We start from the raw sequence: 55747 nt of genomic DNA on the forward strand, positions 1-55747 counted from the left end.
GGCAAGAGCGAGACCGATCCAGAAGCGACGCTTCATGTCGACGAGCTCGTGGCTCGGCCCAGTTTCGGCCGTCGCCACGACAGGTTCGAGGGTCATTCCACAGATGGGACAGGCGCCGGGAGCGGGCTGACGAATCTGCGGATGCATGGGGCAGGTATAGATTGTCCCAGAAGCGACCGTTACGTTCGAGTCTAGCGCTGCAATCTGCCGAGCTGGTGGATCATTGTGAGCTTGGCCCCGACCATGCCCTGCCGCTTCATGTGAGCCATGATCATGATGATGTTTATGTTCCATGGAAATCTATCTATTCAGGGTCATCGAAGGCTCAAGGCGGCGATGATCGCCGACCCGCACTCGTTGAGCATTGAGCATGCGGCAGAACGAAAGCCGTGGCCGGTATTCCTTCGTTGCCGAAGCCGAGCCGACGCAAAGCGGCGTTGATGGCGTTTTCGCTCATGTGGCGCTCGCGCAACCGCGCCGAGGGGAATAGGTATCTACCGCTTCCGGTTATCGCCTGGAGTTCTCGTAATACTGCGGTGGCGCGCGCCGCCAGCGGGTCACGATGCGGTCGGCGCATTTTCATGCGCGCGGCGGGGATCGACCATATGCCGCCCTCAAGATCGCAGTCCGACCATTCAGCGGCGCGGAACTCGCCGGGGCGGACGAAGGTCAGCGCGTGAGCGCGACGCCAAGGAACGTTCCCGGACCGCTCCGGACGTTATATTTGGCATATATGTTTGATTTTGCGCCGGCTCTGGATGATTTGCGACGAAAACGCGCTTTGATTTGGTGCCAGGAGAGGACTCGATTTTATTTTTTATCCATATGAAAATATTCAGAAAAGTGTATGTGACCTTTTGTCCAGACCCAGGCGATACCCCCACCGATCCCCCGGGACTCGGACGACAGGCAGGTTCGAGTCCGAAACGCGGAACCGCCCGCGCGGTTTTTCGCTCTCGCTAAATCACTCTGAACGAAAAAGAGCCACGCACAAGCGGCTCTTTCATTGCTTCGAGTCGACGCGACTCCTATCGCCGACGGGTGTCTTGTGACGAGCGCCCGCCATTTGACTGTCGTCGCTGCGCCGGCGCGTCGTCGCGGTCGTCGTCGGCGATCTCGCGGCACACAATCTTTCCGTCGAGCGGGAAGGCTTGCAACATGATATTGAAGCCGCCGCCGTCCTTGTGCGGAAAGACCAATCCGACGTTTAGCCAAAAGTCGTCCTGGCCTTCGCGGCGAATGACCGAATAGGCGCGATGCGTCGGCTGCTTGGGTGCTTCTTTCTCCACCATTGGAAACTCCTTCCTGGCTCGTTTGCGATGTCCTGCGTAGGCAGGCGGCGAGGGACGCACAGCCCCGCCGCCCGCCCGCGCGGATCGCAAAGTTGAGGAAGTTTCCGGAGACTGGCTTTCAGGGTACGCCGCGAGAAAGTCCCGTCAAGGACGCGCGGATTTTGTCGCTTCGGCGGAGCTTTCTGAAGCGACCGGCGAAACGATTTTTGGATGCGACGAAATAGGCGCAACGTCAGCGCCTTACGTCGCTTGCTGGCAGCGCATCGCGCCGGATTCGAGCCACGAGCACCCATGCATTTGGCATGGTTTCGCCCCGTGCTTTGGCGAGAGAAGAATGCCAGGAGAAGGCTGGCCGACCTATATCGGCTCATTAATCAGCTCATATATTCCGAATTAATGACCCGATTAATGTCTTCAAAACAGCTTTCTTCGTGATTTCAGATTCTTATCAGAGTCGCTCGTCGAACAATTCGGCCCGACCCAATAGGTGTTTTCCTCCATTCTAGCCGGCCGGCCGGCGAGCCACCCTTGGGACGGCTTGGGGAAATAGAGGGGGAAATAGTGAGGGAAACCGTTTCCCTCACGTGCGCGCGCCAACGCCCTGATTCCGCGGATATTCGTCTGCGAAGGCGAGCCCGACCCAATAGGCTTTTCAGCTCTTACTGGGGCAGCAAGCGCCACAGCGATCCGTCGACGCCGCGCCATGCTGCGGTCAGCGGATCGGCGGCGTGAAGCGTATCGCGCGAGGCGAAGAGGAAGAGAGACGAACCCGCCGCGCCGGGTGGCTGGATGGATTGCAGCGCCTCGATCATCGAGCGGACGCGATTGTCGTCGCTGGTGACGAACAGCACGCGAAAGTGCTTCCAGCCGAATGTCCGCTCGAAGAGGCGGGAGGTGTGCGCTGAAAGGTAGGAGCGAAGTTTGCGCTCAATGCTGGTTTGGGAAAAGTCCGCTCGCGTGATCGGCATTGTGCCTCGGTCAATCTCGGTGAGGAAGTTTCGCGGCGCGCCCTTCCTCAAGTCGATGGCGAAGGCGATGTCAGGGACAAGCCCGATCTCGCGACGCGCTCCTTGATGCGAAACGGTGACGCGAAGCGCAAACGGATTGCCCCTATTCGCGTCGGCTACCGCCGGCAACTCGGAAACAATGTCCTCCGCGTTGGCGTAGTGATAGCCGGAATGCTCGGCCGAAAGTTGCGCGGCGACTTCGAAGTCCGCGATCTCCAGTTGGTGTTCGATGAAAGGGCGGCCGGCTTCCAAATTCTTGCGCCCCCAGTCGATCCCCGACAGGCCGATTTCTCCACGCTCGCGCAATAACTGCGCTCCCCGATCGGCGAGCGCATAGACGATCGGCGCGGACCCGTTCGTCGGATAGTAGTCGAGCTGCGCGCGGGGCCGGTCGATGTAGCCCGCATGATAGAGATGACAAAGCCGATCATTCGTCCGGTCGATTGACCGCACAACAAGCGCCGCGACGTGGGTCGATCGCAAGAAGCGATGTCGCGCAATGTGCCGGATGATCTCGATGTCGTCGTTGGTTACGCGGAACGCTGGCGCATCAGACGCCCGGCGGAATCGTGGCCTGCGAGTGACGCCTTCGGCTGTCGCCCGATCGCTCATGCACTTATTTTACCAACAGGAAGGCTATCATTCCTCGCGTTGCGTATGTGCCGTGGACAATGATGGGGCTGTCTGTGTCGCGGTTGAGCGGGGCGTGTCGCGCTACGTCGCGCTGCCATTCGTTTCGCCGCCTTTGAGCCGCTGCTGCTCTTCCTCGCCTTTTTTACGATTTCCCATTCGTTGTTTTTTTATTGCCTCTTCGCGCTCCCTTTGTCGCTTTTTTTTCTCTTCTATCTCCGCAGTCTCCTTATCCTTTTCTTGTTCCAACCAAAAGGGAATTGAGCAGATTTCTGCTTCGATCTTTGAAGGCCTCTTTTGATCGCGTAATTCATGCATCGGGTCGCTCCATGTGTGTTAAGTTTGTGCTAGCCGACTTCGGCTTTGGGATCGCAATGGCGGTAGAACTCCAACTTTGCTTGTGTGCAGCGATACGTAAACGAATCCAAAAACCTTGGTCGTCCTGGTTGGGAAATCTTATGAGCTTCTGCTCTTTTATCGATAGACCAGGTTCAATGGAGGTATGATGCGAAAGGACTTCGAAGGCACAAATTTCGTCTTCAAAAATTCGTATGTCTTCCACAAACTCCGGTACAAAATTTGCTGTATCGGATAGCGAAGAAAGCGGCGCTACCATCAAGCTCGATCCGCGTGGTCCTGCACCGTTCTCACTCGGGGATGGAAATTTGATTATCGACCGTCCGAGGTTCGAAACCTTTGTAGTAACTAAGAGGCAGTTGCCACCGGCCAAATTAGCTATCTCGGCTTCGACTTCGACCTGTAGTCTCGGAACATGGGTGCGATCGCGCATATAATTCATAAGCACCCACATGCCGCCAACCGCGAATGCGAAGGTCGCGGCCACTTTTTGTGCTAAGTCAAAAAAGGTCGCATATTCCGCCACTGACGTAAGCAAAGTCGTCACTCCATTTCAAGCGAGCCTATTGTAGCTAGTTCCTGACGTGGCACCATTCTGATCCTCGGATTAGCGGAGCGATCTGCTTTGTTTGCGACTATGCTTCAAGCTGCGAAAAACCGCCGAACCTTTTCTTCGACTTCCACACGATCTCGCCCGAAGCGAGAGCGGCTCGTGTCGATCAATCGATGCGGTGAAGAGCGGAGTGGACGAAGCGCGGGGTAGAGATGGAAGGGGATAGGAGAGGTCGGCGAGCCGCCGTGCAAGAGCCGCGCCCAGGCGGAAAAATTACGAAGGTCGAGCAACGCATCTTCGCCGCCGAGCCCGATTTGTTCGGCAAGGATTGGCGCGTCGGACGCGCCTGTCCGACATGCGACGATCGATCCCGCATTGCCAAAGATCGCCGCGCGTAGGGGAAGCGGAAGCTGGTCGAGATATTGATGCGCGAGGGTGAGGGTCAGTCCGTATTTTCTCGCCTCGCTCAGAATCAGTGAAAAGCTCTCGGTGGCGAAGGATTGAAACTCGTCGGCGTAGAGATGGAATACGCGCCGCTCAGCCGCCGGCGTGTCGGCGCGCGATAGCGCCGCCTGCGCGAGTGCCGTGACCAGCAATGCGCCAAGGAGATGCGCGGTGCTCTCCCCAAGCGCGCCCTTCGACAGATTGCAGATGACGATCGCGCCCTCGTCTATCAGCCGACGCGGGGTGATCGTCCTCTTTGGCTGCGCCAGCATGTTGCGCAATGAGGGCGTCATCAGCGCCTTGCCGATTTTGTTCTGAATGGGCGCGATCGCCTCGCGTCTAAAACTCTCCGTGTAACCGGCGTATTCATTCTGCCAATACGCGCGCACCACCGGATCGCGGACATGGCGATGCACGAGCTGCACGCGATAAGGCGCATCGATCAACAAGCGGGGGAGCATGAGCAGGGTCGCACCCGGAACGTCGAGCAAGGCGCGCACGGCGTTGGACAGAATGTAATCGAGGCGCGGCCCCCAGCTCTCCGGCCACACATGCCGGAATGCGGAGACGATCCCGTCGGCGACGATCGGCGCAAGGTCGGGCGGCACGCGCGCGAGGGGATTGAAGCCGACCGGCCGCTCCAAGTCGGCCGGGTCGATATAGACCAGATCATTTGTCCGCCGGCGGGGAATATAGTCGAGTGCGGCCCTTGCGAGATCGCCGTGTGGGTCGAGCAGCGCGACGCCCGCTCCACTCTCGAAGTCTTGCCGCAACAGGTTCAAGAGCAATGTGCTCTTGCCTGTGCCGGTCTGACCGATAAGATACAGATGCCGGCGGCGTTCGTCTTCTTCGAGCGTGACGAATTCGCCCGATGCCCGAGCGCCCAGCATGAGACTGTATGTGTGCGTATCCATAGCCGGAAGAGAGCCGGCGTGCCGTGCGCATCGCGGTAGGGAATTGATGCGGGCAGCGCCTTCTTCCCGGAGGGCGCGCCGGGGCTACGTGGCGTCGCAAGTCAATTGTGCGTGATGACGCGACTGCCGAGCCCCCCGCTCACCGTCGGCTCGTTTCCGGCCACGATCCGAAAAAGGGATGGTGGCCTATGGAGATTATAGCGCCGGATATGAACGAATGTTTCGATGGGCGCTTTGCGCTTTCGGCTGACATGGGCGTTCGACTCAATTTGCAGTGGTGCACACCTGAATGTTCAAACCGATGTTCCTGCCGACGCTTCTCTGTGCCAAGCTGCGCGAATCGCCGGAGATCAAAATGAGGAATGGGGAGCTGACGCCAGAACCTGTGGATGGTCGAGCGCTACTGTGCGCCCACGTTTTCAAGATTGAGCCGACACACTCATTATAGTGAAATGACCAAATCAGACGCTACCCCAGCCGCTGCCCGACGTGAGTCAGAGATATTCGCTGATCTTCAGTTGCTCTGCACGTCATCCGGTTACATTCATGTCGTCGCCTACCTTTGTTGGCGCGATAATCTGATCCGATACAGCGGCACTCAAATAGTCGCGAAAGACCTTGAGTATCAGTATTCTTATGAAAGGCTTCTTCGGACAGAGATTGCGACCTTGATAGGTTTAATGGTTCAGAAATCTATCGACCTATCACGGCCCGAACCCAAGGTCTTGCAGGGATATATCGAGCGTACGGAGGCGCTGCTCCACGAACTCCATCAAGCAATGATGAAACCTTGGTTGGTGGGATGGGATTTCAAGTCCGGTAAGACGCCGGAGCATGACCCGTTCGACAACGCAGCGGCGATGCGCGAACCTATCTTCTATGGCGGCGAATCGGCCTACAACTTCCAATATCGAGACTTAGCACGTCTTAAGTACCGTGCGGACAACGATTGGCTCGAAGCAAATAAGGGATTTCGGATCGAGGAAGCGTATGAAGTTGGTGAAGCGCTCGGGAAGTTGCAGGTGGAACGCCAGCTCGAATGCGCGCAGTCGCTCAGTGAGCAGCCGTCCGACCAGTGGACGATGCTTCCCGGTTTTATGTTCACTACGCATGACGTAGTAACTGCTTCCGGAGTGGCGATAGAGAGGGTCGAACGGTTTCTTGATGCCTTTAGCTGCGGACCACACGAGCACAACAGATCATTTACGGAACTGAACGAATTTAGCGTCACCAATGCAGCCCCGATCCTCAAGATTGGGCAAGGATCATACATCCTGCTTCAACATTACAGCTTGCTCGAAGCGGTCTACGAAACCCCTTTCTTCTGGATGGCAGCCGACAACGCCTATGCGCCGATGGCGTTTACCAACCGCGGCCGTTTTACTGAGGGCTTCGTCGCCGAACGGCTGGAAGCGATCTTCGGTGCTCTCCGCGTCTTCCGGAATGTCGACATCTATAAGGGCAAGAACCGGTTCGCCGAGGCAGATGCCCTCGTTCTCTACGGCGACCGTGCCATTGTGGTGCAGGCAAAATCGAAACGGCTGACGATCGAGGCCCGGAAGGGCAACGATCTCCAACTCAAAGATGATTTCAGAAGGGCGATCCAAAATGCATACGATCAAGCCCGGCTTTGTGCCGAAGCGTTGACGAATGATGGCTTCAGGTTCGTTGTGCCGTCAGGTGTAGAGATCGCAATAGGCGACAAACCGCGCGTTGTCTTTCCGATCTGCATCGTGTCAGACCACTATCCAGCTCTCGCATTCCAGGCACGTCAGTTCTTGACGACGACCGTCACCGCCTCAATTCAACCACCCTTGGTGACGGACGTGTTTGCGCTCGATGTGTTTGCTGAGATGTTGAACACGCCGCTCCATTTCCTCAACTACCTTGCGCTTCGGGCGCGTTTTGGTGACAAGCTCATGGTCTCGCATGAGCTTACGTCCCTGGGCTTTCATCTAAAGCACAATCTTTGGCTCGATGCTCAATACGATATGGTCAATTTGGGCGACGACATAGCCGGTGATCTCGACATTGCGATGCTAGCCCGGCGAAACGGCGTGTCCGGCGAAAAGACGCCAAAAGGCATTCTCACGCGATTTGACAACCTTGCAATTGGTCGCCTGTTAGCTGAGATCGAAAAGGCAGGTTCTCCCCAGTTGACGGGCTTGGGGTTGCTACTCCTTCAGCTCAGCTCGAAAACAGCAGAGTTTCTTAGCAAAGGTATTGATCGAATCATACATGAGGCACGACTTGACGGCAAAAACCACGATATCTCGGTGGCTGTTGACGGAGGTGGGGCTGGCCTGACCATCCATTGCAATAGTCTTCCCGACGACGTCGCTAGAGAGCATCTAACCGCGCACTGCAAGTTACGGAAATACGACACAAAAGCGAATGCCTGGTACGGGGCTTTGCTTGATCCGGCAATTGGCGGCAGCATTCGCGGTGCGCTCGTAATTGAAGAGGATTGGAAACCGGATCTCCAAATGGACGCTCTCATGGCCATTTGGCCGAAACGCCCGCCCATTCCCGTCTCTCAGGCTGCCATAGGGTCGAGAAAAGTCGGCCGAAACGAACCATGTCCATGCGGCAGTGGTCGGAAGTACAAGAAGTGTTGCCTTGGCGCCTGAAGCCAACGCCTTTGCTCGCTTTGTCTAGCCGGACACCGGATATCAACTTAGTAGGTAGAGCAACAATACCGCAAGCGTAGCCCCAAAAGTTTGCGTTGAATAATACTTTCTGGACATGAGCGGACGCCCGCAACTTTAATTTCTCCCTGGTGAGATATGGAGCGACCTTCCCCCTGGAGCCGACACGCTTATGCGTGGGCGCTTGGCGGCGCTTCGGTCAAGGCCGGCCGGGGGCCGCCCGTAAGGGGTCGCCTTGAGGGAAGCGCGCGGTCAAGCGCCATGATCGGCGGGTCGGTCAGGGCATTGGCTCGATGGGGAAGAGAGAGGACGATGCGCGTCTTGTCTCTCGTGCCCCGAGCCGATCTCGATGCAGGGCCGCGCGCGTCGGCGCTGCTTTCCGTCACGCCATGTTACCGCATGATGCTCGATGTCGAGCCTCTTCGGGATACCCGCCCGACTCCGGGGCTTTTCCTGAAGGCTCTTTCCCAAAAGAGACGAGGGCGAAGGCGGTGCGAAAAGCGCCCACGCTTTTCGCCCATGGCCGAAGTCGGGCGCGCGCCCACGCGCAGCCCGAAAAAGACACGGAGTCGGGCGGGTAGCCCGACGCGCGCGGCCGGTGCTCTCTTATTCTTTTGACCCGTTGCCCCGCCTTACCCTAAAGGCGGGGTCTCTGGCGGGGTTGAGTCGCAAAACACGACGGAAAAAGAATATTTTGCGACACTAAAAACTGGTTCTGTCAAGCCGTCCCCTGTCGATGTCCTTTATTGCGATCGTGATTTTCATCGTCGTGATTTTGGATTCCGTTTTCCCCTTTTTCAAAGACGCATCCCCGTCTGAGTATTTTTCAATATGAGTATTCTCAAATGCGTATTCTTATATAGAGAGACCGGCAGAATCCGCCGTTCCTGAACGGCAATGATTACCGTTCTTGACCGGCAAATTTTGCCGGTCAGGCCCGGCGGCGGGCCGGCTTTTCCACAGTGAGGAACAGGCGGTAGAGATTGGTCTTTCCAAGTCCCCTCTGCGTGATCTCCAACAGGCCGGCCGTTTCTAGCTCTTTCAGATAAGTGCGCACGCTCCTCTCCCCTGCGCCCATATCGTCGGCGAGCTTCAATTGTCCCGGAAAGCAAGCGTCGTCGGCCCAGGCGTATTTGAGAAGCATTGCGTAGGCGAGCTTCGCGCCGACGGTCAGCTCCTTCTTGGTCAGAATGAAATTGGGGACTTGGGTGAAGCCGTGGCGCGTGACGGGATCGGCCCCAACGATTTCGATATTGCGGGCGATTTCATTGAGCCGGCCGGCGACATGCTCCATACATGCGCATTATACCTCGCCAGTATGCACAAGCGGCGTCATGCGGCGCTTGTGGGGATAGGACTCTTTCGACTGTCAGCCGCTCTCACTACTGGCCGATACCTCTCCCCTCCTCCCCCATTCGCGCATCGCTCGCTTCATGGTGCGTGAGCGGAGTTGGCGGTACGGACTCCGCTCCCCTACCGAGCAAAGGCGCAAGCATTTGCTGCAGTCCGCGCACCAGATAGTTTGTTTCCTTGTCGCGCTCCAAGAGCGCAGCGATCTGTGTGTCCTTCACCTGAGCCTGATCTTTCAAGAATGCGACGTGCTCCTTCAGCATCGCGTTCTCGCTCTCGACCTGTGCGACATAGCGCGACATGTCGGACTGCGCCGGCGTCTGTCGCTCCGAGATTTCCTGTACGCCAGTGTCGCGCTCGGCCGCGCTCGCGCGCGGCTGGTCGATGTGCGGGCTTGGCTCAATGACGGGAGCGACCCTGTGCGACATGTCGGGCTCGACCGCGCTATGTCGCACTTCGTCAGTGATGCCATGCAGCTGTGCAAGCTGTGTAATTGCGCGGCCGACGGAATCCGGATCGACAAAGAAAGTGAGGCCGGTGACTGTCTCTTCCTTGATGCAATCCAGCCGGCCGGCGACGCAATAGCGCTGCAACGAGCGAATGTTGCGGGGAAGCCCGGCCTCTGCGAATAGCCGAGCCGTCTCGTCGAGCGTCAGGGAATAGCGTGTCGAGCTCGGGCGCGCTGTGTCGGGCTGCTGTTGTCGGCCTTCGTCGGGCATTGACGCCAGTATAGCAACTGCTCGCCGCACCTCTCGCCGTTGTCCCCATGCGGGGGAGTGGGGCGGAGTATGCCGGCTGGGGATGGTATCCTGAAGCCATATGAACCATTGGCTCGGACTGAGCATCGAATACGCCAATCAGCGAAGTTACCTCGACGATCTCTTTCACGTTTACCCGACGATCCCCGACGGCATTCGCAACGTCGACGCCGATAGCTGGCAAAGAGTGGAGGCCGCTTTCGACGCCCGCGACAATGTGGGGCTATTGGAAACCCTCTTCGCCTTCGATCTCTTTCCCATCAAGGATTCCTACGTCGCCTATTTGAAGCGCGATCGGGGAGCGATCGCCCGCAACCCGGCAACAGTCGCAAGGCTCGCCGGCCGCCTCTATGAAATGGGCCTCGGCAAAATCTACGAACGCTGCTCGGAGCCGAAGGAAACCAACCGGCAGATCGGCCCTCTGTTCCGGCGCTGGCTACGCTCGCAAGCGTTGGGCGTTGCGCCGGTGCGCATGGAAGAGTTTGTCGCCACATCGGGTAACGCTATTCTCGACGCCGGCGACGCCGAGCTGCTGCGCTTCGCCCGCGAACATCTTAACTACCGACACCACAAGGGATTGGATTTCGTCGCCCGCTTCAATGGCCGCTATGTGATCGGAGAGGCGAAGTTTCTGACGGACTTCGGCGGCCACCAAAATGCGCAATTCCAAGACGCGCTCTCGACGCTCCACGCGGAAGGCGTCGATGCCGTGAAGGTCGCAATCCTCGATGGCGTTCTCTACATCCGGGGACGCAGTGGCATGTATGAGTCGCTTAATGGGCCGCTCGCCGACGAAAACATTTTGAGCAGCCTCGTTTTGCGCGAGTTTTTGTATCAGCTCTAGCCGCTTATGTTGCTCGACTACTATCGTAGCCGCAAATCAGTCGACGACATTCGCAGTGGGCCGAAAGCAAAGCTCAACCAGACCGGGGGAGAGAGTAGCCCCAACAAGCTCATCGCCGGCGACAACCTCGACGTGCTCCGGGCGCTCGCTGACGATCCGGCCGTCGCCGGCCAAGTGAAGCTCGTCTATATCGATCCGCCGTTTGCGACCAATAGCCATTTCCGCATCGGCGAGGATCGGGTCTCGACAATCAGCGCCAGCAAGAGCGACGCGGTCGCATATAGCGACAAATTGATCGACGCCGACTTTCTCAATTTCCTTTACGAACGCCTCGTCCTGCTCCGCGACTTGATGGCCGACGATGCTTCGATCTATCTGCACATCGACGGCAAGATCGGCCATTACGTGAAGGTCGTTATGGATGACGTGTTCGGCCGCGAGAACTTCCGCAACGACATTACCCGCATCAAATGCAATCCGAAAAACTTCGACCGCAAGGCCTTCGGCAACGTTAAGGACGTGATCTACTTCTACTCCAAGTCCGATCGTCCGATCTGGAACGATCCACGCGCCCCATTCGAAGCGGCCGATATAGAAACCCGCTTCAACAAGGTCGACCCTCAGGGTCGCCGCTACACGACAATCCCGCTTCATGCGCCGGGCGAAACCAAGGGCAAGACCGGCGAACCCTGGCGGGGAATATTGCCGCCGGCCGGCCGGCACTGGCGCAGCGCCCCGGAAGTTCTCGAAGAGTTGGACAGGCAAGGCCTGGTCGAATGGTCGAAGAATGGCGTTCCGCGCAAGCGCCTTTATGCCGACGGCGGCCGAGGGCGAAAGGTGCAGGACGTTTGGGAGTTCAAAGACCCGCAATATCCGAGCTACCCGACCGAGAAGAATCTCGACATGCTGAAAATGATCGTCGAAGCCTCTTCGAACGAAGGCGATCTTGTCCTCGATTGTTTCGCCGGCTCCGGCACGACGCTCGTCGCCGCGCGGGCTCTCAAACGCAACTGGGTCGGAATCGATCAGTCCGAGCACGCGATTGCGGCCGCCAAGATGCGGCTCGCGTCCAGCGACGATCTTTGGCCAACGTCATTTGAGATAGCGACGCAAACCGGTGTCACAGACCCCGCCGCCAAGGTCGGCTGGCTCCCGGAAACTTGGGAACAATTCAAGGAGGCGGCGTGATCGTCACGCCGTCGGCAACGCCCGAAACTCGTCGAGCATATCCGCCCAGCGCTGCATGAGTTCGACCCGCTCAGGCCAATAGCTCGCGCGGTTGTAGGCGCGACGCACGGCGTTCTCGTTCTGGTGCCCGAGCATCGCTTCGATCACATCGGGCCGCGCGCCGCGCTCGTTCAAGATCGTGCTCGCCGTTGCGCGGAAGCCGTGGGCGGTCATCTCGTCCGGGCCAAAGCCGAGACGCCGCAAAGCGCCGTTCAAAGCGTTTTCCGAAAGGAGCTTCTTGCTTGAGATGATCGAGGGGAAAACCAACTCTCCATGATCCGAGAATGTCCAAATGTCCCGAAGCACGTCGATTGCCTGACGCGAAAGGGGGACATCGTGCGGCCGTCGCATTTTGGTGCGCTCGGCGGGAAGTCGCCAGAGCGCTTTCGCAAAGTCGATCTCGGATCGCCGCGCGCCGCGAACTTCGCCAGGTCGCGCACAAGTGAGCGCCGTAAAAAGTAGCGCGGACTTGACGGTTGGCCAACCTTCGAATTCGTCAATTGCGCGCAATAGTCCGCCAAGCTGCCTTTCGTCGGTTATGGCGGCGCGGTGCGTGACCTTGGGCGGCGTGATTGCGCCAGTCAGTGCGACGGTAGGATCGGCGGAAGCGCGAAGCGTCACGATGGCATATCGAAAAACGGCGCTCAAACGCGAGCGGAGACGGCGGGCGGTTTCGCGGCGACCGCTCCGTTCGATGCGCTTCAGCAGGTCCAGGATTTCGGCCGGCGTGATTTCCGCGATTGGCCGGCAGGCGAGAGGGGCGGCGATGTCGAGTAGAAGCCAACGCTGCTTGGACTTTGTAGTTTCCGCCGCTCCGCGCGCGTCGTAGGTATTGATAAACTCCTCCGCCACGAGCCCGAAGGTGTTTCGTGCGGCCGTCTCGGCGGCCAATTGGTCGAGCTTCTTTTTAACGTTCGGATCGACGCCCGCGGCCAAGAGCTTCTTCGCCTCGTCCCGCTTCGTCCGAGCCTCGGCGAGAGAGAAGAGCGGAAACTCTCCGAAAGAGAGCAGTCGCTCTTTTCCCAGGAACCGATATTTGAGTCGCCAAAGCTTCGACCCGCTCGGCTTAACGATGATGTGCAGCCCGCCGCCGTCCGAAAGTTTGTAGGGCTTTGCCGCGGGCTTAGCGTTCGTGAGCTGAAAATGCGTCAGGGGCATGGGGGTATCGCTCGCACCGAAAAGAGCCGCGAATACCCTAAAATACCCCCAAACCACTGAGAAACAATGTTCCGCGATGACGCGCCATACGCCAAAAATCCATCCTAAACGTCTGATTTCAAGTTATTTATGAGCTTCTATGCAGCGCCATGAAAAGTGCTACTGGTGCCCAGGAGAGGACTCGAACCTCCACGGCTTTCACCACTGGTACCTGAAACCAGCGCGTCTACCAATTCCGCCACCTGGGCATCAAGCGCGTCTCATAGGGGGAGCGGACGGCGCCTGTCAATGCGCGTCATCGTCAAATGGCGAGGCCGACTGACCTGCGCATTCTCGCGCATTTCCTTCCGCGTCGAATTTCGCTAGAGCGTTGGCGACCTATGCGCGCCGGCGGCCGGCGCGGCGCAAGCGGAGCGAATCGCAATGATCGGCGACAATAACCTGACCATCGGCGCTGGACGGGTAGTGACGGTATTCGGCGGCTCGGGCTTCGTCGGGCGTCATGTCGTGCGCGCGCTGGCGCGCGACGGCTGGCGCGTGCGCGTCGCCTGCCGGCGGCCCGACCTCGCCTTCTTTCTCCAACCGCTCGGCCGCGTCGGCCAGGTGATGGCGGTGCAGGCCAATGTGCGTCATCCCGAGTCGATCGCAGCGGCCCTGCAAGGCGCTTCGGCGGCGGTCAATCTGGTCGGCATACTTGCTGAAACCGGCGCGCAAAAATTTGCGAGTGTGCAGGCCGGCGGGGCGCGCGTCATCGCCGAAGCCGCCAAGGCGGCCGGCGTCGAGAATGTCGTGCATATTTCCGCGATCGGCGCCGATCCGCAGTCGCTCTCGGCCTATGGCCGCAGCAAGGCGGAGGGCGAGGCCGCCATGCTCGCGGCAATTCCTTCGGCCGTCATTTTGCGGCCGTCAGTGATTTTCGGGCCGGAAGATGATTTCTTCAATCGCTTCGCGACGATGGCGCGGTATTTTTCCGCTGTGCCAATCGTCGGCGCCGATACGAAATTCCAGCCGGTCTACGTGGGCGACGTCGCCGAAGCAGTCGCGGCGGCGCTCGCCGGCCGCGCCAAGCCGGGCGCCGTTTATGAGCTCGGCGGTCCGGAAATCAAAAGCTTCGCTGAGATCGTCGACTATGTACTCAAGGTCGCGCAGCGCAAACGCGCGGTCCTGAAACTCTCCTTCGGCTTTGGCAAGCTCATGGCCGTGATGACCCAAATGCTGACGAAACTGTCCTTCGGACTCTTTCCGAAGCTGTTGCGCATGACGCGGGATCAAGTCGATCTGCTCAAGCGCGACAATGTCGTCAGCGACGCCGCAAAATCCGAGGGGCGCACGCTCGAAGGGCTCGGAATCGCTTATCCGCAATCGATCGAGGCGATCGTGCCGACCTATCTCTATCGCTTTCGCAAGGTCGGGCAGTATCAAACGCAGCGTATGGACGAAGGCTTTTCCTGACCGCAGACGCCTTCCGCAGAACCGAGATCGAATCAAAAAACCCCGGCTCGCGCCGGGGGTTTTTCACTATTCTGAAACCGGCCCGCAATGGGCCGGTTTCTTTTGATCGGGTCCATCGTCAGAACAACGGCGAAAGAAGGCTGCCGCCAAAGCGATAGGTCAGACCGCCGGAGATGACCACCGGATTGATCGGCAGCGACACCTTGACCGGAATGAAGATCGCTCCAAGCGCAGGCGCTGCCGGCGCAAACCCGATGACAGTGGAGTGGACCATCGGGTGCAGCCCGATATATTTAAAGTCGATGTTCAGGCCCCAATGTTCATTGAACATGTAATCGACGCCGACCTGTCCAACCGGGCCCCAAGACGGGGAGACCGTGGCATATTGGAAGGTGTTATGGACTCCTCCTGCTCCTATACCGGCAAGGAAGGAGCCGGGGACGAAAGGAGTCGACCAAGTGTCATTGTTGACGCGGGTATTCCAGAAGGTCGTGAAGTTCACCCCGACGCCGATGTAAGGCTGGACAGCGCCGAAATTGGTGAAGTGATATTGCGCCATGATGGATGGCGGGAACAGCCAAGCTCGGGCAAAGTCGCTAGAGATTGTGCCGGTGCCTTGGATGTGATGCGGCGCGACACAACAAATCGCTTCGATCGCCCAGTTCTTGGTGAGGTAATAGGCCGCGTCGAGCATTGGGATAATTGCGGACGAGGTATTCGTGCTCGCGCCGGCAACCACGCCATTTCCCCAGGTCAGCCCTGATAGCCGACCGATGGAGCCGAGACCAGGGTATCCGGCGCCCGAGTCGAAAACCGTGCCATGTCCGGCCGTCGGAATGACGCCAGCAACCTTCAGGCGAACTTGAAACGGCTGATAACTATCCACGAAAGCTGGGGGCGGCCCCTTGGTAGAGGGCAGTGTGCCGCCGGCGCTCGAAGGCGCAACAGCCGCGAAGGGATCGAAGTGCCAGTTGATGCCCGCACGAACAGTATGAAAGCGGGTCGGCGAGTTCTGCGTCGCGGTGAAGATCGGAGGCGCGAGGCCTAAAGCGCCGCCTAACACCACCGGGAAGCCGCCGTTGAGGGGCACGGAATTCGCGCGCGTATTGCCGAGATCGACATAGAGATATTCGGCCTTGAGCGACCATGCCGGGAACATGGAGGGCGACCATTCGAGGCCACCGCCCGCCGCCCATCCGACTTTGGTGTTGTCGTAATAGCCATGGCCGAGCGCGCCTCCGCCGATCAGCGCTGCGCCCGGGAAGGTGAAATTGTCGGCGAACCCGACATTTTGGACGACCTGGCCATAGGCGAAGCCGCCCGTGCCGTAAACCATCAGATTTGGCATGGACGGCAGCGTCAAGCCGACCCGGCCGCGCACCGTGCCAAACCAATCAACCTTCTTCGTCGAATTTACCGACTGCACATGGGGTCCTAAGGCGTCGGCGATTCCCACCGCGGCGTTGCCGTGGGACCCAATATCGGCGGCCTGGATGTCCGTCTCGGCGCCAAGCACCAGCCACGGGTTGAACTGATAATTGTAGCCGAGCTGTCCGCCGCCGACGACGCCTTGCAGATTCTGTCCGGTGGTCCACGCCGAGCCGAACGGCGCCACTGGAAGGGCCCCAGGGCTGATGTAGGCGAGGCCGCCGGTTTCCTGAGAGCTGGCGCCGAAGGCGTAACCGATGTTGACGCCGCCATAGAGACCGGTCCAGGTGAACGCTGGCGGAGGCGGAGGCGGCGGAGCCTTGTAGTGCGGTAGATCGGCAGCGTTGGCCGCGGCGCCCGCGCTTGCGACCATCAGCGCGGCGATCGCGCCGCGATTAAAATTTTTCATGGGAACCCCCGGATTGAATTCTGCGATAGACGGTCGACGACGGGCGCCGAAGTCCCTGTCACGTTGCTATAAAATTTTGGTAATGCAACTGCGGCTGACGCAAAATTAGGCTCTGACATGCTCATTCTTTGCGGCTGTGGCTCTATGGCAACAATCCGTGCAATCGACGTGAGATAGCCGGTGACGCTTTGCTGCAGTCGCTGCCACGGCAGTTAAGACTTTAGGCAATCGCGCGGCTTGCCGCGTCAAACACTGCGCAGTAATCCTTTCGCCGGCCGCAGCGCGGCATAGACAGCCAAAGCGCGGTGATTTTACCCAATTGCGAGGATAAGTGAGCGCGACTGAACCCGCCGTCACGCCGGAACTGGCCGCCGCCCACGGCCTCAAGCCTGATGAATATGAGCGCATCCTGAAACTCATCGGACGCCGACCGAGCTTCACCGAGCTCGGCATATTCTCGGCCATGTGGAACGAGCACTGTTCCTACAAATCCTCGCGCATTCATTTGCGCAAGCTGCCGACCAAGGCCCCCTGGGTGATTCGCGGTCCGGGCGAGAACGCTGGCGTGATCGACATCGGCGACGGCGACGCCTGCGTGTTCAAGATGGAGAGCCACAACCACCCCTCGTTCATCGAGCCCTATCAGGGCGCGGCGACCGGGGTCGGCGGCATCCTGCGCGACGTGTTCACCATGGGCGCGCGGCCGATCGCCTGCCTCAATCTGCTGCGGTTTGGGCGTCCGGCGCATCCCAGGACCCGCCAGCTGGTCGCGGGCGTCGTCGCCGGAATCGGCGGCTATGGCAATAGTTTCGGGGTGCCGACGGTCGGCGGTTCGACCGAATTCGACGCCTCTTATGACGGCAATATTCTCGTCAACGCCATGGCTGTCGGGCTGGCGCGCGCCGACGGGATTTTCTACTCGGCGGCCGCCGGGGTCGGCAATCCGATCGTCTATCTTGGCTCCAAGACCGGGCGCGACGGCATTCACGGGGCGACCATGGCGTCGGCGTCCTTCGAGGAGGACGCCGAGGAAAAACGCCCAACCGTGCAGGTCGGCGATCCCTTCTCGGAAAAGCTGCTGCTCGAGGCCTGTCTGGAGCTGATGGCCTCGGGCGCGGTCATCGCCATTCAGGACATGGGCGCGGCCGGCCTCACCTCCTCGGCGGTGGAGATGGGGGCCAAGGGCAATCTCGGCATCGACCTCGATCTCGACGCCGTGCCCCGCCGCGAGGCGGGCATGAGCGCCTATGAGATGATGCTCTCCGAGAGCCAGGAGCGCATGCTCATGGTCCTCAAACCCGAACTCGAGGAGCAGGCCGGGGCGATTTTCAAGAAATGGGGCCTCGATTTCGCGATCATCGGCAAGACCACCGACACGCTGCGCTTCGTCGTCAAGCACAAGGGCGAGGTGAAGGCCGACCTGCCGATCAAGGAATTGGGCGACGAAGCGCCGGTCTATGACCGACCCTTTACGCCGACGCCCAAACAGCCAGCGCTCGACCCGGCGTCGATCGAACCGCCGCTGTCCAATCGCGAGGCGCTGCTCAAGCTCCTCTCGACGCCAAACCTCTGCGCCAAGCGCTGGGTCTGGGAACAATACGACCACCTCATTCTCGGCAACAGCGTGCGCGCTCCAGGGGGCGACGCCGCCGTGATCAGGATCAAGGAGGGTTCGAAAGGACTGGCGCTGACGACCGACGTGACCGCGCGCTATTGCGCCGCCGACCCCTATGAAGGCGGCAAGCAGGCGGTCGCCGAGGCCTGGCGCAACATCACCGTGCGAGGCGCGACGCCGCTGGCGCTCACCGACAATCTCAATTTCGGCAATCCCGAGCGGCCTGAATATATGGGCCAATTCGTCGGTTGCCTGCAGGGGATCGGCGAGGCCGCGCAAGCCCTCGATTTCCCCATCGTTTCCGGCAATGTCTCGCTTTACAACGAGACCCAGGGCGCCGGCATTCTGCCAACCCCGGCGATCGGCGGCGTCGGGGTCATCGCCGATGTCGCCAAGGCGGCGCAGACCGGCTTCGCGCGTGAGGGCGATGCGATCCTGCTGATCGGCAAAACCACGGGCTGGCTCGGCCAGTCCGCCTATGCGCATGATCTCTGCGGGCGCACAGAGGGCGCGCCGCCGCCTGTCGATCTCGCCGCCGAGCGCCGGAATGGCGACTTCGTGCGGGAACTGATTCTTTCGGGGCGCGTCGCGGCGGCCCATGACCTCGCTGACGGCGGCCTCGCCGTCGCGCTCGCCGAAATGGCGCTCGCTGGCGGAATGGGGGCCGAAATCAGGGATATCCCCTCTGGCCCCCCACACGCCGTGCTGTTCGGCGAAGATCAGGCGCGTTATCTCGTCGCCGTCCCGCCGGGCGAAGCCGCCGAGGTCGTTCGCGAGGGGGCGGCTGCGGGCGTGCGGGTCCAGGCGATCGGGCGCGTCGGCGGCGACGCCTTGATCCTACCCGATGAGGCCCCGATATTGCTGACTGAGCTGCGCAGGGCGCACGAAACTCCGCTGCCGGCCTTTATGGCCGGCGATGACGATGCGTTTTCGGGCGCTTCCCCGACATAGGTGTCACAACATGCCAATGCCCGCCGCCGAAATCGAGCGTCTCATCAAGTCTGCTATCCCCGATGCGCAGGTGGAGCTGACCGCGCTGGTCAATGACAACGACCATTGGGCGGCGACGGTCGTCTCCGAGAGCTTCCGGGGCCTGACCCGCGTCAAGCAGCATCAGATGGTCAACGCCGCTTTCGGGGCTCGCCTCGGCGGGGAACTGCATGCCTTGCAGCTGACGACGCGGACGCCATAAATTCTCCACCGGCGCCTTGAACGCCGCAACAAAGGCAATCGACATGTCAGACGACGCCAACGCCCGCATCAAAAGCGAAATCGAATCCTCCGACGTCGTGCTCTTCATGAAGGGCACGCCGCAGGCGCCGCAATGCGGCTTCTCCATGCAGGTGGTGCAGATTCTCAATCACCTTGGCGTGCCCTATAAGGCGATCAACGTGCTCGCCGACGGCGCGATCCGCGAAGGCATCAAGGCCTATTCGAACTGGCCGACGATCCCGCAGCTTTACGTGAAGAATGAATTCATCGGCGGCTGCGACATTACCAAGGAAATGTTCCAGAGCGGCGAACTTGTCGCTTTGTTCGACAAGGAAGGCGTGCCTCACGCCCAGACCGCGAAGGCCTGAGCTTTCTTTCCACGCCGCAGGCGAGTGCTGAGCGTCGCTTTCCTTGAGCGACGCTCGTTTTTTCTGGATATCATAATGTGGCGAGCGCTAGATCGCGCTGCATTTGGGCGGAATCGCCCACATGCAGATAACGTGATCGATTCAAAAAGATTAGAGCGTGCTCCGCGCGAAAAACCGGTTCCCGCTTTTTCGCAGCGCGCTCAGATGCAGCGGCCGGGAACGTTGCGCGGCGCGCTTTCGGACGGTTTCGCCAGGACGACGCAACAATGACGGCGCTTCCGCTCGCTTTGACGCAAGGCGATCCGTCGGGGATCGGACCCGAGCTCGCGCTGATGGCCTATGTCGAGCGTCGCTCGCACGATCTGCCGCCGTTTTTTTTGCTTAGCGACGCTGCCTTCATTGCTCGCGTCGCGGTCGATCTCGCGCTTGAAATAGAGATTGAAAACACCAGCGTCGCGCATGTCGGCGACGTCTTTTCGCGGGCCCTGCCTGTCGTGGATATCGGTTGCGAAGTCGCCGGCCTCCCCGGCGGTCCCGATCCCGCGGACGCGCGATCAACGATAAGGTCCATCGAACAGGCGGTCGACTGCGTCGCGAGCGGCGAAGCCCGCGCCGTCGTCACCAATCCGATCGCAAAATCGATTCTCTATAAGGCCGGATTCAAACATCCAGGCCACACTGAATTTCTGGCCGAACTCGCGCATCGCCATTATGGCGGCGATTATCGCGCGGTGATGATGCTGTGGTCGCAGGAATTGGCGGCAGTTCCGCTGACGATTCACATTCCGCTAAGCGATGCGCCCAAATGTCTGACGCGCGACTTGATCGTTGAGACGGGCGAGATCGTCGCGCGGGACCTGAAGACGCGCTTTAATATTGCAAAGCCCCGCCTCGCTTTTGCGGGGCTCAATCCTCATGCCGGCGAAGCCGGCGCGCTCGGCCGCGAGGAGATCGAAACAATAGCGCCGGCGATCACCGAATTGCGCGCGCGCGGCGTCGATGCGTCTGGACCTTTTCCCGCCGACACGATGTTTCATGCGGCGGCCCGTGCGAAATATGATGTGGCCCTTTGTCCGACGCATGATCAGGCGCTGATTCCGATCAAGACGCTCGCCTTCGAGCGCGGCGTCAATGTCACGCTCGGCCTTCCCTTCGTGCGCACCTCGCCCGATCATGGAACGGCGTTCGACATCGCCGGCAAGGGAATCGCCGATCCGACGAGTCTCATCGAAGCAATCAAACTTGCGGGACGCATGACGTAAGTGGCCGACGCGCTCCCGCCTTTGCGAGATGTCGTCGCCCGCTATGGACTCGACGCGAAGAAAACGCTCGGGCAGAATTTTCTGTTCGATCTCAATCTCACCGCGCGCATCGCCCGCGCCGCCGGACCGTTCGACGATACGACCGTCGTCGAGATTGGTCCCGGCCCCGGCGCTCTGACGCGGGCGCTGCTCGCGCAGGGCGCGCGCGTCATCGCGGTCGAACGCGACACGCGCTGTCTGCCGGCGTTGGAGGAGATTTCTGCGCATTATCCCGGCCGATTGACGCTCGTCGAAGGCGATGCGCTGGAGATGGATGTCGCCGCGTTCATACGGACTAGCGCGGCTGTCATTCCCGACGCTCGTGAAACGAGCGATCGGGAATCCAGGGCAAATTCCGACAGCGCCTTCGCTCTGGATTCCCGATCAGGCCTTCGGCCTGTCGGGAATGACAGCCGTGGCGCTGCCCGCATCTGCGCGAATCTTCCTTACAACATCGCGACCGCTCTGCTGACGAAATGGATCGAGGCGGAGCCCTGGCCCTCGGTCTTCGATCGCTATGTGCTGATGTTTCAAAAAGAGGTGGCGCTGCGCATCGTCGCGACGCCGAAAGAGCGCGCCGATTACGGCCGGCTCGCGGTGCTGTGCGGCTGGCGAACGAAGGCGCGCATACTCTTCGACGTATCGCCCGCCGCTTTCACGCCGCCTCCGAAAGTGACGTCTTCCGTCGTCGAGCTTGCACCAAATCCGACGCCGCTCGACTGCGAGCCGCGGGCTCTGTCGCGCGTCACGCAGGCCGCCTTCGGCCAGCGCCGTAAAATGTTGCGTCAGAGTTTGAAATCGCTTGGCGTCGACGCCTCGGCGCTGCTCGCGGCCGCCGGGATCGACGGAACAAAACGCGCGGAAGAAATCGATGTCGCGGGCTTCGTGACGCTTGCGCGGGAATTGTTGCGCATTGAGGGATGAAGCAACATCCGCACGTATTTCCGCGAAGGAAATTTCAGAGGAGCCAAGGCCGCCGGGCGGAATGACGGATATGAATTATTTCGATCGTTTCTCCCTGAACGCGATAGAAGATCCTATAGGCGGATTTCGGAACGAATTTGACGAATATTCCTGGCCGTTGGGTTCGCATGCCAATGGCCGGGTTATCGACGATGACACGGATCGCGTCACTTAGTCTTGCGGCGACGAGTCGCTTCGCCTGCGGAGAGCGTTCAGCGAGATAGGCGAATATTGACGCAAGGTCGCGCTTCGCGGCCAGCGCATAGCGAATTTTTACGCCATGAATTTCTTCCACAGCGCCGCCATCTCTTCAGCCGAGGCGAAGTCGCCGCGCTCGGCCTCGATCAGCCCCTCCAAAATCGCCGCCTCTTCCTCAGGCGTCATCACATACTGGCCGGTGCGCGCCGCCTCGATCTCGCGCGCGGCCTCGGCCAGAGCCTCCTGGTCCTCGGCCGGCCAGTTCTCGATCGCAGGCAGCATGTGCTTGAGAGCGCTGATCATGTTCACAGCATAGCAGGAAAAGGATCGGCGGCGAAGCGACCGCAGCTCATTCGCTCAGCAATTGTGCGACGAATTGCTCGATTTCCTGGTCGCGCCTTGGCCGCCGCTGCCGCTCGGCGCGCAGGATAGCGATCAGATCGTCGAAGGCGCGCTGCAGATCATCGTTGACGATCACATAGTCGTAATCTTTCCAGCGCGCGATTTCCTTTCGCGCATTCTCCAGTCGTCTCTCGATCACATCGCGCGAATCTTCCGCGCGTCGCTCCAGCCGCGCGCGCAATTCGTCCATCGACGGAGGCAGGATGAAGACGGTGACGGCGTCGGCGCCCATTTTCTCGCGCACCTGACGCGTGCCCTGATAATCGATGTCGAACAGGCAGTCGCGCCCTTGCGCCAATATGTCTTCTACCGGCGCGCGCGGCGTGCCGTAAAAATTGCCGTGCACCTCGGCCCATTCCAGCAATTCGCCGGCGTCGCGCATCGCGACAAAACGTTTCTGCGAAATGAAGCTGTAATGAATGCCGTCGACCTCGCTCGAGCGCCGCGCCCGCGTCGTCACCGAAATCGACAGCGTCAGATCGAGCGCGCGATCCTGCAGCAGCATCCGCGTCAGAGTCGTCTTGCCTGCGCCGGATGGTGAGGAAAGAATGAGAACAATGCCGCGGCGGTGGATCGGATTGGCGGGCATGATTTTTCGGACGCGAATAGTGAGTGGTGAGTAGTGAGTAGTGAGTGGCGATCCCTCTGTCCACTCACTACTCACTATTCGCCGCTCACTCGATATTTTGAACCTGCTCGCGCAATTGCTCGACCTCGATTTTGAGTTCGAGCCCGATCGCGGTGAGCCCCGTGTCGTTCGATTTGGCGCAGAGCGTATTCGTCTCTCGTCCAAGCTCCTGCGCCAGAAAGTCCAGACGACGACCGACCGGGCCGCCTGAGACAAGCAGTTTGGAAGCGCTCTCGACATGGGCTTTCAGACGATCGAGCTCCTCGCGTATGTCTCCCCGAACCGCCAGCAGCGCCGCCTCCTGGTGCAGCCGCGTGGGATCAAGCCCTTCGGCACTCTCCAAGAGTCGGGCGAGCTGCTGTTTCAGCCGCGCGCGAATCGCCTCCGGCTGGCGCGCCGGCGCGGCGTCGGCCTGCGCCGCGAGCGTCGAGATGCGATCGAGCCGCCGCCGAAGAACCTCCGCCAGAGCTTCGCCTTCCGCCCGGCGCGAGGCGATCAGCGCGTCGAGCGCCTCGTCGAGGGATTGGAGAATGCGCGCCTCAAGCTCGGCGCGTTCCGCTTCCGAGAGCTCCGGCTCGACAATCTCGACGACGCCGCGCACCGCCAGCAGACCGTCGAGCGTCGCGGGTCCGATATTGGCGGGCGGCGGCCGTTCGGCGAGCGCCGCGAGAAGCGCGTCGAGGGCAGGACGATTGAGACGGGCGATCTGGCTTTCATCTTCGCGCCTTGCGGCAAGATTGGCGAAAATCGACCCGCGCGCGAGTCGCGCGGCGATTTTTTCTCGCGCCTTGATTTCGACCGAGTCGAAATCCGGCGGCGCGCGCAGACGCAGATCAAGCCCCTTGGCGTTAACGCTCTTAAGTTCCCAAGCGTAGCGGAAAGAGGCGACGGCGCCCTGAACGCGGGCGAATCCCGTCATGCTGTGAAGGCTCATGTGCGGTGGCGGCTCCGGAAAGGCGGATTGGCATGCGGCTACGCCGCGCCGAACCTCACTACTGCCGCAACCTGCTTACCGCAATTCGGGGGTCGAAGGCACCGTCTTTGACGAGGTGAGGTCCCAGCTCTTGTCGCGCAGCGGGTCGAGCGGAGTGCCTTCTGAGGCGTCGAAAGCCCTCGGACGAAAGGGACGACCGCCTGTCGGCGCCAACGCCATGGCTCCTCGAGGCGGCGCATCCTCCTCGGCGGCGTTTCGCGAGAGCGTCTCGGGCAATTCATCGGAACCTGCCGCAAGGCCCAGCCGCGCCGCGCGCGCGCGCTGCTCGGCGCGTTGCGCGGGAGATACTGGATAGCTGGCGACGTCCGAACCATCGTCAGGCGGCGCGTCCGGACTTTCGCGCGAGTAGGTGGTCATGTCCGGATTGAGCCTCTCCTCCCCTTCCTCGGCGTCGGATGGCGGCGGGCGCTGCGCGAACAGCGACGGATCGAACAAGGCCTTGACCGGCGGCTGCGCCGATTCCTCGGTAAAGAAGGGCCGCGCCGGTCTTAGACGGACGAATTCGGCTGCATAGGCTTGGGAGCGGTCGCCATGGCCGCCAAGGAAAAAATCGGCTTCGGCGTAAGCGAATTTGCCGAGTCGATGGGTCGCGCCATCATCCGCGGCCATCGCCCTGCCCGGCGGATAGTCTTCGTGACGCTCGGAGAGCGCGACGAGTCGGCCGCGGGGCGCCTCGGTGCGCTTATCGGGCTTGGGCGCTGGCGGCGCCGGGACTCCTGGCGCGGCGCGATCGGGCGTGTCCTCGTTCTTTTCCTTCTCTATACGGCGCCAGTTCTGGACGTTGCGCGAATGCTGGTCGAGGGATTCGGAGAAGACATGACCGCCCGTGCCGTCGGCGACGAAATAGAGATCGCGCGTCGGCGCCGGATGCGCCGCCGCTTCAAGCGCAGCCCGGCCAGGGTTCGCGATCGGTCCGGGCGGCAGACCGTCGATCGCATATGTGTTGTAAGGCGTCCATTTCTCGATTTCGGCGCGCATGATCGGCCGACCGAGCGTCGCCTTGCCGCCGACGAGGCCGTAGATGATTGTCGGGTCCGACTGGAGGCGCATGCGCTTGCGCAGCCGATTGACGAATACGGCGGCGACGCGAGGACGCTCCTCGATCTTGCCGGTCTCTTTTTCAACGATCGACGCCAGCGTCACCAATTCATACGGCGTGCGCAACGGCAGGTCGGGCGCGCGCTTCGACCAGATCACTTCGAGCGTCTTGCGCTGATCTTCCTGCATCTTCGCGACGAGGCGCGCCCGCGGATAGCCGCGCGTGAATTTATAAGTTTCGGGAAGCAGAACGCCTTCCTTTGGCAGGTCAACGACATCGCCCGCGAGCAGGTTGGCCTCTTTCAGCTTCTGCACGATCTGCTCCGAGGTGAGGCCTTCGGGGATCGTTACGCTGTGCAGGATTTGGCGGCCGGAGGCGATCTGATCGATCACGTCGCGCAGGCTGACGTTTTTCTTGAACCCATATTCGCCGGTCTTCAGCTTGCCGAACTTGCCTTCGAGAACGAGGCCGAGCTGCATGAGCGCCGGACTGGCGATGACGCCTTCGCGTTCAAGCTGAGAAATGATTTCGATCAGGTCGCTGCGCGGCGGAATATAGACGACCTTGTCGGCGGCGAGAGGGCCCGGCGCTTTCATCTTATGCACGACAGCCACGAGTCCGAAGGCGCCGGCGACCACTGCAACGAGCAGGAAACTCAAGAAGCCGCTCACCACCGAAAGCGTGCCCTCGCGACGCTTCTTGCGCTTTTTTGGCGGCGGGGCGGGCTGCGGCTGCGATGCCTGCCTGGCGGCCTGCTGCGTGGGCCGCTGGAAAATGCCTGACCGAGCAGCGTCCGGCTTCGCGGCCGAACGCGGGCCGGGCGCGCCAACCGACGGCGCTTCGGCCCTTGGCGAGAGCGGCGGCGGCGCGGCGATCGTCACCCGCGCTGTCGATGCCGGTCCCGCCGATGGCGCTGGAGCGCGCGCCGAATTGGCTTCGGCAGGCACCTTATCACCGGGGGCGTCCGACGCTTTCGCCAAAGACGGCGCGTTTTGCGTCGAGGGCGCGGGCGCGGCGGCTGCGACAGGTTCGACAGGCGTCGCCAAAGCGGGCGGCGTTACTTCAGCGGCTGGCGCGACAGGGGCTTTCGGCGGCTCGAAGCGAGGCGTTTCAACCCTGACAGAAATTGGGGGAGAGACGGGCGACGCCGGCGCGGCGGGCGTCACTGCTCCTACATGAGTCGCGGAAGCGGGCGGCGTAACTTCAGCGGCTGGCGCGGCAGGCGCCTTCGGCAGATCGGAGCGCGGCGTTTCCGCCCTGGCCGAAATCGGCGAAGCGATCGGCGACGTCGGCGCGGCGGGCGTCACTGCTCCTACAGGCGTCGCGGAAGCGGGCGGCGTAACTTCAGCGGCTGGCGCGGCTGGCGCCTTCGGCGGCTCGCAGCGCGGCGTTTCCGCCCTGGAGGAAATCGGCGAAGCGATCGGCGACGCCGGCGCGGCGGGAGTCACTGCTCCCACAGGCGTCGTCGAAACGGGCGGCGTAACTTCAGCTGCTGTCGGCGCGGCAGGGGCCTTCGGCGGCTCGAAGCGAGGCGCTTCCGCCCTGGCGGAAATCGGCGGAGCGATCGGCGACGCCGGCGCGGCGGGCGCCACTGCGGCTACAGGCGTCGCCGAAGCGGGCGGCGCAACTTCAGCTGCTGGCGCGACAGGGGCCTTCGGCGGCTCGAAGCGAGGCGTTTCCGTCCTGGCGGACGTCGGCGGAGCGACCGGCGCCGCGGGCGCAGGCGCGGCGGTAGATTTTACAGAGGGCGGCGGAACCGGCTTGGCGATGTCGGCGGGAAGCGCGGCAGGAGCTACGGAGGCTTCGCTGAGAGGCGGAGCCACCTTTGAGATGATCGGCTGCATTGGCGGCTCAGCCGGCGCGGACGCGAACGGCGCGGGCTTCCCCGCCGGCGCTGGAGCTGGCGAAACTTCGCCCTGCGGCGCAGAGGATTTTTGAACGGATGCGCCCGACGCGGACTCTAAAGCAGCCGCCCCGGCGACCGGCGCAGCTGATTCCGCTCCTGGCGCCTTGGCCGGTTCGGCTGGCCGCGATGCGCCAGCGTCGGCTGGCTTTTCGGGCGCGCCTGTTTCGTCCGCTTCGCTCATCGCACCAAGCCCATCAAAAAGCCGAAGATTTCGCGCGGCCAATTTACCGGGGACTTACACTATGCCTCATTGTGGCGAATTCAGGAACGCGCCGCTTCAGCCAGCGCTCCTTGGGCATAACGCGGTCCAAAATTGGCGCGCGGTTTTGGGCGCGCTCAAGCCGCGCGGCGAAACAGGAGCGAAGCGTTCGTGCCGCCAAAGCCGAAGGAATTCGACAGCGCGATATTGATTTCCTTCGCGCGCGCCTTGTGGGGCACGAGATCGATCGCCGTTTCGACTGAAGGATTATCGAGATTGCGCGTCGGCGGCGCAACATTGGCCTGCATCGCCAGGATTGAATAGATCGCCTCGACGGCCCCTGCGGCGCCGAGCAGATGGCCGATCGCCGATTTGGTCGACGACATGGCGAGCTTGGGCTCGACATTTCCGAGGAGACGCTCGACCGCCTTGAGTTCGATCTCGTCGCCGAGCGGCGTCGACGTGCCATGGGCGTTGACGTAGTCGATGTCCTCGACCGACACGCCTGCGCGCTTCAAGGCCGCTTTCATACAGCGATAAGCGCCGTCGCCGTCCGGCGTCGGCGCAGTGATATGATAGGCGTCGCCCGACATGCCGTAGCCGATCAGCTCGGCGTATATTTTCGCGCCGCGCGCCTTGGCGTGCTCATATTCCTCGAGCACGACGCATCCGGCGCCTTCGCCGAGCACGAACCCGTCGCGATCCTTGTCGTAGGGGCGCGAGGCGGCTTCGGGACGATCGTTGAAGGCGGTCGACAGCGCACGGCACGCGGCGAAGCCGGCGACGCCGATACGATTGACCGGCGATTCGGCGCCGCCCGCGACCATTACGTCGGCGTCGCCCATGGCGATGATGCGTCCAGCGTCGCCGATCGCGTGCGTGCCTGTGGCGCAGGCCGTCACCACCGCATGGTTAGGGCCCTTGAGACTATGCATGATCGACACATAGCCGGCGGCAAGATTGATGATTCTGCCAGAGACGAAGAAAGGCGAAACGCGACGCGGCCCCTTCTCTCGCAAGGTGACGGAGGTTTCGTATATGCCGCCGAGGCCGCCGATGCCTGAGCCGATCAGAACGCCGGTGGTTTCTTGCTTCTCCGGCGTATCGGCGACCCATCCGGCGTCTTTGAGCGCCTGCGTCGCGGCGCTTGCGCCATAGATGATGAAATCATCGACCTTGCGTTGCTCTTTTGGATCGAACCAGTCGTCAGGATTGAACGACCCATTCTTGCCGTCGCCGCGCGGCACGACCGCGGCGATCTGACAGGCGAGATCGGAGACCTCGAATGTGTCGATACGCTTGAAGCCGCATTCCCCGGCAGTGAGACAGCGCCAGTTCGTCTCCACGCCGCAGCCCAAAGGAGATACGACGCCAAGACCGGTGACGACCACCCTGCGCATGGCTCTACTCTCGACCCTTATAGTTGTCGAAAACGCCAGCGACGGCGAACCCTCGGGAGAGGAGTCGCCGCACGCTTGGGCCTCGTTCGGTTCGTCAGGCGGCTTTCGCCTTTTCCAGGAACTTCACCGCATCGCCCACGGTGAGAATAGTCTCCGCGGCGTCATCGGGAATCTCGACGCCGAATTCTTCCTCGAAAGCCATGACGAGTTCGACGGTATCGAGCGAATCGGCTCCCAGATCGTCAATGAAATTCGCTTTGTCGACGACCTTGTCGGCTTCAACGCCGAGATGCTCGACAACAATCTTTTTCACGCGCTCGGCGACATCGCTCATTTTATTTGATCCCTGTCTGCGTTTAGGCGCCTCTCGCGCCTTATGGCGACCTGAAGCGAGCCGTCTGGCGCGCTCCATGATCGCCATTCATCCCTTTAACTTGTAACCGCTCGCCGACCGGCCCTGATGTGCGCAAGACGTCTGGCGGCTTGGCTTCCGGGTTGAAATCGCGGCGACGCCGCCCCTCAGCGGCGAGGGTCTGGTAGCATACTTCCCCGAACATGGCGAGAGGGGGCGCGTGGCGTTGCGACGCGAGTTTTCTATGATGCTTTGCAGAGCACAAACTCGGGCGATTGGCTCAAAAACATCAAATCATCGCCATGCCGCCGTTGACGTGCAGGGTCTGCCCGGTGACGTAGCCCGCCTCGACGCTCGCCAGATAAACGCAGGCGGCGGCGACGTCGGCTCCGGTTCCAAGCCTTCCAGTGGGGACCATGCGCAGGATCGATTCCTTCTGCGCGTCGGTCAGCGCGTCGGTCATCGGGCTTTCGATGAAGCCCGGCGCGACGCAATTGACGGTCACGCCGCGCGAGGCGACTTCGGCGGCGAGCGATTTCGACATGCCGATCATGCCGGCCTTGGCGGCGGCGTAATTGCCCTGCCCGGGATTGCCGGTCACGCCGACGACCGAGGTGATCTGAATGATCCGGCCGAAGCGCTTCTTCATCATGCCGCGCAGCGCCGCGCGCGACAGGCGGAAGGCAGACGTCAGATTGACGTTGATGACGGCGTCCCAGTCCTCGTCCTTGAGGCGCATAAACAACATGTCGCGGGTGATGCCGGCGTTGTTGACGAGAATGTCCAACCCGCCCATCGCCGCCTCGGCCGCCGGCACGAGCTTCTCGGTCTCGTCCTTTTGCGAAAGATCGCAGGGCAAAATATGCGTGCGGCCGTTCAATTCGCCGGCAAGCGCCTCGAGCGCGTCCTTCCTCGTGCCGGAAAGCGCCACGGTCGCGCCGGCCGCATGCAGCGCGCGCGCGATCGCCGCGCCGATCCCGCCGCTCGCGCCCGTGACCAGCGCCGTCTTGCCGTTAAGATCGAACATGTTCCCTTCTCCTCCCGCTCGATAACGCGAGCCTTATAGCTCAGTTGGAGGGAGTGGCCTTTTTTCAGCCGCGGTTCAACGCCACAGGTCGGCGCTCTGGCGCGGCGGGGACTTCGGTGAAGCTGGCCAGAAGCGGGAAAAATCGGGGCAAGCTCGGCTTCGTTTTCGCAAACGTCGGATTCGAGACTGAATTGCCCAGATTGAGCATCGGAAAACGCCCAAAATTCCGATGTGACCCAACTGCAACAGTGGAAATCTTTTGGCTCTTTCAGGCCTGATTTTACGTTCTGTTTGTTGTTTCCCGCGATATTTTTGACCACACTCCGCCGTGCTTGGGGGTCAGCGTCCTCGAACGTCCGAAAGAGTCACAGGACTGACGCGCACCTATTAATTTAAGTTGGCTCGAACTGAAGGATAGAGAGATGAAGACAGCGATCTCGGCCCTGGCTCTGGCGACGGCGCTTTTCGCCGGCGCTGCGAGCGCCGCCGACCTCCCCTCCCACAAGGCGCCTCCGCCTTATATCCCCCCGCCGCCGATCATGACCTGGACCGGGTTCTACGCCGGTCTTAACTTGGGCGGCGGCTTCTATGCCAACAACTCGTCCAATCAGGGCTGGAACTGGGGCTGGAACAACGGCAACAACAGCAGCGGCGGCGTCGTCGGCGGCGGTCAGATCGGCTACAACTTCCAGGTCACGCCGATGTTCGTTATTGGCGCCGAGACCGACTTCCAGGGCACGAGCATCGGCTCTGGCGGCGGCAACAACAACTGGTTGTTCGGCTTCGGGCCGTTCGGCGGCGGCGGCGCTGCGGCGCGCATCAACTGGTTCGGCACGGTCCGCGGCCGCGTCGGCATCACGCTGCTGAGCCCGCAACTGCTGGTTTACGGCACGGGCGGCTTCGCCTATGGCGAAGTGCAGCGCAACGGCTGGTGGAACCAGAACTCTGCGGTGCAGACCGGCTGGACGGCTGGCGGCGGCGCCGAGTGGATGTTCTTCCCGAATTGGTCCGCGAAGGTCGAGTATCTGTATACGCAGATCAGCGGCACCGGGAACAACAACAACTGGGGCTGGGCGTTCAACCCCGGCTGGGGCCTCAACAATGTTAATAACCGCACGCGCTTCCACACGATCCGCGCCGGCATCAACTACCACTTCAACTTCGGCTCTCCGGCGCCGGTGTTGGCCAAGTACTGAGTTTGCCAATCGGCTTCACTGCCGAGGGAATGGGCCCGGTCCTCGCGACCGGGCCTTTTCTTTTGTCTCCTTTTCGGACCGTTACGCGAAGGCGCGATAGGCGTCGAAATCGGCGGGCGAGCCGACCGATATCCCGGCGGCCTGCGGCGCGATGCGCTTCAATAGGCCCGCCAGAACCTTGCCTGACCCGCATTCGACGAATTTCGTCACGCCGTGATTGGCCATATAGGCGACGCATTCCCGCCAGCGCACCGCGCCGGTGACCTGCTCGACGAGCAGGCGACGAATCGCCTCGGGATCCGTAACCGGCTCAGCCGTCACATTGGCGACCACCGGCGCACGCGGCGCGCCGATCGCCGCGCCGGCAAGCGCCTCGCGCATCGCGTCGGCCGCGGGCTGCATCAGCGCGCAATGGAAGGGCGCGGAGACCGGCAGCAGCACCGCCCGCTTGATGCCCTTCTCCTTGGCGATGTCGATCGCCTTTTCGATCGCTCCCTTGGCGCCCGAGAGCACAACCTGTCCCCCGCCATTGTCATTAGCGACCTGGCAGACGCCAATCGCCGCCGCTTCCTGCGCGATGGCGCGCGCTTGGTCGAGTTCGGCGCCGAGCAGCGCCGCCATCGCGCCCTCGCCGACTGGAACCGCCTTCTGCATGGCGTCGCCGCGGATGCGCAGCAGCCGCGCGGTGTCGGAGACGGTCAAGGCCCCCGCGGCCGCAAGCGCCGAATATTCGCCGAGCGAATGGCCCGCGACGAAGGCCGCGTCCCGCGCCAGATCAAGGCCGCATTCGGCCTCCAAGGCGCGGATCGCCGCGAGCGACACCGCCATCAGCGCCGGCTGGGCGTTGGCGGTCAGCGTCAGCTCGGTTTCGGGGCCTTCGAACATGAGCGTCGAAAGCGGTTGCGACAGAGCGTCGTCGACTTCGGCGAAAACCGCGCGCGCCGGCTGAAAAGCGTCATGGAGCGCCTTGCCCATGCCGACCGCCTGAGAGCCCTGACCGGGAAAAATGAAAGCCTTCGCCATGCTTAACCGCCCCCGCTTTTTTTAATTATGCCGCCGCGAGTGGCATTGCATGGTCCGCCGTGTCAAGTTGGCGCTCGCAAAGCGCTGGAGCGGGAGATGAGCCAAAAGACATGCGATTGCGGCGCGGGACGCTTTGATCGACGCAGCGCGCTGGCGACGATGGGCGCCGGTTTCGCAACCGCCTTCGGCGCCGCGCCGGCGCAGGCCTCGGCGAAGCCCTCGCCGCTCCGACCTGAGGACGAGGGCTACATGCGGCTCGCGCTCGCGGAAGCCGCCAAGGGCGACTTCCCCTTCGGCGCGGTGATCGTGCGCGAGGACAAGGTGGTTTCGACCGGGCGCAATATGGGCGTCGCCAACAATGATCCGACGGCGCATGGCGAGATGGTGGCGATCCGCCGCTTCGTCGCCGACAATCCGGCCAAGGAACTCAAAGGCGCGACGCTTTATACGTCAGGCGAACCCTGCCCGATGTGCATGGGCGCGATCGTCTGGTGCGGAATCGGCCGCGTGGTCTTCGCCGCGTCGATCGCGCAATTGTCGAAACGAATAAGCCAGATCATGATCACCAGCATGGCCGTCGCGAAAGCCGCGCCCTTCGCCGACATCGAAATCACTGGCGGCCTGCTCGCGCCGGAAGCGCTGGCGCTGTTCGACAAAAAAAGCATTCACAGCGAATAATCTTTGGTTCGATCAAGCAGGGCATTTCGCTGGCGAACGCCTGCGGCGCAGAGTCTCAAGCGGGAGTTCGAACGCTTGCGTTCGCCAAGGGCCCCTCTTTCTTGAAAGAAGGGCCCCAAGTCTTGGAACCAGCTCTAGGCTAGGCGTCTTGCGAAATGTCGCGAACACGCCCTCGCGCCTTACGAGCGATAGTCAGACGAGCGATGGGCGTTGCTAGGCTGGGAGGACGATCTGCCCTTGCCCCAGTTGCGCTTTTGCTTGAGGCATCCGTTGCCGAACGTGCCCCAAGACGCTGGATTATTCTTGCCGCAACGCCAAGAGAGGGTGGCGTTCTGGACAGATTCATCCGGCGCCTTCAGCGAAGCGCCGATCGGCGCGGCGTTCGCGTCAACGCTCAGAGAGCCGGCCGCAATGGCGGCTGCAAGAAACAACGCAGTCTTCATGACATTTCTCCCGATACGAGGTCCACAACGTCGGCTGCGAACGCGAATGTTCGCTGCAAACGTTCGTCTTGCGATTTCAAGACGCGACTGACTTATGGCGCGCAACGCCGCGCGGCTGTGCGGTCCCACACGAAGGCGACGATGTTTCCGGTGGCGCGAAGTCCAGGCAATCGGCGCGCATATCGCGGAAGCGCGCGCCCACTCCGAATAAAAAAATTGGAGCCCCACACTGTAGCGGCAGGCGGCGAAACTATTCGAATGGGAACGCCGCTCCGTGCGACGCAGAGCATAAAGCTCGCTGCCGCGTACGACGTTTTTCTGCAACAAAGAAATATCGCGCGACGCCTGAGCGACGCCGGCACACCGATCGTCTGTTCTAATTTCTGGGAATTGAATTATTCGACCTGCCGCGCGGTATGCCGGTCTTGGCTCCGTCCTTGTTCGTATGCATGAAGGAGGAAAGATTGCCGGACTCCGCCTGATCGCTGATGCCCTGCGGAATGGCCTTTTTGCCGTGCGGAATGGCATTTTCAGCGGAAGCGGCTCCAGCCGCCGCGATCAACAGAAGACCGCCGGCCAGCAACGAACTGATTTTTCGGATAGCCATCGACCCACTCCCTTTCGTCATGCCGTTTTGCGCCCCGTCAGCGCATCATAGGCATGAGGCGACATTTCTGGAAATGCGGACCGAGACCCATCGCAGGGCTCAGAATCCAGCTTAGCGAGGCGTCATCTCAACGCGTCATGGCCGCGCTTGTCGCGGCCATCCACGCGACGACGCGCAGCAAATGTGAAAACATGAGCCGAACATGCCGTCTCAGCGCGAAACATTTCGAGATGTCCCGGCGTGGATAGCCGGGACAAGCCCGGCCATGACGGCTGAAATTGAGCTGAAATTGATCCGAGTTCGGAGCCCTGAAGCCATGCGTCGAACCTAATTGCCTGCCCGCTCCCTTACCAGCTCCTCCACCACTCCAGGATCGGCGAGCGTCGAGGTGTCGCCCAGCGCGCCGAACTCGCCTTCGGCGATCTTGCGCAAAATGCGCCGCATGATCTTGCCGGAGCGCGTCTTCGGCAGGCCGGGCGCGAATTGCACGATGTCGGGCGTCGCGATCGGGCCGATCTCCTGACGCACCCAATGCACAAGCTCCTTGCGCAGATGTTCGCTCGGCGTCACGCCCTGATTGAGCGTGACGAAAGCGTAGATGCCCTGTCCCTTGATGTCGTGCGGATAGCCGACGACAGCCGCTTCCGACACTCTCTCATGCGCGACGAGCGCGCTCTCGACTTCCGCCGTGCCGAGGCGATGGCCGGAGACATTGATGACGTCGTCGACGCGGCCGGTGATCCAGTAATAGCCGTCGGAATCGCGCCTGGCGCCGTCGCCGGTGAAATATTTGCCGGGATAGGCGGAAAAATAAGTCTGCGCGAAACGGTCATGATCGCCATAGACGGTGCGCATCTGTCCCGGCCATGAATCGGCGATAACAAGCAGACCTTCGCATTGGCCTTCGAGCACATTGCCGAGCGGATCGACAATCTCCGGCGCGACGCCGAAGAAGGGCCGCGTCGCCGAGCCCGGCTTGAGATCGATCGCGCCGGGCAAAGGCGAGATCAGCACGCCGCCGGTCTCGGTCTGCCACCAAGTGTCGACGATCGGGCAGCGGCCTTCGCCGACGATTCGATGATACCATTCCCATGCTTCGGGATTGATCGGCTCGCCGACCGAGCCGAGCAGACGCAGCGACTTGCGGCTGGTTTTTTTCACCGGCCCTTCGCCCGCCGCCATCAGCGCGCGAATCGCGGTCGGCGCGGTATAGAAAATATCGACCTTGTGCTTATCGACGATTTCCCAAAAGCGCGACACGCTCGGATAATTCGGCACGCCTTCGAACATCAAGGTCGTCGTGCCATTGGCGAGCGGGCCATAGACGATATAGCTGTGGCCGGTCACCCAACCCACATCAGCCGTGCACCAATAGACGTCGCCGTCGCGATAGTCGAAGACGAGCTCATGGGTGAGCGACGCATAGACAAGATAGCCGCCGGTCGTATGCATCGCGCCCTTCGGCTTTCCGGTCGAACCCGACGTATAAAGAATAAACAGCGGGTCCTCCGCCTCCATCTCCGCATAGGGACAATCGGCGTGCATACGCGCCGCTTCTTCCTCATAGCGGAAGTCGCGGCCAGGCTGCATGTCGATGTCGGCGCCGGTGCGCGTCACGACGATGACCGTCTTTGCCGAAACCTTGTCGAGCGCGGCGTCGACATTGGCTTTCAGCGGAATCTTCTTGCCGCCGCGCATTCCTTCGTCGGCGGTCACGATGACGTTCGATTCCGCATCCGCAATGCGTCCGGCAAGCGAATCGGGTGAAAAGCCGCCGAAGACCACCGAATGAATCGCGCCGATGCGCGCGCACGCGAGCATCGCGAAAGCGGCTTCGGGAATCATCGGCAGATAGATGGTGACGCGATCGCCTTTCTTGACGCCATGCTTCTTGAGCACATTGGCGAAGCGGCAGACTTCCTCATGCAGCTCGGCGTAAGTGATGTGGCGCGAGACGGAAGGATCGTCGCCTTCCCAGATGATCGCGGTTTGATGCGCGCGCGCCGGCAGATGCCGGTCGATACAATTCATCGCGACATTGGTGGTGCCGTCCTCGAACCAGCGGATCGAGACATTATGCGTATCGAAGCTTGTGCGCTTCACCATCGAAAAGGGCGTGATCCAGTCGATGCGCTGCGCCTGCTCGGCCCAGAAGCCCTCCGGGTCTTTGATCGAACGTTCATAGAGCCGGCGGTAGCTCTCTTCGTCGACTCGCGCGTTCTTCTTCCAGTCGTCCGGAACGGGGTAGATTTTCTGCGACATTCGTTTCTCCGTCCGTCAGCCGTCAGGCCGGGCTTGGCCCGGTCCTCCACGTCCTTATGGCGAAGCGAAACGGAAATCTACAACACGGCGCGATGTCTCGGCGTGGGCGCCCGCGATAAGCACGGGCATGACGCGCGTGGGGGTGAACTGCGCGTTCACCCCTTCCCGGTGCGGGCGAGCTCCACATTATGCTGCATGCGCCGAACCATGAGCCGCATGAGGTAAAAGCCGAATTGCGGAGTCTGCGCCGCGAGCTGCAGCAGATCGTCATAACGCACGCAGAGCAGCTCGACGTCGGTCGCGGCGACGGCGGTGGCGGTGCGGCGATTTTCATTGGTGAACATGCCCATCTCGCCAAACAGCGCGCCGGGTTTCAGCGTCACGTCAGGCTCGCGCAGATAGATGTCGCCGCGCACCAAAAGATAGGCTTCCTCCGACAGATCGCCCTTGCGATGCAGAACGAAGCCCTCGGAAAGCTTGAGCAGCTTCATATAGGGGCGCAGCCATTCGAAATCGAAATCCTCGGAGGCTGCGGCGCGAATGTCCTGGACGAGCCGCTGCATCTGCCGCAGCCGCAGCACATTGACCGGCACCAGAAAGGCGTTGAGCGCAAAGAGCGGATAGAGCCCTTTGAGAAAGAAATAGAAGGCGAACAGCGCATTGGCGAGGATCGCCGCGATGCGCAGCGGGATCATGGTGTTCGACACATAGACGAACACGCTCGCCGCGGCGGCGAGATAGCCGACCGCTTCGACCGGCCAGTTGTAATTTTGCGGGATCAGATGCTGCAGGATCATCTCGAGAGCAACATGGCGCGTATTTCTGACATGTTAGCAGAAGGCCGCGCGCCCGCGCGACTGCGGGCGCCGCGACGGCTCGGGACGCGGCGCTTTGCGGCCGACCGGCCGATTTGCTACATGAGCCCGGAGCATTATCGCGCTTGGCCCGAGGAAAATGGAAAAATTCGTCACGCTGACCGGCGTCGCCGCGCCCCTGCCGATCATGAACGTCGATACGGACATGATCATCCCGAAGCAATATCTCAAAACCATTCAGCGCACTGGCCTCGGCAAGGGGCTGTTCTCGGAGATGCGCTATCGGGACGACGGCTCCGAGAATCCCGATTTCGTGCTGAATCAGCCGGCCTACCGCCAGGCCAGCATTCTCGTCGCCGGCGACAATTTCGGCTGCGGCTCGTCGCGCGAGCACGCCCCCTGGGCGCTGCTCGATTTCGGCATCCGCTGCGTCATCTCGACGAGCTTCGCCGATATTTTCTATAACAACTGCTTCAAGAACGGGATTTTGCCGATCACGGTCAGCCAGGCGGCGCTCGACAAACTCGTGGACGACGCCAGCCGCGGCGCCAACGCCACATTGACCGTCGACCTTGAAGCGCAGGAGATTCGCGGGCCGGATGGCGGCGTGATCAAATTCGAGGTCGATCCGTTTCGCAAACATTGTCTGCTGAACGGACTCGACGATATCGGTCTGACGCTCCAAAAGGCCGATAAGATCGACGATTATGAAATGCGGGCCGCGGAAAAACGCCCTTGGGCGTGAGGGGGACTCGCGGCGCGGAGACACGCACCACATATTTGCGAAGCGGCGCTCATCGGATAGAGCACCGCTAACGATTCCAAACCTGGGATGCAAAGAGCGACGGACAAGGCGCGCTTGACCTATATTTCCGCCCTTTCGACGCATTTTCGCGCCGCCGGCCGGTCGCTGGCGCGGCTCGCCCAAGGCGTCCGCCGGTCGCGGAAACCGGACGAAATCGCCGAAAGCCGATGGCTCGACGCCGGCGCCCAAAATTTAGGCGCAGACGCCGAAGAGGCGACGCGCGAAAAGGACTTCTGGGGACCAGCGCCCACGCTCCAACAGGGCGAGCCGGCGGGCTTCGAGCCGCATGCCGCCTACCGGGAGCCCGCCGGATTCGACGGCCAGGGCCTGCTGTCGATCCATAATCTGGCGAAATCCTATAAATCGCGCCGCGTCGTGGAGGATGTGAGCCTTCATGTCGCGCGCGGCGAGGCGGTCGGCCTGCTGGGCCCGAACGGCGCCGGCAAGACCACCGTCTTTTATATGATCACCGGACTGGTGAAGCCCGACAGAGGCGTGATTTCGCTCGACGGCTACGACGTGACGCCGCTTCCCATGTATCGGCGCGCGCGGCTTGGAATCGGCTATCTGCCGCAGGAGGCTTCGGTGTTCCGGGGACTCTCGGTCGAAGATAACATCCGCGCAGTGCTCGAGATCACCCAGCCGGACGTCAAGAAGCGCGAGGAGGAGCTCGAGGCGCTTCTGGAAGAATTCCGTCTCACCCGGATGCGCCAGACGCCGGCCGTGGCGCTTTCGGGCGGCGAAAGGCGGCGATGCGAGATTGCCCGCGCCCTCGCCGGCCACCCCTCTTTCATGCTGCTCGACGAGCCCTTCGCCGGCATCGATCCCATCGCCGTCGGCGGGATTCAGGACCTGGTGCGGCATCTCAAGGCGCGCGGCATCGGCGTGCTGATCACCGATCACAGCGTCCGCGAAACGCTCGGCCTCACCGACCGCGCCTATATTATTTACAATGGCCATGTGCTAACCGAAGGCGCGCCCGAGGAAATCGTCGCCAATCCGGACGTGCGGCGCATCTATCTTGGCGAAGATTTCCGCATGTAGCGACCCTATGACGCTGTTTTTTCAGGTCGCTTCGCTCGCCAGGGACAATCCGCATCACTGACTAACGCTTGGGCACTTTGCTTGACGTAACGCTGCTTTTTTGGCCCTGTGCATGCTCGATCGAAGTGATATAAGCAAAAACCGGGCCGCAGATAGGCGGTCGGAAGCGTTCGCGTGGATCGGGCGAAATGGCGATTTCCACCAAATTGATGATGCGTCAGGGCCAAGCCCTGGTGATGACGCCGCAGCTGCTGCAGGCGATCAAGCTGCTGCAGTTCTCGAATGTCGAGCTTTCCGCCTTTTTGCATGACGAGCTTGAGCGCAATCCGCTGCTCGAGGCGCAGGAAGGCGATGGCGGGGTCGACGTGGCGGAGCGCTCGGGCGATGAGTCGGGTGCCGAAGCCGCCTTTGAAGGGCCTCAGGAAGGCGACTGGGCCCGCCAGGACCTTGCCGTCGACTCTGCGACGCTGTCGGCCGATCTTGGCGCCGACATGAGCAACGCCTTCGAAGCCGAGGGCCCCACGGTCGGCGGCGAGCAAGCGCGCGACGAAGCCCCTGACGGCGCAGGTCTTTCCGCCACGTCATGGACGGGCGCCGCGGGCGGCGGTTCGGCCGACGGCGAAGCGCCCAATCTCGAAGCCTATGTCGCGGACCGGCAGAACCTGCATGAGCATCTCGCCGAACAGCTGGCGCTTGCCTGCCCCGATCCCCGTCATCGAATCATCGGCCAGGCGGTCATCGACGGAATCGACGAAAGCGGCTATCTGCGCGAGGACTTAGGCGAGATCGCCGACCGTCTCGAGGCCGACAGAGCCGAGGCCGAGCGCGTCCTCGCGATCATCCAGACTTTCGACCCTTCCGGCGTCGGGGCGCGCGATCTGGCGGAATGTCTCGCGATCCAGCTCAAGGAGCGCGATCGCTACGATCCGGCGATGCAAACGTTCATCGCCAACCTGCCGCTCGTAGCGCGCCGCGATTTTGCGCAGCTCGCCAAGCTTTGCGGCGTCGACCATGAAGACATTGCGGACATGGCGGCGGAGCTGCGCCGGCTGGAGCCCAAGCCCGGGCGGGCCTTCGGCGGCGCGCCGATCCAGCCGCTCGTCGCCGACGTCATCGTGCGCGGGGCGGCAGACGGCGGCTGGCACGTCGAACTCAACGCCGACGCGCTGCCGCGGGTGTTGGTCAACCACAGCTATGCGGCGCAGGTCAGCGCCGCCGCCACCGGCGCCACGGACAAGAGCTTCATTTCGAATTGTCTGCAGAACGCCAACTGGCTGACCAAGAGCCTCGAACAGCGGGCCCGAACGATTCTGCGCGTCGCCTCCGAAATCGTGCGCCTGCAGGACGCCTTCCTCGCGCATGGCGTCGAACATCTGCGTCCGCTGAACTTGCGCACGGTCGCCGACGCGATCGGCATGCATGAATCGACAGTGTCGCGGGTGACGTCGAACAAATACATGATGACGCCGCGCGGCGTCTTCGAGCTCAAATATTTCTTCTCCGCCTCGATCGCGACGACGAGCGGCGGCGCGGCGCATTCGGCTGAGGCGGTGCGTTTTCGCATCAAGCAGATGATCGATCGCGAAACGCCCGACGATATTCTTTCGGACGACGCCATCGTCGAGCGACTGAAGGCGAGCGACATCGACATCGCAAGGCGCACGGTGGCAAAATACCGCGACAGCCTGCGGATTCCGTCTTCGGTCGATCGGCGCCGCGCCAAGCTTGGGCAGGCGCGTATCGCAGCCCATTAATGTGCGATGACCGAACGGCCGGCAGGCGGGCGCAATGAGGGAAAGACTCCATTGACTTCAAGCGCCGAGGCTTCTAACGCTGCGCGCGATTTGCGCTCTATGGCCAGACTGTCGGCGATCCGCCGTCGCCACAGGCGGAAATTTCGGGGCGGATAGCGCAACAAGCGGTTGGTTCGACGGCGGCGCGGCAGGCGCGCGGCCGTTCTTTCCGCGACCGAATCGGCGCTAGCAAAGAAAGTTCGGATTGGAAAATGTCTCTCAGGGTCTCCGGTAAGAACATCAACATCGGCGAAGCCCTGCGCGCCCATGTGACGCAAAGGCTGGAGACGGCGGCGGCCAAATATTTCGACGGTCGCGTGACCGGTCACGTCACGATTTCGCCCGAGGGTTCGGGCTATCGGGCCGACTGCAGCCTGCATCTTGCTTCGGGAATCGTGCTTCAGGCAGACGGCCGCGCGCAGGAGCCTTACGCCTGTTTCGATCAGGCGGCGGAACGCATCGAGAAGCGCCTGCGCCGTTACAAAAGCCGGCTCAAAAGCCATCACGAACATGGTCATGCCGCGGGCGACGGCGCGCAGGCCGAGGTCGTCGCCTATCATGTGATCGAGGCGCCCGATCAAGAAATAGAAGCGCCGGCGGAGTTCAGCCCGGCGATCATCGCCGAATCGACCAGGGAATTGCGGCGACTGTCGGTGTCGGCGGCGGTGCTCGACCTCGATCTCACCGGCGCGCCTGTCGTGGTGTTTCGGCACGTCAACACCGGCCGCGTGAATGTGGTCTATCGGCGCGGCGACGAGAATATCGGCTGGATCGATACTCCCTCATCCGAGGGCGACGCGCGCTGACGGAAGAACGCGCGCCGACGGAAAAAACGTCGCAGCGGGGCCATAATAAGGGCTTTCTCGGCATGTATCTTGCCCTTTTCCCATGTCCCCTCGGATTTTGGCGAAAGTAGCGAGACGTTGAAATTTCAAGGATGGTCAAAGCCCTTAGCGGCCCTAGACCTCCAATGAGAAGCAGGAAGACCGTCGCATGCGGCCAACGGACTTGGTTTCGCCAGATTCGGTGTACGCCTCGTTGAAGGCAACGACGAAAAAGCATCTCCTCCAGGAGCTCAGCGACAAGGCTGCGAAAATCTGCGGGCTGCCGGCCCGCGAGATTTTCGATGCGCTCCTGCACCGAGAGCGGCTGGGCTCGACGGGGATCGGCGACGGCATCGCGATTCCACACGGCAAGCTCTCGAAGTTAAAGGGAATTTGCGGAATCTTTGGCCGCCTCGACCGACCTGTCGACTTTGGCTCGCTCGACGGCGCGCCCGTCGATCTTGTCTTTATGATTCTGACGCCGGAGAGTTCAGGGGCCGACCATCTGAAGGCGCTTGCCTGCGCCGCGAGAATGTTGCGGGATCCGGGTCTCGTGGCGACCATGCGCGCAACGCGAGACGACGACGCGCTTTACTCCCTCGTCGCGCAGCGCTCAAAACCCTTCGCCGCATAAGCTTTGCGGCGCTCCCAGAGCCTCTTCCGATCCGACGGCATCGGATCGGGGCTCTAGTTTCTTGTTTTAATTGGCGTTTTCTCGCCGAACCGGTTCGCGCTTCGGCGGAAAGCGCTCTTAAAGCGGCGCGCTGCGTTTTTGGGCGCCGCCTCCGTGCGACGCATGCCCGCCCTTGCGGCCGGCCTCGGAAGCCAGCGTATGGTCGCGCGAGAAACTCCGCTTGGCGGGATTCACGCTCTGCCCGCCCTTTCGACCCGCACGGGCCGCAAGATCGGGGTTCTGCGAAAAACTGCGTTTTTCGTCAGGAACGCTTTGTCCGCCTTTCCGCGCAATCGCGCGCTGCTTTTCAGGATCCATAGACGCGAAACCGCGACTGGATTTCTTCATCTCCTCCATGGGCCGCCTCACATTTCCCCCAGCGCCTACGGCTATAACTCGCCGCAGCGGCCAATGTTTCTAAGCCGCGACGATTTATATCGACGCCCGGATCGATTTTTCGGGAAGGGGATGAGGCTGCTAAAAATATAGTAATATCAATTAGATAAATTCTATCACATGCCGACCCAGGGCACGGTCCGTTCGCGTCGGCCGGCGCGCCGGTCGAAAAACAGCGCTTGGCTGATGACCGCCTTCAGACTTTCGACATTGAAGGGCTTGGCGATCAGAAAGGCCGGCTCTGGCGGTTCGCCAGTCAAAAACCGCTCGGGATAGGCGGTGACGAAAATCACCGGCGTCGACAGCGAGCCGAGAATCTCATTGACGGCGTCGAGTCCCGAACTCCCGTCGGCGAGCTGAATATCGGCGAGAATCAGCCCTGGACTGCTCTCTTTTATGGCCGCGACCGCCTCGGCGTGGGTCCGCGGCATGGCGACGACGCGATGGCCGAGCTCTTCGACGATGCTTCTTAGGTCGTGCGCGATCAGCGGCTCATCCTCGATGATCAGCACGTCGGTGGCGATCTGGTCGGCGATCTCGCCATTTGCGGCTTCGATAAGCTCGCCGGCCTCGCGCTCTGAAACTTGCAGAGTCTGCCCAATCTGGTCGAGATCGAACCCTTCGAGCGCCTGCAGCAAAAAGGCGATTCTCGGCTTCAGAGAAATGGCCTCGAGGTTGCGCCGGCCGTTTTCCTCCAGCGCGCCCGAGCGGTCGATATGGGCGTTGATCGGCGACGACGCCCAGACGTTCAGGAACAAACGGTAAACAGCGACGCGAAGATCTTCTGACTCAGAAATCCGGCCGGGTTCCGCCACGACGGTTTCTAGAGTGGCCAGCACATAGGCGTCGCCCCCCTCCCGATCGCCAACCAATGCGCGCGCAAAGCGTCTCAAATAGGGAATATGCGCAGAAATTTCTTTTGATGCCGACATGCCTTACAACTCCAGCAGCATCGAGCGTCCCGAAAAAGGCGCGTGCGAGCTAAGTCGATTCAAAACATGGACAATGTGTCAAAACTGCTTGGCATTTTAGGGAACCAATCCTTCAGCGGCGCGTTTTGCCTATCGTCCTTGCGGCGCACTATAACGCGGCGGCTCCAGAAATCATGCATATTAAAATAGAGGGCTCCATGGGGAACAAGAATCCGGAGAATATAGTTGCGCGCGTGAAAGCAGAGGATGATGCTTTCTCGGGCGACGGGCGGTATTCTCCGAGACCCGGCCCTCGCAGGCTGGAGACGTTTACGGGATGGGTAATGACGCGTGACGAATTCGGCGAACGTCGCCGCGGAGGTGGGGAGGCGCGATGTGACGCCAAGCCGGTACAACGCCAAAGATCGGTGGAGTTCCAGGACTCGATCGGAAAGGAGCTTCGCAATCTTTACGACGACGTCGTGGCTCAACCGGTTCCCGATCGGTTTCTGAAACTTTTGAACCAACTCGAAACGAATGTGCTATCCTCTTCGGCGACCTTAGGTGCGCCGGGGAAGAGTGAGTGACGGCAAGCGAAGAAGCGCATTCGGCAGGACAGGGATTGAAGGCGGAGCTGGTCTCCGCTATCCCGAGCTTGCGCGCTTTCGCTGTGTCGATTTGTGGAAACTCCGATCGCGCCGACGACCTTGTTCAGGAAACTCTGGTCAAGGCCTGGGGCAGCTTGGCGACATTCTCGGAAGGCACCAATCTTACCGCCTGGCTGTTCACCATCCTGCGCAACATCTATTACAGCGAATATCGCAAGCGCCGACGCGAAGCGCCCGATCCCGACGGCGTCATCGCGGGGCGCTTGATCGCGCCGGAGTCGCAGCACGCGCATATGGACTTTCTCGACTTTCGCGATGCGATGCAGAAACTGCCGCTCGATCAGCGCGAAGCGCTGATCCTCGTCGCCGCCTCCGGCATGTCCTATGAGGAAGCCGCGGAAATCTGCGGCTGCGCGCCGGGCACGATGAAAAGCCGGGTGAACCGCGCGCGCAACCGACTCTCCGAACTCATGTCGACGACGCCGTCCGCCGAGCGGCGCGAATGGCTCTCAGCCGAGCGGCTGTCGGAAATCTTGCGCGATTGAACGCTCCTCGGAAATGCCGCATAGGATAGCGCGCAACGCGCCTGTCCATGTGAGCATGCCGATGACCAAAGATACAAGAATTGAACGCGACTCATTCGGCGATATCGCCGTGCCGTCCTGGGCCTATTGGGGCGCTCAGACCGAACGTTCGCGCGAAAATTTTCCGATCGGCGGCGATCTCATGCCGATCGAGATCGTGCATGCGCTGGCGCGCATCAAGCTCGCCGCCGCCAGGGTCAACGCCAGAAAAGGCGTGCTGGACCCTAAAATCGCCGACGCGATCGAGGCCGCCGCGCGCGAAGTGATCGACGGCAAACTCGACGACCATTTTCCGCTCGTCGTCTGGCAGACCGGCTCCGGCACCCAGACGAACATGAACGTCAATGAGGTCATCGCCAATCGCGCCAATGAAATGCTCGGCGCGCCGTGCGGCTCGAAATCGCCGGTTCATCCGAACGATCACGTCAATCTGGGCCAGTCGTCGAACGACAGTTTCCCGACCGCCATTCACATTGCCGGCGCCACGACGATTTCCGGTCGGCTGATTCCCGCCGTCGGGCGGCTCCATATTGCGCTCAACGCCAAGGCGGTGAAATTCGCCAATATCATCAAGATCGGCCGCACCCATCTGCAGGACGCCACGCCTGTGACGCTCGGCCAGGAATTCTCTGGCTACGCCGCGCAGGCCGAAGGGGCGGAAGAGCGCATTAGAGCGACTCTTGCCGGCCTCTTGCAGCTTGCTCAGGGCGGCACGGCGGTCGGCACTGGCGTCAACAGCTTCAAGGGATTTGGCGAAGAAGTCGCCGCCGACATCGCCGAGCAGACGGGCCTGCCTTTCGTCTCGGCGCCAAACAAGTTCGAGGCGCTCGCGACTCATGACGCGATCGTCTTCGCGCATGGCGCGCTCAATGCGCTGGCGTCGGGTCTTTATAAGATTGCGAGCGACATTCGCCTGCTCGGCTCAGGGCCGCGCGCCGGCTTTGGGGAGCTGAAGCTTCCGGAGAACGAGCCCGGCTCATCGATCATGCCGGGAAAGGTCAATCCCACGCAGATCGAGTCGCTGACGATGGTGTGCGCGCGCGTCTTCGGCAATAATGCGACGATCACCTTCGCCGCCACGCAAGGCCATCTCGAACTCAATGTGATGAAGCCGATCGTCGGATTCGCGCTGCTTGAATCGACGATATTGCTGGCGGACGGAATCGACAGTTTCGTCGCGCGCTGCGTCGACGGCATCGAAGCCGATGAAGCCAATATCAAGCGCTTCCTCGACCGCTCGCTGATGCTCGTCACCGCGCTCGCGCCGAAAATCGGCTATGACGCGGCCTCCAAAATCGCGCGCGCCGCTCATAAGAACAGCACGAGCTTAAAGGAAGAGGCGCTCGCGTCGGGAAAGGTCACCGAAGCCGAGTTCGACGAAATCGTGCGGCCGGAGAAAATGCTCGCGCCGAATGGTTAAGCTTTGCTCCCCTTGACCTCGTCCTTGGAGACGCCGCCTTCGATCTCGGGCTTGCCCGAGATCGACATTAAATGCGGTCGTCTCGAAGGACGAGGAAACCAGCCGTCTCAGTTGCCCCGCGTCTTTTCCTCGCCATGCATCCGCATTAGCCTGAGCGCCTGACCGAGGAGCTCAATTCATGGCCGCGATCGACGCCGTCCTCACCACGATAGACGCCAATCTCGACGCTTCGCGCGAACGCCTGTTCGATCTTCTGCGCATCCCTTCAGTTTCGACCGATCCCGCCTTCGCCGCGCAATGTCTGCGCGCAGCGAATTGGCTGAAGGATCAGCTCAACGGACTCGGTTACGCGGCAGAGGTGCGCGACACGCCCGGCCATCCGATCGTCGTCGGCCACGCCAAGGCGAAGCGCAAGGATGCGCCGCATGTGCTGTTCTACGGCCATTACGACGTGCAGCCGCCGGACCCGCTGGAGCTGTGGGACAGCGAGCCTTTCGCGCCGCGACTCGCCAAGGCCAAGGAAGGCCAAGAGGGCAAAGACGGCCAAGATGGCCAAGAGGGTCAGGACATCGTCGCTCGCGGCGCCTCCGACGATAAAGGCCAGCTGATGACCTTTCTTGAAGCCTGTCGCGCTTTCGAGGCGAATGGCGGACTGCCCTGCAACGTGACATTTCTGTTCGAGGGCGAAGAGGAGACGGGCTCGCCGTCGCTCCCGGGTTTTCTCGCGACGAACAGGGACGAACTTTCGGCCGCCGACCTCGCGCTCGTCTGCGACACAAGCATGTGGAACGCGTCGACGCCGGCGATCACAGTGATGCTGCGCGGACTGGCGCTTGAAGAGGTGATTATAAAGGGCCCGAGCCGCGATCTGCATTCCGGCATGTTTGGCGGGCCAGTGCTGAACCCTATTCATGTGCTGGCGAAAATCATCGCCGAGCTGCACGACGATGAAGGCAAGGTGACGCTGCCGGGCTTTTACGCCGGCGTGCCGGAGATTCCCGAAGACATCGCCGAACAATGGCGCGCCATCGACTTCGACGAAGGCAAATGGCTTTCCGAAATCGGCCTGACGCGCGTCGGCGGCGAAGCCGGCTTCGGCGTCATGGAGCAAATCTGGGCGCGTCCGACCTGCGATGTGAATGGAATCATCGGCGGCTATACCGGCGCTGGCTCGAAGACGGTGCTGCCGGCGCAGGCGTCGGCGAAATTTTCCTTCCGACTCGTCGGCAAGCAGGATGCGAAAGCGATTCTCGAAAGCTTCCGCAACTTCGTGCGCGAGCGTCTGCCGGCGGACGCAAGCGCCGAATTCCTGCCGCATGGCGCGTCGAATGCGCTGCAGCTGCCGTTCGGCTCGGAGGCGCTCAATCGCGCGCGCCGCGCGCTCGCCGAAGAATGGGGAAAGGAAGCGGTGCTCGCCGGCTGTGGCGGTTCGATCCCGATCGTCGGCGCCTTCAAGCGCGATCTCAATATGGATTCGCTGATGATCGGCTTCGCCCATGACGACGACCGCATTCATTCGCCGAACGAAAAATATTCCTACACGTCGTTCCACAAGGGAACGCGCTCCTGGGCGCGCGTGCTGCATGCGCTGGCGGCGGCGTAATCGCAGTTTTGTTGCGCTCGACTCAATAGAGAACGAGCGGCAGTCGCGCGAACTTTCGTCGTGCTGAGCCGCCCCAAACAGCCCTCATGCTGAGGAGCGAGCGAAGCTCGCGTCTCGAAGCACGAGGGCTGTTTGGGGCGGCTCAGATTTCTCAATTCGCACAACTCAAGGCCCCTCACCCTGAGGAGGCCTCGAAGAGGCCGTCTCGAAGGGCGAGGGGCCGATGATCTTTCCAGCGATCACAGCGTCCTCTTGACAGCTTGCGCGATCGGCCGTCTATTTTGCGGCTGACGGTTCCCAACGGGATCAAAATGGGAATGCGGTGAGCGCGCTTCTTCGTGCGCAATTCCGCGGCTGCCCCCGCAACTGTAAGCGGCGAGCCGAAGACCATTAAGCCACTGGAGCGAAAAGCTCTGGGAAGGCGGTCTTTAGGCGACAACCCGCGAGCCAGGAGACCTGCCGTCGCTTCGTGGTCACGCGCGAAAGCGTCGGGCGGGGTGCACCGATGCGGCCAAAGCCCCTCGCCCTTTGAAGGCGTAACGGGCGGAGACCTTCGCAGTGACGGCCCACGTTACTGCGAGTCGACGCATATGAAATCCCAATTCCCGAAAGCCCCGGAAGGCGGCGTTTGCGCCGCCGTGCGGCGCAGCTCGCCTCTCCTGCTCCTTTCTGCAGCCCTTTCGTCGCCGGCTCTCGGCCAGAACGCGCTGCCGGTGATTGAAATAGGCAAGCCGCAGCCGGGCGTCATTCAAGGCGCCGGCGCGCGCGCAGCGGGGGAACCGGCCGTCGGAAACAACGGGACCGACATAGGACCGGGAAACAACGGCCGGCTTTGCGCCGAAGGCGTCTGCAACGATCCGACCTCCTATGCCGCGCCAATCCAGTCGGTCGGCACGAAGGTCAACACGCCGGTCATGGATACGCCGGTCACGACGCGCACCGTCACGCGCCAGATGCTTGAAGACCAGCAGGCCATCAGGGTCGACGAGGCGTTGAAAAACGTCAGCGGCGTCGCCTTCTCGGGCGGCGGCGACGCAGCTGTGGGAAATTCATTTCGACAGATCATTCTTCGCGGCTTTCCGACCCAAAACTTTTTTCGCGACGGCTTCAGAGTCGACAGTTTCGGCCTCAATTTCGCGGGAGCGAGCAATGTCGAATTGGCCAATGTCGAGAGCATCGAAGTTCTCAAAGGTCCCGCAGCGATCCTCTATGGCGCCGCGGAGCCCGGCGGCATCGTCAACATCAATACGAAGCAGCCTTTGGATAAGCCGGCCTTCTCGCTGCAGCAGCAGATCGGCAGCTATTCCGCCTACCGCACCACGCTCGACTCGACAGGTCCGATCACGCCGAACAAGGACCTGCTCTATCGCTTCATCATGTCCTATGAGAATGACGGATCGTTTCGCGCATTGGACTATAACCGCAAAATCATGATCAATCCGATGGTGCGATGGAATATCAGTTCCGACACCTGGGTCAGAGCGTCGACTCAATTCCAGCAGAACAATTTCAATCAGGACATGTATTGGACGCCGTATTTCGGCATGTTCAACCCTCTGTGGCTTGGACGCAGCTTCAACTGGGGTCCGAAATCGCCCTACAATGAGCAGCAGAATTTCACCGAACTCACATGGCGCCACGACTTCAGTAAGGACTGGTCGATTCAGCAGACCGCCTTCATGCAATTATTGCGCAATGATTGGGAGGATGCCGGCGGCTTCGGCTTCATCGCCGACTGCATAACGCCCGGCAGCACGTCCTGCTTCGCCTTCCCTTCGCCGAATAATGTCACTCTGAATTGGTTCTCGTTTCCGTCGGACAACAGGCAGGCGGAATATGCGACGACAGTCAATCTCGTAGGTCATTTCAACACGACCGAGCAGCTCAGCCATACGCTGCTCGCGGGCGCAGACTATTACCGCTACAATTTCCGAGGGAAGAATTTGAGCCCGCTGAACGCCAGTTCAACGGTGATATTCGGCGCGCCGCAGCTTCCGACGCCGATTTCCGGCCTCTTCACCTTTGCCGCGACGGAGCAATATGCGGACAATCTCGGCGTTTATCTCCAGGATCAAATCAAGCTGCCTTATGGCTTCAACGTGCTCGGCGGCGTGCGCTATCAATATATCAACAGCAGAACCGGAGCCACGGACAATTCGGACTTTTGCGGCCCGTTTTCATCGAATGCGTTTGCGGGCGTGGCGCTCCCTTGCAACTTCGATACGATTACGAAGCGCGGGCAAGTCGTCAATCAGAGGGTCACGCCGCGCGTCGGCCTGTTGTGGCGGCCGCTCGACTGGGTGAGCCTCTATGGGAATTACGCCGAGTCCTACAGCCCGAATTACAATGGCAAGCTGGTCTTGGGCACGGATACGCCAACCCCGCCGAGCGCCGGCGAACAAGTCGAGGGCGGCGTCAAGTTTTCCTGGCTCGACGGAAAGCTTCAGGCGACCGCGGCCTATTACCATCTGGTCAAGACCAATATTCCAGTCGGGATCCCCAATAATTTTAATCGTGTGCTTCTCATCGGCGAAGCGCGTTCGCAGGGCCCCGAAGTCGACATTCAAGGCGAGCTCCTGCCCGGCTGGAGCGTAAATCTCGCCTACGCCAACACCGACGCGATCGTCACGAAATCGGATCCAACCAACATCGGGATTGCGGTGGCTGGGTCGCCGGTTCCGTTCGTGCCGCGCAATGTCGGATCGCTGTCTTCAACTTATGAATTCAAGCATGGCGACTTAAAGGGCCTGAAAGCGGGACTGCGCTATGATTACACCGGCTATCTTCCCTTTTATCATGCCGCCAATGACGGAACCTATATCTATGGCCAGTCGACGCCCAGCTACGGGATCGTTGGAATTTTCGGCGCTTATGAGCTTAATGTCGCTGATTACAAGATCGTCGCGCAGCTCAATGTGAACAATCTTTTCGACAAGACCTACTTCGTCAACGGCGGCCTGGGTCCACAGGCCTTCGACGCCGCCCATCCCGGCGGCTTCGCCGTTCCTTTCACCAATCCGATTCAAGTCGGATGGAACCTGCCTGGGTACAATTTCAACGTGATAGGCTCGCCGCGGACGTTCCGCGGATCGATCAAGGTGTCATTCTGAATGAGCGGCGGCCCGTCATTCCCTGAGGAGCGCGCGAAGCGTCCCATCATGGAGGCGGACTTTCCCCTTGCGATGAAGAGAAAGCGCAAACCCATGTCTCAGCCTGTCGAATTTACGCCGACACGCGTCGTCGAGCCCGATGGCGCGGTGCTCGATGTCTTTTCTTTGCCGGCGGATGCCGCGAGTCTCGAAGAACTCCTTCGCGATCTCTTCGAGAACCACTGGTGCGACATCGTCTTCGGGCCGATCATTCAGGGCGCGGCGTGGGAAATCCACGCTGATCGCGCGCCGACGCGCATCGGGCTGCTCGACGGCTATCTCACCGTCGCCTTCGGCCTCACGCATTTTCACGTCTGCATCGGCGAGAACAAAGGATCGCGCGCCCGGCCGACGTCTCCCGAACTTGCGAAGCTGCGGCGCACGTCGCGCGCCGAACTCTATCGCAGACGAAATGTGAGCTGCGTGCCGGTGTCCTGGGGACTGCAACTCTTCAACGGCGCCGGCGAGCAGCAGATCAGCGTGCTGCTGCCCAATCCCTTCCTCGATCCCGCAACCGACAAGGTTCTCAAAGAGCCGGATTGGTCGCGCCTCGCGCTGTGGGACAAATTGCGCGCGCGCTGGTTCGGCCTGCACGAACCCGATCCCGGCGATCGCGCGGCGAGCCGCTTCGAACATGCCTGAGAGTCAGTCCGGAGACTTCATCGTTGATTACAGAGCCTTCTGAGGATGAGGCGAATTGGTGCGAGGCGCATCCCAATCCTTGGCCAATCGGCGGCAGCGGACGAGCTACGCCAATGTTAGTTACACAACCCAACGCTTCGGAAGAACCTCGAAGCCTTTCATCGCATCCGAGCGCTTGATGATTGCCGTCACCAGGCATGGCAGGGCTTTCTTCTGCGCCTCGCGAGATTGTGGTCCCTGGTAGCCGCCATCGGCGAACAGTTTTTAAAGAAGTGGAAATTTCCCAAACGACGCGCCCAAGACGAAAACGCCCCCATCGCGATCTTGGATATCGGCGCGTTGACTTAAGCTGAGGTCGCCACGTCTCAGAAGGGTCCTTCGCGCTTCCTTCGCGCGCCGCATAAGGCCTTACGAAACGCCCGAAAGCCGCGCCTTTCGGCGCGGCCTTCGCTGCGATCAATACTCGCTCGGCGGCGAGGCGCTATCCTTATATTCCCGCTCTGATCTCGGAGGCCGCTTGCGCGAGAAACTCGTCCATGTGGCGGCGAATCTGATGTTCGGACTGCCGAACGCCCGCGGCGGCGAAATCCTTCATGACTCGCGCCATTACGAGGTCGTCCGCGTTCGTCGCGGTTACGGCGATCACTAGCTCTTCGACATAGGCCGTGGCGGCGCAGCCTGACGCGCCAAGCTGTTCGACGGCCCAAAGTCCGAGGAGCTTGTTGCGTCGCGCCTCGGCGAGAAAATGCAACTCCTCTTCATGCACGAAGGTCTTTTCGAAGGATTCCTCACGTTGATCGAACATGCTCATCACTGGCCTCATTCTTATTCGCGTCCGGCCGGGAGAGAACGTGTTCGGAAGCCCGCACCGCGAATGACGGCGCAGCGAACCCGGAGGCCGGAGCGTTCAACGATGTTCCTCGAACAAAGCGTCGAGATTATGTCGTTACACGACATATAATTTGCTCGCGGCGAAGGGGCCACTCCTTTCGGAGCGGCCTTTTGCCGCAATCAATATTCGCTTGGCGACAGGATGGCGTTGTCGGAGGAACACAGGTTCACCTCGTCCGTCCGATCGATCTTTTTCGCGAAACACCGCGTTGCGGTTACCGTCATCACGGGCGAATTGTTGCGCGCCGCCATCCTCCTTCACCGTGGCTTTGGACTATTTGCCACCTTCAAGATGCGTCAGCGCTTCTTCCATATGCTTCGTCGCGCTGATGGCATCCTTCTGATGACCCTCGTAGATGGCTACTTCGAGGTGCGCGATGCCTTCCTTAATGTCCAGATTGGCCTTTTCTTTCTCAGCGGCTTTGGCGTGGGCAAGCGCAGCCTCAGCGTGCATTACGACCACATCAGTGTTACCAGCCTTGCCGGGTTGAATTGCTTCTTTCGTATGCTTGATGGCTTCCATCAGATGATCTTCCGCGAGGGTGACACACGGCGCAAACAAGAGAGCCACGCCTGACCCAAAAGCGAATGCAAAAGTTCGACGATTCATTGGGTAAACCTCTTGGCACTTCCCCATTTCAGCAGGGCGCCATTCCGCTCATAGCTGGACTCATTCTTGTTCGCGTCCGGCCCAGGGAGAACGTCTTCAGACGCGCGCGCCACGAAGTTCGGCGCTTCAAACTGGGAGGCCGCAGGGTTCGGCGATGTTTCTCAAAAAAATCGTCAAGATTGCGTCGTTATACGACATATATTTTGCTCGCATGTTTCGCGCTTGTTGCAGAAGGCGGCGGCGTTCCGCGCGGGTCGCGTCATCAGCAACGCCGCGCGCAGTCATCCACACTTCGGCAACAAATAGACGAGCGGACGAGGCTGCGAAGCGACAGCGTGGCGTTCTCGACGATGTTCCATGAGGCGCGCTGCTGCTGGGCGCGCGCCTGCGCGGCGGAAACAATGCCGGCGCCATCCGGCGTCAATCTGAAAGGAGTCTGATGTGACATCTATGCTTTCCGCCGTCGAAATTTCGGCTTTAGTGAATCAGCCGCTTGGCTCCACCGTTCGCCTTCGCATTATTGGCGGTGTTGCGGCGGCAGATTGTGCGCAGGCGCTCGCGTAGCCACATATGCGCGCGATCCTTCTCGTAGCGCGGATGCCAGAGCATCCTCAATTCGTAGCGAGGCAGGTCAATCGGGATCGGCAGGATTTTGAGCGGAGCCAGTTGCACGAACTTGTCGGCCATCCTCCAAGGCAGACAGAGCAGCAGATCCGTCTTCTCGAGAATCCAAGGCGTCGTCAGAAAGTTGGGTAGGATGAAGGATACGTCTCTACGCAGGCCTAGCTTCGCAAGACTGTCGTCGATGAGGCCTGTCCCGGCTTCCCGCCATGATATCAGCATATGCTTGCATTCCAGAAATTGCTCCAGAGTGATCTCATTTCCCGGGACCGTGGCGTTGCATTGCCTTGTCAGGCAAACCATGCTCTCGCCCATCAATGCGTCCGAGCAGATATGCGGCGTGGCGCCAAATATTGCGTCGAAGCCGATCGCCACATCGATATTCTCTTTTTCGAGAGCGATGTGGGGCGGCCCGACGATTGGCTGCCGAATATGCACCTCTATGTTCGGGGCGATGCGCATGATCGACTCGGCAAGCTTCGGCAGCACGGCGAACACGACGTAGTCGCTTGTGGCGATGACGAAACGCCGGCGGCTTGTCGCCGGATCGAACTTCGGCGACGACTCGACGATCCTTTCGATCTCTCGAAGCACCGCAACCGTCGGCTCCAGCAGCGCAAGCGCGCGCGCCGTAGGAACCATGCCCGACGCCGACTTCACGAGTATCGGATCGTCGAGTTGGCTGCGCAGCCTGCTCAAGACATGACTCATGGCGGGCTGGCTCAGGTACAGCTTTTCGGCGGCGCGTGACACATTCTTCTCTTCGAGAAGAGCCTTTAGCGCCAGCAGCAGATTAAGGTCGAAAGACCTGAGGTTGATCATCGCGCCGCCGCCTCTTGCGAGCGGCGGCCACGGTCGAGCACTCGCGCTACAGCTTTTTCAGGATTTCAGTTTCCCGAATAGGCCCATGAATTTTTCGAATTTTACCCTGTCGGCCGCGTTCGATAAAGCTTCTCGGCGTTAGCTCGCCCCATAAAAAAACAGCCCAGTCTAAACGGCGCGCCAAGCGCTCACGGGCCTTTTCGCTCCAGCCGGCGAGCAGCGTAAGCCTTGAGGAAAGCTGAGGAGGGCCGCCATGTCCGTCAATGTGCCTGCAGATCGTCCGCAGATCGATCCGCATCCGCTGAGCCCTTATGTTGCATGGGCGGGGAATCGAAACCGGGATCCTATCCTGACAGTTTTCAAGGAGATTTTTCCGAAAAGCGGCAATGTGCTCGAACTTGCGAGCGGCGCAGGCAACCACATAAACTATTTCGCGCCAAATTTTCCGACTCTGTCTTTCCAGCCCTCCGACTATAACGTCGAGGTGTTTGACTCGATTAAAAAGAAGCGCGCCGAAGCGGGCACCAAGAATATCTTCGATCCCATTAAAATCGATCTGACGGCGCCCGAGACTTGGCCCAGCGCCAGCGATCGGCTTTACGACGTCATTTTCGTCGTCAACGTTTTCCAGGTCGCGCCCGTGTCCATTTGCGACGGCATCGCTCAAGTCGCTGACCGCGTGTTGACCAAGGATGGTTTCGTCGCGATCTATGGGCCCTTCAAGGTCGATGGCAAATATACGACTGAGTCGAACGCCGCCTTCGATCAGGAGATACTCGCTCCCAAAGTTGCCGAATGGGGCCTCAAGGACGTGCGCGACCTCGAACGCGCCGCCAAGCCGCACAATATCGTGCTAAAAAATATCTTGGACATGCCGGCGAGCAACTTCATTCTTCTCTTTGGGCGCGCATGAGGGCGACCAAGAGAGTTGACGCGCGATGGCGCAAGAGCCGACGGTGAATAAGGGCGCCGCAATCGTCGTTGGCGTCGGCACCGAGTCAGGTCTCGGCGCGGCGCTGGCGCGGCGTTTCGCGCAAGAAGGTCTGCGCGTCACGATCGCGGGCCGCACGCCGGAACGGCTGCGGGTCGTCGCCGAGAAAATCGCCGCGGCGGGCGGCGCAGTCGCGATCAGGACCGCCGACGCAACGAGCGAAGCCGATGTCGCCGCCCTCTTCGAGGAAGCGGATCGCGACGGCGACCTCAAGCTCGTCGCTTACAATGTGGGGAACAATTTCGCCGCTTCCGCTCAGGA

Annotated in this window: 54 protein-coding genes, 1 tRNA gene, 1 pseudogene and 1 riboswitch (1 of these 57 cut by a window edge); of the genes and pseudogenes, 25 read left to right on the forward strand and 31 right to left on the reverse strand. The window is 61.1% G+C overall.

The annotated features are described in order from the left end of the window. The 7 genes from AB7I51_RS00005 to AB7I51_RS00035 form a co-directional block, all read right to left on the reverse strand. On the reverse strand, window positions 1-294 hold a 294-nt coding region (locus AB7I51_RS00005), incomplete at its 3' end, for a heavy metal-binding domain-containing protein (protein WP_428406079.1). Between the two features lie 31 nt (window positions 295-325). Then, window positions 326-673 carry a tyrosine-type recombinase/integrase gene (locus AB7I51_RS00010; RefSeq protein ID WP_428406098.1) on the reverse strand — a complete coding sequence of 116 codons (348 nt, stop codon included), beginning with the start codon at window positions 671-673 and terminating at the stop codon, window positions 326-328. A 355-nt stretch (window positions 674-1028) separates the two neighbouring features. Then, the gene (locus AB7I51_RS00015; RefSeq protein ID WP_428406080.1) at window positions 1029-1292 is read right to left on the reverse strand and encodes a hypothetical protein; all 264 of its coding nucleotides are present in this window, start codon (window positions 1290-1292) and stop codon (window positions 1029-1031) included. A 659-nt stretch (window positions 1293-1951) separates the two neighbouring features. Next, entirely contained in the window at window positions 1952-2911 is a 960-nt protein-coding gene (locus AB7I51_RS00020) for a replication-relaxation family protein (protein ID WP_428406081.1), read from the reverse strand. A 102-nt stretch (window positions 2912-3013) separates the two neighbouring features. Next, window positions 3014-3247, reverse strand: coding sequence for a hypothetical protein (locus tag AB7I51_RS00025; RefSeq protein ID WP_428406082.1), 234 nt, complete (start codon window positions 3245-3247; stop codon window positions 3014-3016). Further along, window positions 3240-3824, reverse strand: coding sequence for a hypothetical protein (locus tag AB7I51_RS00030; protein ID WP_428406083.1), 585 nt, complete (start codon window positions 3822-3824; stop codon window positions 3240-3242). Before AB7I51_RS00030 ends, AB7I51_RS00025 begins: the two co-directional genes overlap by 8 nt. Window positions 3825-3928: 104 nt before the next feature. Further along, on the reverse strand, window positions 3929-5197 hold the full coding sequence (locus tag AB7I51_RS00035; protein WP_428406084.1) for a type IV secretory system conjugative DNA transfer family protein: 1269 nt from the start codon (window positions 5195-5197) through the stop codon (window positions 3929-3931). 389 nt (window positions 5198-5586) lie between these two features. Between AB7I51_RS00035 and AB7I51_RS00040 the strand changes: the two genes are divergently transcribed. Further along, window positions 5587-7827, forward strand: a complete 2241-nt coding sequence (locus AB7I51_RS00040; protein WP_428406085.1) for an SEC-C metal-binding domain-containing protein — start codon at window positions 5587-5589, stop codon at window positions 7825-7827. A gap of 949 nt (window positions 7828-8776) precedes the next feature. Here the strand turns inward: AB7I51_RS00040 and AB7I51_RS00045 are convergent. Continuing rightward, on the reverse strand, window positions 8777-9139 hold the full coding sequence (locus AB7I51_RS00045) for a helix-turn-helix domain-containing protein (RefSeq protein ID WP_428406086.1): 363 nt from the start codon (window positions 9137-9139) through the stop codon (window positions 8777-8779). 88 nt (window positions 9140-9227) lie between these two features. Further along, window positions 9228-9914: a hypothetical protein gene (locus tag AB7I51_RS00050; protein WP_428406087.1), complete on the reverse strand. Its 687-nt coding sequence runs from the start codon at window positions 9912-9914 to the stop codon at window positions 9228-9230. A gap of 100 nt (window positions 9915-10014) precedes the next feature. Here AB7I51_RS00050 and AB7I51_RS00055 point away from each other — a divergent pair, with 100 nt between their 5' ends. Next, the gene (locus tag AB7I51_RS00055) at window positions 10015-10797 is read left to right on the forward strand and encodes a hypothetical protein (protein WP_428406088.1); all 783 of its coding nucleotides are present in this window, start codon (window positions 10015-10017) and stop codon (window positions 10795-10797) included. A gap of 6 nt (window positions 10798-10803) precedes the next feature. Continuing rightward, window positions 10804-11985: a site-specific DNA-methyltransferase gene (locus tag AB7I51_RS00060; RefSeq protein ID WP_428406089.1), complete on the forward strand. Its 1182-nt coding sequence runs from the start codon at window positions 10804-10806 to the stop codon at window positions 11983-11985. A 3-nt stretch (window positions 11986-11988) separates the two neighbouring features. Here AB7I51_RS00060 and AB7I51_RS00065 read toward each other — a convergent pair whose 3' ends face one another. Both AB7I51_RS00065 and AB7I51_RS00070 read right to left on the reverse strand, forming a co-directional pair. Then, a complete protein-coding gene (locus tag AB7I51_RS00065) occupies window positions 11989-13182 on the reverse strand; it encodes a tyrosine-type recombinase/integrase (protein ID WP_428402917.1) in 1194 nt (397 codons plus the stop codon). Window positions 13183-13345: 163 nt separating this feature from the next. Then, window positions 13346-13430, reverse strand: a tRNA-Leu gene (locus tag AB7I51_RS00070). A gap of 175 nt (window positions 13431-13605) precedes the next feature. On the opposite strand from AB7I51_RS00070, the gene AB7I51_RS00075 reads away from it, so the two are divergent. Then, window positions 13606-14634, forward strand: a complete 1029-nt coding sequence (locus AB7I51_RS00075) for a complex I NDUFA9 subunit family protein (protein ID WP_428402916.1) — start codon at window positions 13606-13608, stop codon at window positions 14632-14634. A gap of 118 nt (window positions 14635-14752) precedes the next feature. Here AB7I51_RS00075 and AB7I51_RS00080 read toward each other — a convergent pair whose 3' ends face one another. After that, window positions 14753-16471 (reverse strand): OmpW family outer membrane protein, encoded by a 1719-nt coding sequence (locus tag AB7I51_RS00080; protein WP_428402915.1) that lies wholly within the window; start codon window positions 16469-16471, stop codon window positions 14753-14755. Window positions 16472-16802: 331 nt separating this feature from the next. Here AB7I51_RS00080 and purL point away from each other — a divergent pair, with 331 nt between their 5' ends. The 5 genes from purL (at window position 16803) to AB7I51_RS00105 (ending at window position 21891) form a co-directional block, all read left to right on the forward strand. Beyond that, a complete protein-coding gene (gene purL, locus AB7I51_RS00085; protein WP_428402914.1) occupies window positions 16803-19037 on the forward strand; it encodes a phosphoribosylformylglycinamidine synthase subunit PurL in 2235 nt (744 codons plus the stop codon). Window positions 19038-19047: 10 nt separating this feature from the next. Next, window positions 19048-19278, forward strand: a complete 231-nt coding sequence (locus AB7I51_RS00090) for a BolA family protein (RefSeq protein ID WP_428402913.1) — start codon at window positions 19048-19050, stop codon at window positions 19276-19278. Window positions 19279-19321: 43 nt separating this feature from the next. Then, window positions 19322-19666, forward strand: a complete 345-nt coding sequence (grxD, locus tag AB7I51_RS00095; protein WP_428402912.1) for a Grx4 family monothiol glutaredoxin — start codon at window positions 19322-19324, stop codon at window positions 19664-19666. Window positions 19667-19932: 266 nt separating this feature from the next. Continuing rightward, window positions 19933-20928, forward strand: a complete 996-nt coding sequence (gene pdxA, locus AB7I51_RS00100; protein WP_428402911.1) for a 4-hydroxythreonine-4-phosphate dehydrogenase PdxA — start codon at window positions 19933-19935, stop codon at window positions 20926-20928. Continuing rightward, on the forward strand, window positions 20929-21891 hold the full coding sequence (locus tag AB7I51_RS00105) for a ribosomal RNA small subunit methyltransferase A (protein WP_428402910.1): 963 nt from the start codon (window positions 20929-20931) through the stop codon (window positions 21889-21891). A 34-nt stretch (window positions 21892-21925) separates the two neighbouring features. Here AB7I51_RS00105 and AB7I51_RS00110 read toward each other — a convergent pair whose 3' ends face one another. The 5 genes from AB7I51_RS00110 to mltG form a co-directional block, all read right to left on the reverse strand. After that, window positions 21926-22225, reverse strand: coding sequence for a type II toxin-antitoxin system RelE/ParE family toxin (locus AB7I51_RS00110; protein WP_428402909.1), 300 nt, complete (start codon window positions 22223-22225; stop codon window positions 21926-21928). Next, a complete protein-coding gene (locus AB7I51_RS00115) occupies window positions 22204-22431 on the reverse strand; it encodes a hypothetical protein (protein ID WP_428402908.1) in 228 nt (75 codons plus the stop codon). Before AB7I51_RS00115 ends, AB7I51_RS00110 begins: the two co-directional genes overlap by 22 nt. 46 nt (window positions 22432-22477) lie before the next feature. Beyond that, the gene (gene gmk / locus AB7I51_RS00120; RefSeq protein ID WP_428402907.1) at window positions 22478-23119 is read right to left on the reverse strand and encodes a guanylate kinase; all 642 of its coding nucleotides are present in this window, start codon (window positions 23117-23119) and stop codon (window positions 22478-22480) included. 85 nt (window positions 23120-23204) lie between these two features. Continuing rightward, a complete protein-coding gene (locus AB7I51_RS00125; RefSeq protein ID WP_428402906.1) occupies window positions 23205-24092 on the reverse strand; it encodes a YicC/YloC family endoribonuclease in 888 nt (295 codons plus the stop codon). 75 nt (window positions 24093-24167) lie between these two features. After that, the gene (gene mltG, locus AB7I51_RS00130; RefSeq protein ID WP_428402905.1) at window positions 24168-25862 is read right to left on the reverse strand and encodes an endolytic transglycosylase MltG; all 1695 of its coding nucleotides are present in this window, start codon (window positions 25860-25862) and stop codon (window positions 24168-24170) included. A gap of 103 nt (window positions 25863-25965) precedes the next feature. Between mltG and AB7I51_RS00135 the strand changes: the two genes are divergently transcribed. Then, a complete protein-coding gene (locus tag AB7I51_RS00135) occupies window positions 25966-26370 on the forward strand; it encodes a hypothetical protein (protein WP_428402904.1) in 405 nt (134 codons plus the stop codon). 1063 nt (window positions 26371-27433) lie between these two features. On the opposite strand, the gene fabF is transcribed toward AB7I51_RS00135, so the two are convergent. The 3 genes from fabF to fabG all read right to left on the reverse strand — a co-directional run bounded on the left by fabF (window position 27434) and on the right by fabG (window position 30075). After that, complete coding sequence (gene fabF, locus AB7I51_RS00140) at window positions 27434-28696, reverse strand: beta-ketoacyl-ACP synthase II (protein WP_428402903.1); 1263 nt, start codon at window positions 28694-28696, stop codon at window positions 27434-27436. Window positions 28697-28790: 94 nt separating this feature from the next. Then, window positions 28791-29030: an acyl carrier protein gene (locus AB7I51_RS00145; protein ID WP_014891668.1), complete on the reverse strand. Its 240-nt coding sequence runs from the start codon at window positions 29028-29030 to the stop codon at window positions 28791-28793. A 307-nt stretch (window positions 29031-29337) separates the two neighbouring features. Further along, window positions 29338-30075: a 3-oxoacyl-[acyl-carrier-protein] reductase gene (fabG, locus tag AB7I51_RS00150; protein ID WP_428402902.1), complete on the reverse strand. Its 738-nt coding sequence runs from the start codon at window positions 30073-30075 to the stop codon at window positions 29338-29340. Window positions 30076-30497: 422 nt separating this feature from the next. On the opposite strand from fabG, the gene AB7I51_RS00155 reads away from it, so the two are divergent. Then, the gene (locus AB7I51_RS00155; protein ID WP_428402901.1) at window positions 30498-31271 is read left to right on the forward strand and encodes an outer membrane protein; all 774 of its coding nucleotides are present in this window, start codon (window positions 30498-30500) and stop codon (window positions 31269-31271) included. A gap of 81 nt (window positions 31272-31352) precedes the next feature. On the opposite strand, the gene fabD is transcribed toward AB7I51_RS00155, so the two are convergent. Continuing rightward, window positions 31353-32294, reverse strand: coding sequence for an ACP S-malonyltransferase (gene fabD, locus AB7I51_RS00160; protein WP_428402900.1), 942 nt, complete (start codon window positions 32292-32294; stop codon window positions 31353-31355). Between the two features lie 96 nt (window positions 32295-32390). Here fabD and AB7I51_RS00165 point away from each other — a divergent pair, with 96 nt between their 5' ends. Next, the gene (locus AB7I51_RS00165) at window positions 32391-32972 is read left to right on the forward strand and encodes a nucleoside deaminase (protein ID WP_428402899.1); all 582 of its coding nucleotides are present in this window, start codon (window positions 32391-32393) and stop codon (window positions 32970-32972) included. A gap of 179 nt (window positions 32973-33151) precedes the next feature. Here the strand turns inward: AB7I51_RS00165 and AB7I51_RS00170 are convergent, their stop codons facing one another. From AB7I51_RS00170 to AB7I51_RS00185, 4 genes are all read right to left on the reverse strand, one after another. Then, window positions 33152-33415, reverse strand: a complete 264-nt coding sequence (locus AB7I51_RS00170) for a hypothetical protein (RefSeq protein ID WP_428406090.1) — start codon at window positions 33413-33415, stop codon at window positions 33152-33154. A 376-nt stretch (window positions 33416-33791) separates the two neighbouring features. Then, the gene (locus tag AB7I51_RS00175) at window positions 33792-34022 is read right to left on the reverse strand and encodes a hypothetical protein (RefSeq protein WP_428402898.1); all 231 of its coding nucleotides are present in this window, start codon (window positions 34020-34022) and stop codon (window positions 33792-33794) included. Window positions 34023-34349: 327 nt separating this feature from the next. Next, a complete protein-coding gene (gene acs, locus AB7I51_RS00180; protein WP_428402897.1) occupies window positions 34350-36284 on the reverse strand; it encodes an acetate--CoA ligase in 1935 nt (644 codons plus the stop codon). 155 nt (window positions 36285-36439) lie between these two features. Beyond that, a complete protein-coding gene (locus AB7I51_RS00185; RefSeq protein ID WP_428402896.1) occupies window positions 36440-37081 on the reverse strand; it encodes a Crp/Fnr family transcriptional regulator in 642 nt (213 codons plus the stop codon). Window positions 37082-37238: 157 nt separating this feature from the next. On the opposite strand from AB7I51_RS00185, the gene leuD reads away from it, so the two are divergent. The 5 genes from leuD (at window position 37239) to AB7I51_RS00210 (ending at window position 42199) form a co-directional block, all read left to right on the forward strand. Next, window positions 37239-37844 carry a 3-isopropylmalate dehydratase small subunit gene (gene leuD / locus AB7I51_RS00190; RefSeq protein WP_428402895.1) on the forward strand — a complete coding sequence of 202 codons (606 nt, stop codon included), beginning with the start codon at window positions 37239-37241 and terminating at the stop codon, window positions 37842-37844. 114 nt (window positions 37845-37958) lie between these two features. Continuing rightward, on the forward strand, window positions 37959-38948 hold the full coding sequence (gene lptB, locus AB7I51_RS00195) for an LPS export ABC transporter ATP-binding protein (RefSeq protein ID WP_428402922.1): 990 nt from the start codon (window positions 37959-37961) through the stop codon (window positions 38946-38948). A gap of 188 nt (window positions 38949-39136) precedes the next feature. Next, window positions 39137-40702: an RNA polymerase factor sigma-54 gene (gene rpoN, locus AB7I51_RS00200; protein WP_428402894.1), complete on the forward strand. Its 1566-nt coding sequence runs from the start codon at window positions 39137-39139 to the stop codon at window positions 40700-40702. A gap of 251 nt (window positions 40703-40953) precedes the next feature. Beyond that, window positions 40954-41547, forward strand: coding sequence for a ribosome hibernation-promoting factor, HPF/YfiA family (hpf, locus tag AB7I51_RS00205; protein ID WP_428402893.1), 594 nt, complete (start codon window positions 40954-40956; stop codon window positions 41545-41547). A gap of 187 nt (window positions 41548-41734) precedes the next feature. Next, entirely contained in the window at window positions 41735-42199 is a 465-nt protein-coding gene (locus tag AB7I51_RS00210; protein ID WP_428402892.1) for a PTS sugar transporter subunit IIA, read from the forward strand. A gap of 117 nt (window positions 42200-42316) precedes the next feature. Here the strand turns inward: AB7I51_RS00210 and AB7I51_RS00215 are convergent, their stop codons facing one another. Further along, on the reverse strand, window positions 42317-42595 hold the full coding sequence (locus AB7I51_RS00215; protein ID WP_428402891.1) for a KGG domain-containing protein: 279 nt from the start codon (window positions 42593-42595) through the stop codon (window positions 42317-42319). Between the two features lie 155 nt (window positions 42596-42750). Next, complete coding sequence (locus tag AB7I51_RS00220) at window positions 42751-43566, reverse strand: response regulator (protein WP_428402890.1); 816 nt, start codon at window positions 43564-43566, stop codon at window positions 42751-42753. Between the two features lie 323 nt (window positions 43567-43889). On the opposite strand from AB7I51_RS00220, the gene AB7I51_RS00225 reads away from it, so the two are divergent. The 6 genes from AB7I51_RS00225 to AB7I51_RS00250 all read left to right on the forward strand — a co-directional run bounded on the left by AB7I51_RS00225 (window position 43890) and on the right by AB7I51_RS00250 (window position 51551). Further along, window positions 43890-44132: a NepR family anti-sigma factor gene (locus AB7I51_RS00225; RefSeq protein WP_428406091.1), complete on the forward strand. Its 243-nt coding sequence runs from the start codon at window positions 43890-43892 to the stop codon at window positions 44130-44132. Beyond that, window positions 44129-44698 (forward strand): sigma-70 family RNA polymerase sigma factor, encoded by a 570-nt coding sequence (locus tag AB7I51_RS00230; protein ID WP_428402888.1) that lies wholly within the window; start codon window positions 44129-44131, stop codon window positions 44696-44698. Before AB7I51_RS00225 ends, AB7I51_RS00230 begins: the two co-directional genes overlap by 4 nt. Before the next feature lie 61 nt (window positions 44699-44759). After that, complete coding sequence (gene fumC, locus AB7I51_RS00235; protein ID WP_428402887.1) at window positions 44760-46157, forward strand: class II fumarate hydratase; 1398 nt, start codon at window positions 44760-44762, stop codon at window positions 46155-46157. A gap of 178 nt (window positions 46158-46335) precedes the next feature. Next, complete coding sequence (locus AB7I51_RS00240; protein ID WP_428402886.1) at window positions 46336-47760, forward strand: M20/M25/M40 family metallo-hydrolase; 1425 nt, start codon at window positions 46336-46338, stop codon at window positions 47758-47760. Between the two features lie 275 nt (window positions 47761-48035). Beyond that, a riboswitch (cobalamin riboswitch) is annotated at window positions 48036-48238 on the forward strand. 112 nt (window positions 48239-48350) lie between these two features. Beyond that, the gene (locus AB7I51_RS00245; RefSeq protein WP_428402885.1) at window positions 48351-50870 is read left to right on the forward strand and encodes a TonB-dependent siderophore receptor; all 2520 of its coding nucleotides are present in this window, start codon (window positions 48351-48353) and stop codon (window positions 50868-50870) included. 93 nt (window positions 50871-50963) lie between these two features. After that, window positions 50964-51551: a DUF7676 family protein gene (locus AB7I51_RS00250; protein ID WP_428402884.1), complete on the forward strand. Its 588-nt coding sequence runs from the start codon at window positions 50964-50966 to the stop codon at window positions 51549-51551. 17 nt (window positions 51552-51568) lie between these two features. Here AB7I51_RS00250 and AB7I51_RS00255 read toward each other — a convergent pair. The 4 genes and pseudogenes from AB7I51_RS00255 to AB7I51_RS00270 all read right to left on the reverse strand — a co-directional run. Then, window positions 51569-51887: pseudogene (locus AB7I51_RS00255) on the reverse strand (IS5/IS1182 family transposase); the annotation flags it as partial. 151 nt (window positions 51888-52038) lie between these two features. Continuing rightward, the gene (locus tag AB7I51_RS00260) at window positions 52039-52362 is read right to left on the reverse strand and encodes a DUF1476 domain-containing protein (RefSeq protein ID WP_428402883.1); all 324 of its coding nucleotides are present in this window, start codon (window positions 52360-52362) and stop codon (window positions 52039-52041) included. A 354-nt stretch (window positions 52363-52716) separates the two neighbouring features. Further along, a complete protein-coding gene (smbP, locus tag AB7I51_RS00265) occupies window positions 52717-53079 on the reverse strand; it encodes a small metal-binding protein SmbP (protein WP_428406092.1) in 363 nt (120 codons plus the stop codon). A gap of 450 nt (window positions 53080-53529) precedes the next feature. Then, entirely contained in the window at window positions 53530-54495 is a 966-nt protein-coding gene (locus tag AB7I51_RS00270; protein ID WP_428402882.1) for a LysR family transcriptional regulator, read from the reverse strand. A 253-nt stretch (window positions 54496-54748) separates the two neighbouring features. Between AB7I51_RS00270 and AB7I51_RS00275 the strand changes: the two genes are divergently transcribed. Then, the gene (locus AB7I51_RS00275; protein ID WP_428402881.1) at window positions 54749-55408 is read left to right on the forward strand and encodes a DUF938 domain-containing protein; all 660 of its coding nucleotides are present in this window, start codon (window positions 54749-54751) and stop codon (window positions 55406-55408) included. Window positions 55409-55433: 25 nt separating this feature from the next. Beyond that, window positions 55434-55747, forward strand: the start of a protein-coding gene (locus AB7I51_RS00280) for an SDR family NAD(P)-dependent oxidoreductase (RefSeq protein ID WP_428402880.1). Its footprint extends 433 nt past the window's final position; 314 of the gene's 747 nt are visible here — the first part of the coding sequence; the start codon lies at window positions 55434-55436; the stop codon falls past the right edge of the window.

The sequence above is a fragment of the Methylocystis sp. genome (assembly GCF_050246715.1).
GTDB lineage: Bacteria > Pseudomonadota > Alphaproteobacteria > Rhizobiales > Beijerinckiaceae > Methylocystis.

Bases quoted from the DNA above. Each gene is read 5' to 3' on its own strand.
- AB7I51_RS00050 (WP_428406087.1), bottom strand. From the start codon at position 9,914: ATGCCCGACGAAGGCCGACAACAGCAGCCCGACACAGCGCGCCCGAGC.
- AB7I51_RS00135 (WP_428402904.1), top strand. From the start codon at position 25,966: ATGCCTGACCGAGCAGCGTCCGGCTTCGCGGCCGAACGCGGGCCGGGC.
- AB7I51_RS00270 (WP_428402882.1), bottom strand. From the start codon at position 54,495: ATGATCAACCTCAGGTCTTTCGACCTTAATCTGCTGCTGGCGCTAAAG.
- AB7I51_RS00245 (WP_428402885.1), top strand. From the start codon at position 48,351: ATGAAATCCCAATTCCCGAAAGCCCCGGAAGGCGGCGTTTGCGCCGCC.
- AB7I51_RS00215 (WP_428402891.1), bottom strand. From the start codon at position 42,595: ATGGAGGAGATGAAGAAATCCAGTCGCGGTTTCGCGTCTATGGATCCT.
- AB7I51_RS00080 (WP_428402915.1), bottom strand. From the start codon at position 16,471: ATGAAAAATTTTAATCGCGGCGCGATCGCCGCGCTGATGGTCGCAAGC.
- AB7I51_RS00020 (WP_428406081.1), bottom strand. From the start codon at position 2,911: ATGAGCGATCGGGCGACAGCCGAAGGCGTCACTCGCAGGCCACGATTC.
- AB7I51_RS00155 (WP_428402901.1), top strand. From the start codon at position 30,498: ATGAAGACAGCGATCTCGGCCCTGGCTCTGGCGACGGCGCTTTTCGCC.
- fabF (WP_428402903.1), bottom strand. From the start codon at position 28,696: ATGCGCAGGGTGGTCGTCACCGGTCTTGGCGTCGTATCTCCTTTGGGC.
- AB7I51_RS00170 (WP_428406090.1), bottom strand. From the start codon at position 33,415: ATGAAGACTGCGTTGTTTCTTGCAGCCGCCATTGCGGCCGGCTCTCTG.
- AB7I51_RS00250 (WP_428402884.1), top strand. From the start codon at position 50,964: ATGTCTCAGCCTGTCGAATTTACGCCGACACGCGTCGTCGAGCCCGAT.
- acs (WP_428402897.1), bottom strand. From the start codon at position 36,284: ATGTCGCAGAAAATCTACCCCGTTCCGGACGACTGGAAGAAGAACGCG.
- AB7I51_RS00055 (WP_428406088.1), top strand. From the start codon at position 10,015: ATGAACCATTGGCTCGGACTGAGCATCGAATACGCCAATCAGCGAAGT.
- AB7I51_RS00275 (WP_428402881.1), top strand. From the start codon at position 54,749: ATGTCCGTCAATGTGCCTGCAGATCGTCCGCAGATCGATCCGCATCCG.
- grxD (WP_428402912.1), top strand. From the start codon at position 19,322: ATGTCAGACGACGCCAACGCCCGCATCAAAAGCGAAATCGAATCCTCC.
- pdxA (WP_428402911.1), top strand. From the start codon at position 19,933: ATGACGGCGCTTCCGCTCGCTTTGACGCAAGGCGATCCGTCGGGGATC.
- fabG (WP_428402902.1), bottom strand. From the start codon at position 30,075: ATGTTCGATCTTAACGGCAAGACGGCGCTGGTCACGGGCGCGAGCGGC.
- AB7I51_RS00040 (WP_428406085.1), top strand. From the start codon at position 5,587: ATGGTCGAGCGCTACTGTGCGCCCACGTTTTCAAGATTGAGCCGACAC.
- fumC (WP_428402887.1), top strand. From the start codon at position 44,760: ATGACCAAAGATACAAGAATTGAACGCGACTCATTCGGCGATATCGCC.
- AB7I51_RS00115 (WP_428402908.1), bottom strand. From the start codon at position 22,431: ATGATCAGCGCTCTCAAGCACATGCTGCCTGCGATCGAGAACTGGCCG.
- AB7I51_RS00045 (WP_428406086.1), bottom strand. From the start codon at position 9,139: ATGGAGCATGTCGCCGGCCGGCTCAATGAAATCGCCCGCAATATCGAA.
- AB7I51_RS00015 (WP_428406080.1), bottom strand. From the start codon at position 1,292: ATGGTGGAGAAAGAAGCACCCAAGCAGCCGACGCATCGCGCCTATTCG.
- AB7I51_RS00075 (WP_428402916.1), top strand. From the start codon at position 13,606: ATGATCGGCGACAATAACCTGACCATCGGCGCTGGACGGGTAGTGACG.
- AB7I51_RS00225 (WP_428406091.1), top strand. From the start codon at position 43,890: ATGACGCGTGACGAATTCGGCGAACGTCGCCGCGGAGGTGGGGAGGCG.
- AB7I51_RS00025 (WP_428406082.1), bottom strand. From the start codon at position 3,247: ATGCATGAATTACGCGATCAAAAGAGGCCTTCAAAGATCGAAGCAGAA.
- AB7I51_RS00090 (WP_428402913.1), top strand. From the start codon at position 19,048: ATGCCAATGCCCGCCGCCGAAATCGAGCGTCTCATCAAGTCTGCTATC.
- rpoN (WP_428402894.1), top strand. From the start codon at position 39,137: ATGGCGATTTCCACCAAATTGATGATGCGTCAGGGCCAAGCCCTGGTG.
- AB7I51_RS00060 (WP_428406089.1), top strand. From the start codon at position 10,804: ATGTTGCTCGACTACTATCGTAGCCGCAAATCAGTCGACGACATTCGC.
- AB7I51_RS00035 (WP_428406084.1), bottom strand. From the start codon at position 5,197: ATGGATACGCACACATACAGTCTCATGCTGGGCGCTCGGGCATCGGGC.
- AB7I51_RS00065 (WP_428402917.1), bottom strand. From the start codon at position 13,182: ATGCCCCTGACGCATTTTCAGCTCACGAACGCTAAGCCCGCGGCAAAG.
- gmk (WP_428402907.1), bottom strand. From the start codon at position 23,119: ATGCCCGCCAATCCGATCCACCGCCGCGGCATTGTTCTCATTCTTTCC.
- AB7I51_RS00165 (WP_428402899.1), top strand. From the start codon at position 32,391: ATGAGCCAAAAGACATGCGATTGCGGCGCGGGACGCTTTGATCGACGC.
- AB7I51_RS00125 (WP_428402906.1), bottom strand. From the start codon at position 24,092: ATGAGCCTTCACAGCATGACGGGATTCGCCCGCGTTCAGGGCGCCGTC.
- AB7I51_RS00185 (WP_428402896.1), bottom strand. From the start codon at position 37,081: ATGATCCTGCAGCATCTGATCCCGCAAAATTACAACTGGCCGGTCGAA.
- AB7I51_RS00220 (WP_428402890.1), bottom strand. From the start codon at position 43,566: ATGTCGGCATCAAAAGAAATTTCTGCGCATATTCCCTATTTGAGACGC.
- AB7I51_RS00240 (WP_428402886.1), top strand. From the start codon at position 46,336: ATGGCCGCGATCGACGCCGTCCTCACCACGATAGACGCCAATCTCGAC.
- leuD (WP_428402895.1), top strand. From the start codon at position 37,239: ATGGAAAAATTCGTCACGCTGACCGGCGTCGCCGCGCCCCTGCCGATC.
- AB7I51_RS00175 (WP_428402898.1), bottom strand. From the start codon at position 34,022: ATGGCTATCCGAAAAATCAGTTCGTTGCTGGCCGGCGGTCTTCTGTTG.
- hpf (WP_428402893.1), top strand. From the start codon at position 40,954: ATGTCTCTCAGGGTCTCCGGTAAGAACATCAACATCGGCGAAGCCCTG.
- fabD (WP_428402900.1), bottom strand. From the start codon at position 32,294: ATGGCGAAGGCTTTCATTTTTCCCGGTCAGGGCTCTCAGGCGGTCGGC.
- AB7I51_RS00145 (WP_014891668.1), bottom strand. From the start codon at position 29,030: ATGAGCGATGTCGCCGAGCGCGTGAAAAAGATTGTTGTCGAGCATCTC.
- AB7I51_RS00210 (WP_428402892.1), top strand. From the start codon at position 41,735: ATGCGGCCAACGGACTTGGTTTCGCCAGATTCGGTGTACGCCTCGTTG.
- AB7I51_RS00260 (WP_428402883.1), bottom strand. From the start codon at position 52,362: ATGAGCATGTTCGATCAACGTGAGGAATCCTTCGAAAAGACCTTCGTG.
- smbP (WP_428406092.1), bottom strand. From the start codon at position 53,079: ATGGGGAAGTGCCAAGAGGTTTACCCAATGAATCGTCGAACTTTTGCA.